This window comes from Aquiflexum lacus, assembly GCF_015476655.1.
GTDB lineage: Bacteria > Bacteroidota > Bacteroidia > Cytophagales > Cyclobacteriaceae > Aquiflexum > Aquiflexum lacus.
The window spans coordinates 115,343-173,013 of record NZ_JABFHF010000010.1; the positions used below are offsets into that span (position 1 = coordinate 115,343).

Below are 57,671 nucleotides of genomic sequence, written 5' to 3' on the forward strand. Positions count from 1 at the left end.
GCTCATAAAAGATTGATATTGACTTTTCAAAAGCACCTGATGCTTGAGAAGAATTTCAAATATACTCACTCTAAGTTAAAACTTACTTTCAATTAAAAAAATCAGAATCAAGTATTCCTCGTAAGGGTTAGTTGAAAAAAAAAGAGGAACCTTTAAGGTCCCTCTTTTTTGGGTTATTTTTAAGATTACATCATTCCACCCATTCCGCCTCCGCCCATTGGCGGCATAGCAGGGGATTCTTCTTTCACATCAGCGACCACACATTCGGTAGTAAGTAGCAATGCGGCAATAGAAGCGGCATTTTCAAGGGCTAATCTAGTAACCTTGGTTGGATCAATTACTCCAGCTTCAAACAGATCTTCGTAAACATCTGTTCTTGCATTGTATCCGAAATTACCCTTATTTTCTTTGATTTTGTTGATTACAACCGAACCTTCACCACCAGCGTTTTCAACAATGGTTCTTAATGGAGCTTCGATGGCAATCCTAATGATATTGACGCCAGTGTCCTGATCTTCGTTATCACCTTTGACATTATCCAAAGCTGATGAAGCTCTTACAAAAGCAACACCTCCGCCTACAACAACACCTTCCTGAACAGCAGCTCTTGTTGCATGTAGTGCATCGTCAACTCTATCTTTTTTCTCCTTCATTTCAACTTCAGTAGCCGCTCCTATGTATAGGATAGCAACACCACCTGATAATTTGGCAAGTCTTTCCTGAAGTTTTTCTCTGTCGTAATCAGAAGTTGTTTTTTCAACTTGTGCTTTGATCTCTCCAATTCTTGCTTGGATGGCAGTTGATTCACCTGCACCATTGACTACAGTGGTATTGTCTTTATCAATGTTGATTTTTTCGGCAGTACCTAAGTAATCCAACGTGGCATTTTCTAACTTGTATCCTCTTTCTTCAGAAATGACAGTTCCTCCTGTTAGGATGGCAATATCTTCTAACATTGCTTTTCTTCTGTCACCGAATCCAGGTGCTTTCACAGCTGCCACTTTCAAGGCACCTCTGATTTTGTTTACTACCAAGGTAGCCAGGGCTTCGCCGTCAACGTCTTCTGCGATGATCAACAATGGCTTGCCTGTTTGAGCTACTGGTTCCAAAACCGGAAGTAGTTCTTTCATGGAAGAAATCTTCTTGTCATAGATCAAAATGTATGGTCTTTCCAATTCAACTTCCATTTTTTCAGTGTTGGTCACGAAATAAGGAGAAAGGTATCCCCTGTCAAATTGCATACCTTCTACTGTTCTCACTTCTGTTTCTGTGCCTTTAGCTTCTTCTACAGTGATTACACCGTCTTTACCGACTTTTTCCATGGCATCAGCGATCATTTTACCGATCTCGTCGTCATTATTGGCAGAAACAGTTGCTACTTGCTGTATTTCTTTGCTCGTAGAGATAGCTTTTGAATTCGATTTTAATTGTGCAACTATAGCGCTAACAGCTTTATCTATGCCTCTTTTAAGATCCATCGGATTGGCACCTGCAGCTACGTTTTTAATACCGGCATTGAAAATTGCCTGGGTAAGCACAGTGGCTGTGGTAGTACCGTCACCTGCATTGTCAGCTGTTTTGGAAGCTACTTCTTTCACAAGCTGAGCTCCCATATTTTCAATTGGCTCAGCTAATTCGATTTCTTTTGCTACGGTAACACCATCTTTGGTAATGGTTGGCGCGCCGAATTTTTTGTCAATGATGACATTTCTTCCTTTTGGTCCAAGGGTTACTTTTACTGCGTCAGCAAGAGCGTCAACGCCTTTTTTTAATCTGTCTCTTGCATTCGTGTCGAAAAACAGTTCTTTAGCCATTTTTTTGTTTTTTTAGGTTTTTGATTGTTTAAAATAGGATGATTAAAGGATCGCGAAGATGTCAGATTCTCTCATAATAAGATAATCGTGACCTTCTACTGAAAGCTCTGTTCCGGAGTATTTGCCGTAGAGCACGGTATCACCTACTTTTACAGTCAAGGGTTCATCCTTTTTACCACCTCCGATTGCGATAACAGTTCCTTTTTGAGGTTTTTCTTTTGCAGTATCAGGAATAAAAAGACCTGATGCGGTTTTTTCTTCAGCAGCAGCAGGTTCTACCAGAACTCGGTCTGCTAGAGGTTTGATGTTCACTTTTGACATAATTATTGAATATTTAAGTTAGTTACAAAATCTATAAAACCTTATTATCATTTCCTGTGCCAAAGAAATATTGCAGAATTTAGCTGACATATAGTCGGGCTGTTTGCTCCAAAACTGACAGTACATAATATGTTGGCTGAAATTCTTCTGTCAATTTTTCTTTGATACTTTTAAATTATGTCAGATTTGCTTAAATTTTTTGCAAAGTATGTTCATATGAAAAATTTATCTGAAAATTGGATTACTGAAGGATGGATTGACTTCGAATACAAGAAGTACCTTCTTCTAGCTTATTTGAGTCATGTGGGTTCACAATTCAAGGAAGTGAAACTATACCCACCCTTGGCGGATCTCATCCAACACTATTCAAAACTTAAAAAATTTGAAGAAAACAAGGAACAGATCAAGGCAGCATTTCCCAAGCTCCTTGAAGGGCCGGATAGGAATGAAATCAAATTGAATTTTAAGCCTTTGATTATGGATGATGAGATGATGAAACAGATAGAAGAAATCATCGCTTTTTCTTTGCCCCAAATGAAAAACTATATCGAAGATGGCAAAAGTATTTATGATTTTCTAGAACATGAAATGGAGATAGAACCAATTGGGATTTCTCCTCTCTACCAAAAAGAAGGATATGCCTTACTTTCTTTTGACAATGCAAAAGAAATATACATTTATCGCTACAAAATAAATTTGTTTCAGAACAGCATCGACACCTTCAAAGGCATCATGATGCAGCTTATTCAAAAAGTCAGGAGGTCTTTGGTCAATACTTTTGAACAAATCAAACTAGATCTAATAAAAACCTACAAGGAACTTCCAAATCCTGCAACATATAGCATTATATGTCAACATCAGATTCCTCTAGAAGAAAGTTTTGTGCCTATCAGTAAAAGGATTTTACTTAAAAAAATTGAATAAAAAAGCCCGGTAAGACCGTGCTGAAATTTCTTTTATTGATTGTCCTCTTCGGGAACATCATTACCTCCCTCAGTGGTATCTAATGGAAGAAGGCTTTCAGTATCACCAAAAGAAGGGGTCAAAACCTGTTTTCTTGCACTTTCAATATTCGGAGAACTAATTTGGTCAACTTCTGAGGTAGAATAAAATGCAGAAGAAGATAGTGACAATACCAAGATAGCGATGGATAAGACCCAAGTTGCTTTTTCAAGGATATTACCTGTTTTGGTCACGCCCATAATCTGAGAGGCACCACCACCAAAAGCAGCTCCAACACCGCCTTTTGAATCCTGTGCTAGGATGACGAGGACCAACAACACTGCTAATACTACAATAACGCTGATAAGAAAGGTAAACATTTCGATGAATTTATAAATCCAATTCTTTAATTAAGTCCGCAAAGTAAGTGTTTTTATCTGGAAATTTCACCATTAATTTTTGATAAATTTCTTTGGCCTTTTGCTTTTTGCCTTGTTTTACCAATATTTTGGCATATGTCTCAGAAAGTAAAGTAGGGTGGAGATGGGTACTTTTTTCCGACAAATCATCCTGCTTTTGGAAATCTTCCATTTCTCTCAGGGTAGCAAGCTTGAATTCTTTTTTGCTGAAGGCTTTGATGATGTCCAGCTGCTTTTTCTTTTTTTCATCAAGAATTTCCTTTTTCTCTTTCAGTTTGATGGTTTCGAGCAACTCATCTTTACTTTTTCTTCTTTTTGGTTTTTGGGGTGTTTTTGATTTTTCTTTCGGGATTTCAGGGAATTTTGCTTTTTTCTTGTGCAGATCTTCACCTAGTTTTTTGAGAATATCAGCTCTTTCCTGAGGATCAGTATCTTTTGCTGGAACAGGAATCAAAGATTTTTCAAAATCATCCAATTCAATTGATCTTAAACTATAGGGTTTGGCTGAAATAAGGCTCTCCAGATTTTCGTCGAGCTTACTTTTCAAAAAACGAAAAGGGGTATCGGTTTCAATGATAAGTTTGAGCCAGGATCTGTCTGGACTTGTGACAGCCGACCAATGCAAAAGCTCTTTGGAAGCACCTTTTGTTTTCTCAAATTCGAATTTTGCGAGTAACACCTTAGGAATCTGAAAATAGGGAAAGGTTTCATGCCATTTTATTAGATGTGTAATATCATCTTTTTGAAGTTGACTGCCTTTTCTTAAAATATCAATGAGTTGATGTGTATTCACTGCTTTTATTTTGAATGGATAACAATATAATCAATTTTACCAATTGGCGACTGTTGCGGTAAAAATGTCCTGAAGAATCTGATCAAATATCTCTTCTATTAGTTGACTCTCTACTTGGAGAATGGAAGTAGTCCTGGGGTCATAATCCTTAAAGAATGAAAAGGACCTTTTCAGGCTATATTCTTCCTCAACTGTATTTTCGTAGTCCACTTCAACCGATATGGTTAGCCTCATCTGTCCGGCCCTATCAGGTAGGTTTGGATCTGGACTGGAAACAGTGGCTTGTGGTGTAATCGCATACCTGTTTATAGAACCTGAAAATAGGAGGTGTCCATTGTTTCGGACCAATTCAAGTTGGGTGTTACGCTGATAGAATTCTTTGAGCGATTCTGTAAAAAGCTGCTCCATATTCGCAGGTCCTCCGCCCGAATCATTGAAAAAATTCTCAACAGAAAAGGTCTGAATAAGATCATAATTGATATTGGTTCCCGTGAAGCTGTAGCTTATCGAACAGGCATTTAGAACCAATCCCAAAAAGGAAATAATTAGAGATTTTCCGATTCTCTTATTCAATATCATATTGTTTGATTTTCCTATATAACGTCCTTTCCGAGATTCCGAGATCGTTGGCCGCATATTTTCTTTTATTATTATGTTTTCTTAATGCTCGGATGATCATTTCTTTTTCCTTTTTTTCTAAGGATAAAGAATTGTCATCTTCCTCATGGATGATGTCTTCTATGGACTCGTCATCGTAGTCATCCATATCCTCCTTAGCATGCTGCTGATGATCTAGTACAATCGGTAGGTTTGAGGATTGGCTTGAAGGTTTTGAATCTTCAAAAGACTTTGGTGTATCAAGATCTTCAAAGAGAGTTTGATGCTTGCTCATAATGTTTGAACTCAAGCTTCCATTTTGGTAAGTTTCCAATACCAGTTTTTTAAGGTCATTCATGTCCTTCTTCATATCAAAAAGTACTTTATATAGAATTTCCCTTTCTGAAAAATCACTGAACTCTTGACTTCCTCCCGAATTCGCCAATAATGCAGGAAGTCGGACCTGATCTGCAGGCAAATATCTAATCAAGGTTGCGCCATCTATTTCTCTCTCCTGTTCAAGTAGTGAAATCTGTTCGGCTATATTCTTGAGCTGTCTGATGTTACCCGGGAAGGGGAATTTCATCAATGCTTTTTTTGCATCTTCATCCAAAGAGACGGGCTTGACTTTATACTTTTCAGAAAAATCAGTGGTAAATTTTCTGAAAAGCAAAGCCACATCTTCTCCTCTCTCTCTCAAGGGAGGAACGTAAATTGGCACAGTATTTAACCTGTAGTAAAGATCTTCCCTGAATTCTCCTTTTTCGACAGCCTTGATCAAATTGACGTTGGTAGCGGCAATGACGCGGACATTGGTTTTTAATACTTTTGAAGAACCTACTTTGATAAATTCCCCATTTTCAAGCACTCTCAATAGCCTGGCTTGAGTACCTAATGGCATTTCCCCGATCTCATCTAGAAATATGGACCCGCCATCGGTTACTTCAAAATAACCTTTTCTAGCCTCATGCGCACCTGTAAATGACCCTTTTTCATGACCAAACAGTTCTGAATCAATTGTACCTTCAGGTATGGCGCCACAGTTGATAGCGATAAATTTCCCATGTTTTCTCAAGCTGAGGGAATGGATGATTTTGGAAAATGACTCTTTTCCACTTCCACTCTCTCCTGTAATCAACACTGTCATCTCAGTGGGTGCAGCCTGCATGGCTACTTGGATGGCATGGTTTAACAGTGGGCTGTTGCCTATGATACTGAATCTTTGCTTGATACTTTGAATTTCCTGTGCTGTGATCATTTTTGTAAGGGGATTTTCAATAAACTACCTCTCCGAATAATGTTGCTGCAGAGCAGTCAGTGATTTTAACCTTTACATAATCACCTTTTTTAAATAGATGGTTAGGAATGATGACAACCTTATTGGCAGAATTTCTTCCTCTCAGTTGTTCCTCGGACCGTTTTGATGTTCCTTCTATCAGGATTTCCTGGATTTTTCCCACATCCAGTTTATTTCTTTCCAATGAAATGGTGCTTTGCTTTTCAATGATTTCGGCCAACCTTCTTTTTTTTATACTTAATGGGATATCATCCTCATATTTTTTGGCAGCCAAGGTGCCCGGGCGCTCTGAGTAAAAGAACATATACGAGAAATCGTATTTTACGATATCCATCAATGTAAGGGTATCTCGGTGTTCTTCCTCAGTTTCGGTGCAAAATCCAGCTATCATATCTGAAGAAATTCCGCATTCTTCCCCTAAGATTTCTCTGATTTTGGAAACTCTTTCCAAATACCACTCTCTATCATAGGTCCTGTTCATCATTTCTAGGACCCTCGAATTCCCACTTTGTACGGGAAGGTGGATGTATTTGCAGATGTTGTCATATTTTTTAATGGTATACAACACTTCATCGGTAATGTCTTTGGGGTGGGAGGTTGAGAATCTTACCCTGAGCTTCGGACTCACTTTTGCCACCATTTCCAGTAAATGGGCAAAATTGATAACAGAAGAAACTTCTTCTTCTTTTTTATTGAGTCTGGCTTTGTTGTTTTCTTCAGGAGACCATTTGTAGCTGTCCACATTTTGGCCCAAAAGTGTGACTTCTTTGTAACCCTTTTCAAAAAGATCTTTGGCTTCTTCAACTATAGAAAATGGGTCACGGCTTCTTTCTCTCCCTCTTGTGAACGGCACTACACAGAATGAGCACATATTGTCACAGCCCCTCATGATGGAAATAAATGCACTGACGCCATTAGAGTTAAGCCGTACAGGTGAAATGTCAGCATAAGTCTCTTCTCTGGAAAGGAAAGTATTGACTCCCTTATGCCCATCCTCAGCAGATGAAACCAAATTAGGAAGATCTCGGTAGGCATCTGGACCAACCACTACATCTACAATTTTTTCTTCCTCCAGTAATTTCTCTTTCAATCGCTCAGCCATACAGCCAAGTACACCGATGGTCATTTCCGGTTTTGACTTTTTAAGTGAATTGAATTGACTGAGTCTTTTCCGTACAGTTTGTTCTGCCTTTTCTCTGATAGAACAGGTATTTAAAAAAATGACATCTGCCTGTTCAAAGTCTGAGGTAGTATCAAAACCGTTTTCCTTCATGATAGATGCGACTATTTCAGAATCAGAAAAATTCATCTGACATCCATAGGATTCTATATAAAGCTTTTTTGATTTCCCGGTATTTTCGTCACCGGTAGTTTTAAAATCACAAGCTTGCGCTTCTTCCGGTGCAATTATATCTATGTCTTTAATAATGTTTTCCATTATACTCAAATCTTTGAAGATGCGAAATTAACAAAATACAGACAAAATGACAGGCAATGTTTAAGCATTTATTTGGAAGGGGAGAGAATTCTGAATATGGCTTCTATGTCCTATGAGGCATATCCTATTAGGAAGCTTCCGTTAACGGACGGATATTCATATTAAAAATATTTCTTTTTCTATTGTCAGAAGTTGGAAGTCCGAAGAAAAACGTCATTTGCCTAATTCGTCATCTTCCAACTTCCAACTTCCATCAAATACCAACCAAAACCTATTTTAACTTTAAAATAGATTTAATGTCTGTTTCATTATCAATGATTAACCCAAATCTCGATTTGCTATCAAGCGAACTTCCCACATTGATTCTATCAATCAATTGTATTCGGGCATCCTCATCAATGGGTGGATTCCCAAGAATTCTATTCAATGTTGTTTTCAGCAGGTATTCGTTGGTATCACCAAATGGCAAAAGCCATTTTTGGGTTATTTCCCTAGCACCGATATTTGGGATAAAGCCATTTGCAAAATCGGACTCTCCATTTTTATTGGCATCTCTAAAAACTATAGGTAAAATCCCATATTTGTTATCAGGGTTATCTTCATCCTCTAGTGGAATTGAACCTACGTTTTTACCAACAGTGACATCCCCAACCATGAAAACATCCATGTAAGGTTTGAGTCCATTAATAATCAACTCACTGGCAGAAGCTGTTCTATTTGAGGTGATTACATAGACTCTATTATCCGTTAGTATTGGTCCAAGGTTTTGGGATTTAGTTTTAAATTTTCTGGTGACATTTTTAAAATCATCAAAACCCGATAGAAAACTGTTGTACTGCACTCTTGATAAAATGTCATTTTCTCCAACTCCCGGAGCGATCAAACTTGCAAGGTTAATGGCACTATTCACAAACCCACCACTATTGTACCTGAAATCCAAAATGAGATGATTGATCCCCTCTGCTTTGAAATCAGCGAAAATCTGATCCATTTCATTATCATAAGCGTTGTTAGTGCCCGGAGCAAAAAAATGGTAAACCACATATCCAATTTTTTCATTGTTGATTGTGAAAACCGTATCCAAGAAATTTGGATTTTCAGCTAATTCCAAAGTAGTCAAATCGATGTGAGCAATGGCTACAAACTCGTCTGTTGCTTGATCAAAACGGAAAGGAGAAATGGAATGAGGTTCAGACCTTTGGCTTAGCAACTCCTGATAATTTTCCAATGTCAATCTGGCCCCGTTGATTCTGGTAATCATATCACCCCTTTTGAGGCCTGATAGATCTGCAGGACTTCCCTTTTTGATATATGTCACAAAAGCTATGACATTGTTGTTTTGGTTACTTTCTCTTGCGAGTATAATTTCATATCCTGCTTCTTTGGATACACCTTGAAGACTATTAATCAATTCTTGATAATCAGGATAAATAACAGAAAATCTATCCGTCGGCCTAAAAAGAAGGGACTCAAAATATTTTTCCGGTTCAGATTTGATCGCGATTGGAGTACGCATATCCTCCAACCAAAAATATGCCTGATCCATTACATCTTTGATCCAAGTGTTTATTTTGACTTGTGCATCTGGTTCAGGAGGTAAAACTTCCTCTTTGTCCTTGCAGGAAGAAAAATTCAATAGGGTGAAAGTTAAAAGAAAAATGGTTGGAAATAAGTTTTTATAAGATCGCTTCATAATTCTATATTTTAATAATTGAAGTCAGATTTTGACATGAAATATAAACGAAAAAACAGTAAGTCTGTTTATAAGAGATTAGAAAAATAATAGCACCTCAATAGGAAGTGTTTATGGTAATGTCGGATGTTTTGCTATCAAGCAGCTGACCCTTCTCGCATTTGAGTACCCTGTATGGATATTTCCGAAGAAGGTCATGATTGTGGGTAGCCATTAATATGGCAGTTCCCTCATTATTAATTTCCTGAAAAAGTTTAAAAATCCCATCTGCTACATCAGGGTCTAAATTTCCTGTTGGTTCATCGGCCAAAAGAATAGTGGGATTATTGATCAATGCCCGGGCAATGACGACCCGCTGTTGCTCACCCCCTGAAAGTTGGTGTGGCATCTTGGTGGCAGCGTCTCCCAACCCGACTTTCAACAAAACTTCAACCATCCTGTTTTTCATTTTCGTTTTGTCTTTCCAACCGGTGGCTTTCATGACGAAGAAGAGGTTTTCAGCAACAGTCCTATCCGGGAAAAGTTGAAAATCCTGAAATACAATGCCTAATTTTCTTCGAAGATAAGGTACTTCCTTTTTTTTGATCTTTTCAAGATGAAAACCTACAATTTCTCCATGTCCCATTTTGAAAGGAAGGTCGGCATATAAGGTTTTGAGGAGGGAGCTTTTTCCACTTCCAGTTCTTCCAATAAGAAAAACAAACTCGTCTTTGTCAATCGTGAAATTAACATCCTCTAATACCGCTGTCAGTCCCTGAAAAATAAAGGCGTCAGCAACTACGATAATTGGTTCTCCTCCGATCTGCATGTTACAATTCTAGCTTTTGAAGTTTTCCGAAAGGTAATTGATCGATCAAAGCCTTTAAAGCTTCTTCTTTCCCTTCCAAACCAAATTTCTCTATGTTTTTCATGGGTCTATCAGCCCTGAAATAGGATACCAATACGAAATTTTCATCTCTGATTTGGATGTAGTCTGGTATTTTGGCTTTTCCTTTTACTTTGATGATATACATGGGAAAAAGTTTTTTGAAGGTTAGTTGACTTTTAGATGTATTACATTAAAAATCACGCATTGTTTACAAATACAACGAAGCAAGAGGTCTGTGAAGTACTTCAGTGATCTCTTGCTTCTGATTAATTATAGATTATTTGCCTGCTGCTTTGGCATGATCTGCAAGAAAAGTTGCTAATCCAGAATCCGTCAATGGATGTTTTAAAAGCCCTGTGATAACTTTCAATGGGCATGTCACTACATCGGCCCCAACTTCAGCGCATTTGATCAAATGCATGGAATGTCTAACCGATGCAGCTAATACTTGGGTAGCGAACCCATAATTTGCATAAATATTTACGATCTGTTCAATAAGGTCTATGCCGTCAAATGAGATATCATCCAACCTTCCGACAAATGGTGAAACGAACGAGGCACCGGCTTTTGCAGCCAAAATTGCCTGTCCAGCTGAAAAAATCAAGGTACAATTGGTCCTTATGCCTTCATTGTGAAAATATTTGATGGCCTTAACACCGTCTTTGATCATTGGGATTTTCACCACGATCTTGTTGTCGATTTTGGCAAGTTCTTTACCTTCTTTGATCATGGACTCATAGTCTGTTGCAATTACTTCTGCACTGACATTGTCATCAACGATATCGCAGATCGCTTTATAATGCGCCATGACATTGGCTTCTCCACTGATGCCTTCTTTGGCCATTAGGGAAGGATTGGTCGTTACACCATCCAAAACACCAAGGTCATAGGCTTCTTTGATTTCGTTGAGGTTTGCGGTGTCGATAAAGAATTTCATTTTTTAGGATTTATGGTTTAAGATGTTGACAAAGTTAAATGAATAAAGGGGAATAGGAAGGTTTTGAAATTGTAAAATTACAAAATTGGAAAACTGAATAAATTATTCAAGAATAAGTTGATAAAATACGTGTTACATGGTTCATATAATTGAAAAAACGAAAATAAATCACCAAATATTTAAAAAATTTCATCTACCACTTTGGATTTAGGTTCTTTAGAAAGAAAAGAAATCTTTGAAAATATCGATTAAATCTATTGTTATTTTGTGTTGTTTGAGGTGCTAGTGTTAATCAACAAAGAAAAAATCCGTATTAAATTTTGAAAAAAAAAAATAGATTTAGTTTAGAGTCCAAGCTTTTTATGTCGACTATAATTGTTTGTAGGTTATGGAACAGCCTGCCACTTTGGGAATTGTTTCGCAACTTTAATTTTATAAAAATGAAAAAGTTTATTTTGAGTTTAGCATTTGGAGTTGTGGCATTTGGATTTTTATCAATGAATCCTACAAATAAAGCCTTAGCCCAAGGAGTTGAGTTAGGGCATTGGGTTGACGTGTATTGGGGGAGTCCTGTACCCATATTTCAAATCTGTGCTGGAGGAGGAAGTGTTTGTATTCATGGTGATTTTAGACCTCCAGGTGAGTATTAATTAAATTTACGTGGTTGCCATTATTACAGGCAACCACTTTTTTGTGAATTTCTTCAAATAGAACTATGAAAAAAATTATATTTATTTTTTTTCTTTTTGCTTTTTCTTGCGAAAAGAAAAATGATGTTAAAAATTATAAATCTAAATTCGATGGAAAAGAGATTATCCTATCAAAAGAATTGTCAATTTCTACAATTCCTCCAATTTCATCTTCTTACCAAATCCATACCATTTTTAATGATTCTCTTTTTTTTGGACTTAACCCATATTTAAACCATAACTCAATTTCTGTTTTTGATATAAAAAACGAAACTTTTGTCAAAAATCTTGTGATTGATTCAAACTTGTTCAAATCGGACATTATGAATCTACATGTCCACAATCCGGATAGTTTATTTTTTTACTCTTATGAAACTAAAAATGTTTATTTAATTGATTTTGAAGGTAATCAAATAAATCACTGGAATTTAGATACCGTATCGGGTAAAAAATACCCCGGAAAAAATGGTTTTTTTTTTCCGTTCAATGCTTATAATAAATTCAGCTATCTTGAATCCGATAAAATTTTAATTATGCCAATTGCAGACAATTATTTTTACAGTGAAGAAGGAGATTCAAATTTGCCTAAATTGGTAATATTTGATATTGAAAAAAATTCAATTACTGATTTTATAGCTCCTCCTTTTGGGAGATTAAAAAACAGAAAAAAATTGTTTTACCCTAATGATGTTATTAATCCCCAAATCGTGGTGTTGAAAGGTAGTATTTATGTTTCATATCCTTTTGATGATGAAATTGCAGTTTTTGATATAGGGACTGGTAAGTTAATTAAATCAATGAACCCGTTAGTAAATAATGAACTCCCATTATTTGAGCCTAAAGACAGTGAGTTCATGTCAATGCGTGAGAAATCATGGAGCTTTAGGGTGGAAATGCCATTTTTTGAAAACCTTTCTTACCACAAAGAAACTGGTCTTTTTTCAAGAGTTTATCACTATCCTTATAGCCAAGAATTGGATACTGAAAAAACATATCTTAGGAAAAGCAGTATAGTCTTTTTTGATAAAAACTTAGATTTCGTAGGAAAAACTGATTTTGAAAATGGTGAAATTGGTGTATTCCGAAATAGCAGTTTGAAAGATGGATATCTCAGTGGGGAGAGTGATTACCTAGTGGTGTCAGAGGATAAATTAGTTCATAATAAAGTATATAAATTTCAATGAATATGAAAGTATTGGTACTTATCGGAATAATTTGGGGTATAGCATTTGAGGCACCTTCCCAAAAACTGGAAATCAGAAACTTTTCCATAACACCTGAAGTATTGGAAAAAGGAAGTAAAGTATTGATTGCGTTCGAAGTTTATAATCCTGGACCTGTTGATCTTCCCAAAGATTCTTTTAAAATGGAAGTAAAAACAAATGGAAAATTGGTTTCATTGGATGATGATACAAACCCGCTCAAAAGTAAGTCTAAGCAAATGTATAGTAAAGAGAGAGGGAAATACCATTACCTAGTATCGGATGAGAAAGAATTGATTGTCGAAATAATCCTTTCTCCTAAAAACAACTTAGTAACTAAATCCGAATTGAAGAAAATTTTTCAAATTTCTCAGTAAATTTTTTACCAGACCTTTGGAAGAGATTTTTAGTTATTAAAATCTTGCTTTAGACATTTAAATGTCAGATAATAAAGTTTGTATTTTACTTTAAAAAAAGAAGCGGCATCGCACCGCTACGACCGCCTACCCTTGCTTCCTTCCGGACCTGGGGGATTTAGCAGGAGCTGGTCGTGCCGCTAGGCAGCAAAGGTATATCAAAAATCAGCCTTTGCAAACGAAAAAAGCCAAAATAGAGCAAATATCTTGTAAATGTCTCTAATTCAAGTTGTAATACGTGGCAAAGTTTTTGTTACTATTTAAGTAATAAATAAAATAAAATTATGAAAAAATTTCTGATTATAGTTTCAACGGTCTTTTTATTAGGTTCATGCTCAATCTTCGGTCCCGTTCCTGAGTTTTCTCAAGGTATGACTGAAAGGAAATTTTTAAGGCAGAACAAAGAAGCTGTACTAAGCGCACTTGATGGAACTTCCAAAACTTATCGAGTCAATAGAGGGGAGAATTTTTATGTATTGGCCACTTTTGAAGATGGCAAGTTGATCAAATTGGAAGAACGTGAAACTTTTCCGGCATGGATGGATAATAGACCTGTAGAAAGTGATGGATTCAGGATGAATTTTTAATTGTAAATTTGATTTAGGCTTATAAAAATCCGGTATTTCGAAATACCGGATTTTTTTAAATCAATCATTGTAATCACCAATGGAAAATTGTCCTTGTCAATAATAAATTTATTTCGCTAAGTTTACGAAGTTCATGTAACAACATTAGCCCAATTTTATGCCATGAGGAAATTCATTTCCTACATTCATCTCGCTTTAATACCCATTATCGGTCTTTCTTGTATTCCCAATAAAAAGGTCATTTACTATCAAAATCTTGAGGGAAACCAAGTAATTGCTGATGGGGAACTGATTTCTTATGAGTTGCCTGAATATAGGCTACAGTTCAATGATATCATTGATATTCAGATACAGACCGTCGAGGATATTTTAGAAAAAGGATTCTCTTCAAAAATTCAAAGCGAAAACAATAATGCAATTTTCGGTCAAATAGCTCAGTCAGGTGGCGATGTTTATTATATGGCTGGTTATACTGTTGATAAGCAAGGTTTTATCAAAATGCCACTTTTAGGAGAATTGAAGGTCAACGACCTGACCTTGGAGGAGGTACGTCTATTGGTGGAAGGTGAGATTACAAAATATGTTACCTCGGAGATTTTTGTCAGGGTAAAGTTGGGAGGAATCCGATTTTCTTCTTTGGGTGAATTTAGAAGACCCGGTAAGTATGTCGTACTTCAAGATAGATTGACCATATTTGAAGCCATTGCACAAGCCGGAGATCTCACCGCCGTTGCAAAAAGAGACGAGATCTTATTGGTAAGGCAATACCCTGAAGGCACAAGGCTTCACAGAATCAATCTCAATGACAGACAGATCGTAAGGACTCCCTTTTACTTTATACAGCCCAATGACCAAATTTATGCAGAACCAATGAAGGTCAGGCAAATTGGGGCCAGCGATAATTCAGCACAATCTGTAGCGCTGATAATTTCCTCTATCACAGCGGCCACTTTGATTTTAAGCATTATTTTAAGGTAGTATGAATTCAAATAACCCATATCCTCTTTTTAATGATCCATTCTTACCTCCCCATGAGGATGATGTAGAGTTAAAAGTGGTATTGTTCAATTACCTTAAGTATTGGCCTTTTATTTTATTATGTTCCTTGATTTGTCTTTTCGGAGCCTTTCTGTTCAATAAATACGCTACTCCCATTTACAAAGTGGAATCTTCAGTAATTGTTGCAGATGAACCGCAGGCTTTAGGGGCTGACTTATTTGATGCAGTGGGTCTTTTACCCATCAAAACCAATGTAGAAAATGAGATTGGAATTCTGAAGTCCTACTCATTGGCTGAGGAGGCAATTTCCGCATTGGGGCTTGATGTATTTTATTTTGAGGAAGATTTTTTTATCAGTAAACAAGTTTATTCAAGCCCATTAATTTACGTGGATGTGGATTGGGGTCATTATCAGGCAGTATCAGGCCATATAAGCATTGATGTGATCGACGATGGTCAATTTGAAATAGATTGGGAAGAAAGTGAATATGAGATTTTCAATCCTTTGGATCCTTTTTATAAGACATTGAGAGAGGTACTCCCTGATTTTAGATCCTCATATATGTTTGGTGAATATATTGAAAATGAAATCCTGAGGATTAAAGTTGATAACAAATCAGCTAAGAAAGGCGATAAAATCCTTATTCAATTGATGGATACGCCTTCGCTGTCACTTTTCCTAAGGGAAAAAATCAATGTGACTCCGATCAATAAACAAGCTTCTATTTTGAGTGTCTCTTTGGAAACACCTGTTAGAAAATTGGGTGAAGAATACCTCAATATGTTGATGGAGGTCTATTTACAAAGAGAATTGAAAGAGAAGAATAGGGCTGCTGAGAATACCATTCGGTTTATCGAGGATCAACTGAGTGGTATTTCTGATTCGTTGGCCTTTTTTGAAGGAAATTTGGAAAGGTATAGATCAGAAAATAGAACATTTAACCTCAGTCAGGAAGGTACGCAGATTTTCAGCCGATTGCAGGAATTGGAAAAGGATAAATCCTTAGCTGAAATCAATCTGAAATATTTTCAGAGTTTGCAGAATTATATTACCAATGACAATGTACAAGACCTGATGGCGCCATCCATATCAGGAAGTACAGATCCTTTATTACAGAATTTGGTGGTTACATTGAGTGAACTTCAAGCAGAGAAATCAAGGTTGTCCTATAATTTTTCAGATCAGGCTCCGGCTATGAGGGAGATCAATAATCAAATCAGAAATACCAAAAAGGCTTTGCAGGAAAATGTTACTTCTTTTATCCAAAACACCAATACTTTCCTGACTGAAATTAATGCCCAGATCAGAAGGGTTGAGAGAGAAATAAATGTCTTACCAGAAACAGAAAGGAGACTGCTGGGGATTCAGAGGAAGTTTACTGTCAATGAAAACATCTATTTATACCTCCTTCAGAAAAGGGCTGAGTCAGAAATTACAAGGGCTTCCAATATGCCCAAAAATGCAATTCTAGATTTTGCCAGGGCAGGTCAAAAACCTGTTTTCCCAAGAAAGATCATCAACCTGATCATTGGATTTTTCATTGGAATGTTTTTTTCAATTGGATATATTACCATTAGGGATTTTTTAAATACTAAGATTGAAGATCCCAAGGAACTGGAAAAGCAAATTAAAACACCTTTGATCGGGATGATAGGTAGAAATCATGGCAATGACCCCAAGCCTGTATTACATAATCCCAGGTCTTCTGTAACTGAATCATTTAGAAATATTAGGGCTGACATGTCGTATTTGAGCCCTAGCAAAGATCATTTGACCATACTTTTCACCTCTAGTATTTCTGGTGAGGGCAAGACTTTTGCTTCCATCAATATGGCCTCAGTGTATTCTCTATTGGGGAAAAAGACAATATTGATAGGGCTTGATCTCAGAAAGCCCAAAATTGCTGAAGAGTTTGGATTTAGTAATGATATTGGGATTAGTTCTTGTTTGAGTAAAGGAATGCCATGGAAAGAGGTCATCAAACATACTAAATACGATAACCTTGATGTTATTCTATCCGGGCCTGTCCCACCTAATCCTGCTGAATTACTGTTGCAGGATAAGTTTTCGCAGATCATGTCCGAAATAAAAGAGGAATATGATGTGGTAATTTTGGATTGCCCACCGGCAGGACTTGTTTCAGAGACCAAAGAATTGTTTAACTATTCCGATGTGAATTTTTATATTTTCCGTCAGGGCTTCTCCCATAAAAGCAATATTCAAGTACTCAACAACCTCATTGAAAAAGGAGGAGTCAACAAGGTCTATGCCTTACTCAATGACGTGCATATAGACAAAGGATATGGTTTTGGATATGGTTATGGCTACGGATATGGTTATTCCAGTCATTATGGGTACCATGACGAAATCCAATTACCTTGGTGGAAAAGGGCATTGAGGAGAAGGTGAGGGAGAAGGGAGATGCGAGATTTTAGAGACAAGAACCAAGAGGAGAGAAGCGAGAATTTTGGAACCAAGAGACAAGAGACAAGAAGCGAGAACCGAGAATAAAAGCCTGCCCCGATGCTTCTATCGGCGAGACTAGAACCAAGAAACACTTAGAGTAGGGAAATGATTGGAAGATTGAAAGAACTTATCCTCTAATTCACAAGCGCATAGGCTTGGCGGATTGAAAATTTTGTTCTTTATATTCTTGAAATATAGGTGGGTTATTCAACTGTAGTATGGGTTTTTGGTGGGGAAATTGGAAAGATTGATAGATTGAAAATTTTAAGTGCTATTGATCTTTTATTAGCAATTTATGGCATGAAGGTCTATTTTTAAATCTAAAATCTAAAATCTAAAATCTACCTTCATCCCTCATCCTTTCCCATGTGGGTCAGGTGGCGAAGCTGTGTAAAATTGACAATGAAAACTGCGGAAATCAAGAAAATCCAAATGGTCGACCTCAGGTCTCAATACGAGAAAATAAAACCTGAGATAGATGCGGCTATGCAAGAGGTGATCGATCAATCTGCATTTATCAACGGCTCCCAAGTTAGGCATTTCGCTGAGGAATTGAGGGAATATTTAGATTGTAAACATTTAGTGACCTGTGGTAATGGGACAGACGGCTTGCAGATTGCGATGATGGCCTTAGGCTTTAAACCCGGGGATGAGGTTATAGTTCCGGCTTTTACCTACATCGCCGCAGTGGAAGCCCTGGCTCTTTTGGGTCTAAAGCCTGTTTTCGTCGATGTCGATCCGGACACTTTCCAGATTGATGCTACTCAGATTGAAGAAAAAATATCAAGTAAAACAGTATGTATTCTCCCTGTTCACTTATATGGTCAGTGTGCCGATATGGAAACGATCATGAAATTGGCAAAGAAGCATCAGTTAAGCGTTTTGGAAGACGCTGCACAATCCATTGGAGCCGAATATGTTTTTGATGATGGCAAGAGAATGCAATCCGGAACCATAGGGGATATTGGAGTCACTTCATTTTTCCCTTCCAAAAATCTGGGTTGTTTTGGTGATGGGGGCGCAATGATGACCAATAATCCTGATTTGGCCGAAAGGATAAGAATGATCGCAACTCATGGTCAGAAAAGAAAATACATCCATGATGCCATTGGAGTTAACTCAAGATTGGATACTTTGCAGGCTTCGGTTTTACGGATTAAACTAAAATATTTGAATGGGTACATTGATGCTAGAAATCAGGTAGCTGCAAACTATGACGCGGCTTTTAAAAACCATCCCCATCTTCAAATCCCTGTGAGGATGAGTCAGTCTTCCCATGTATTTCATCAATATACCTTGAGGTTGAAAGAGGTTGAAAGAGAATCCTTTTCAAAGTATCTTGCCGAAAAGGGAGTTCCCACCATGGTTTATTATCCTATGCCCGTCCACCTTCAGGAAGCATACAAATTCCTGGGTTATAAGAAAGGAGATTTCCCGATTGCAGAAGCATTGTGTCAAGAGGTAATTTCTCTACCCATGCATACCGAAATAGAGGATGATCAACAGGCATATATTATTAAATCCATAAATAGTTTTTTTGAATGAAGGCCTATTTTGCGCATGAAACAGCAGTAATTGATGAAGGCTGCCAAATTGGAGAGGGGACTAAAATCTGGCATTTTTCCCATATCATGCCCGATTGTGTGATTGGGAAAAACTGTAAAATTGGCCAGAATGTGGTTGTTTCACCTCAAGTTGTCCTAGGAGAAAATGTCAAGGTTCAGAACAATGTATCCATCTACACAGGGGTAACCTGCGATGACGATGTTTTTCTGGGCCCTTCCATGGTATTTACCAATGTCACTAACCCAAGGTCAGCCATCAACAGAAGGGACCAATATACCAGAACCCATGTAGGCAAAGGTGCCACTATCGGGGCCAATGCTACAGTGGTCTGTGGCAATGATATCGGACAATTTGCCTTTATCGGTGCGGGTGCAGTCATCACAAAAGCAGTTTCACCATATGCCTTGGTTGTGGGAAATCCGGCTAAGCAAATTGGTTGGATGAGCGAATTTGGGCATAAATTAGAGTTTGATAAAAATGGTATGGCAGTTTGTTCTGAATCGGGAGATGAATATGTTTTAAGAAAAGGTGAGGTTACCAAACTCAAATAGAATTAATGAAAAACTTTGCATTGATAGGTGCTGCAGGATTTATTGCTCCCAGGCACATGAAAGCGATTAAAGAAACCGGAAATCAGTTGTTGGCGGCTTATGATAAATTTGACTCAGTTGGCATTATGGACAGCTATTTTCCTAAGGCTGATTTTTTTACAGAGTTTGAGCGATTTGACCGCTATGTTGAAAAACTCAAAAGGTCAGAAAATAAAATTGATATGGTCAGTGTATGTTCACCAAATTACCTGCATGATGCCCATATACGTTTCGGTTTGAGGTTGGGGGCGGATATTATCTGCGAAAAACCTTTGGTATTGAATCCTTGGAATATTGATGGTCTGAAAATGGTAGAAGAAGAGTCGGGAGTCAAGGTTTACAATATCCTGCAATTGAGGCTTCATCCAGCCATTATTGCTTTGAAAAAAAGAATTGACCAAGGGCCTAAAGATGATGTATACGATGTAGATCTGACTTATATTTCATCCAGAGGAAATTGGTACTACAGTTCATGGAAAGGAGATGAAAGTAAATCAGGAGGCATTGCGACCAATATTGGAATACACTTTTTTGATATGTTGGTTTGGGTATTCGGAAAGGTGAAGTCCAATATTGTCCATATCAAAACCCATGACCGGGTAGCAGGTTTGTTGGAGTTGGAAAGGGCTAGTGTCAGGTGGTTTTTGAGTATCAATGAAAATACCTTGCCGGAATCTATTCAAAAAAGAGGATTGAGTATATATAGGTCCATTACCCTCGAAGGGGAGGAGATTGAATTCAGCGATGGCTTTGTGGACCTTCATACAGAAAGTTATAGGCAGATATTGGCAGGAAATGGTTTCGGATTAGAAGAATCCCGAAACTCCATAGAGATAGTTCATGATATCAGACAACAAAAAGAGGTTGGCTTGAAGGGCGATTATCATCCTTTTGCGAGGTTACCCTTGGCGGAGCATCCGTTTGCTAAAACGCTAGGAGAGGAAAAAGAAAACTGAAATTATTTGTAAATTTTGGGTATTCAATTGAAATTCAAAACCTTTGAATTTTTTAAAATAATCTTTTCTAATGGGTAGTAAGTTAAATTTTAGATTTTTTGAACAGCTCAGAAAAGATAAATTTACTGGTGATACAGGTTGGCTGATTTTGTCCCAATTTATTTTGATAGGTTCAGGTTTGCTGGTCAATCTGATCATTGGTTATTGGTATGGGGCTGAGCAGTTGGGTGTTTTTAATCAAATTCTGGGGTTTTACCTGATTTTGACTACATTTTTTTCGCTAGGGATCAACAATTCGATTATTCAGAAAATATCAACCCAATCATCCAAGAAGCATCCCGAAATTTTTAAATCTAATTTTTTTATTACAACTGTCAGTACAATTCTATTCACTGGCGCAGTATTGTTGATTACTTGGATAAGCCCTGCGATTTTCAGTTCAAATGAATTGGCAAAGGGACTGTTTATAGCAGCACTTTCTTTTCCATTTTTTAATTGGAACAAAAATTTCATGGCATATTGTACCGGTACAAGAAACCAGAAGTTATTTGCCAACAGCAGGTCGCTAAGGTGGCTGGTTATTTTGGCTTATATTCTAATAATGAGTTTGCTGAGGTATCCGAGTGAATTGCTCTATTTTGCCTTTTTACTTGCGGAGATCTCGTTGATGTTCTTTTTCGCCTTCAAATTTCATTTTCTTTTTAAATCAGCCCTTGACCAATTTCAAGTTAAGAAAAATCTTGATTTTGGATTAAAGAGTTTTGTAGGGGAGATATTCTCCATACTTAATGATAAAATGGATCTGGTAATCTTGGGGTATTTGCTAAGTAAGACTGAGATAGGTATTTACAGCTTTCTGATATTCTTTGCTAAATCCCTTTATGTTTTCCCTGGAATACTACAACAAAACATTAATCCATTGATTGGCAAGCATTGGATTGATAAAACTTTGGATAGTTTACAGAATCATTTAGTCAAATTAAGAAAAATCAACTTTGTAGCGGTGCTTTGTCAGGCAGTGGTAGTTTTGGTTTTTTACAAAATATTGACAAATAACTTCCAACAGGAATTTCAGCACACCACTAAATACCTGATTGTTGCCATCATTGGGACTTTCATTTATTCCCTGATTGCATGGGGTGGATCGATTTTGGTAATGACAGAAAAACTACGTCAAAATATTTTTAGAACAGTTTATATTTTGATTTTTTCGGTGATTTCCACCATTACTTTATCAGCATTCTTTCATATTTGGGGTGCCGTTTTTGCGGTATTGGCAAATGCTGTTTTTAGTTTTTGGCTGTTGAATGGATTTGTGAAAAGGGAAACGGGGATTAGGTTGGTATGAAAAGGAAGTCAATCTTGTTTTTGGTTAGATCCGTTAAGCCTTTTTTTTCCAACAGAAAGGATGTGGATGATATCATTCTAAAACTTATTGAAAATGGTCATAGGGTAGAAATTTACGATACCAAAGAGAAGTTTTTATTAAATGTGAATTTAAATTCAAAAACAGATTATAATTTTTTTCCGAAATGGTTATTTAAAGGTAAGGTCTATCTTATATTAAACTTTTTTGTTTTGATCCGTTTTTGCCTTAAAAATCAGAGAAAATATGACTTTGTTCAAATTAATTATTGCAGAGAAGAATTTCAATTAATCCCTCAATTGATAAAAGGTTTAGGGAAAAAATTATTTATTTTTTTCTACGGATCTGATTTAAACGACAGAAATTTCATCAAAAACAATTTCAAACAATTATTCTATTCTGCTGATAAGTTAATTGCTACCAATAGGGCCATTTTTAAAGTATTGGATAAGTACCTTGATAAAAGAAGAATAGAGGAAAAGAAGACTGTTATTTTTCTTCCACAGGATCATTTTAAGCTTTATGAGCCGTTTAGCATAGCGGATAAGACAACTTTCAAAAAGGAATTGGGACTACCTGATGATAAGACAATTATTATGGTTGGGAATAATGGAACTGAAAATGAACAGCATGAAGCGATGATTTCCCAGCTTGGCCAAATCAGGAATCCTCAAAATTATTTTTTTGTTTTTCCTTTTTCAAACCGATTGGATACGTCAGGAATTAGACTGAAAAAAATCACACTTCTTGCCAAAGAAAAATTGGGAGAAGGAAATTTCAGGTTTCTTCCTGATTTTATTTCCCATCAGGAGATGGCCCAATATCGAATGTCCAGTGAAATATTTCTCCATTTAAGGCAAAAAGATCAAATGGCAGCATCTATGTTTGAAAGTAATATGGCCTATTGTCAAATCATAACCGGAGATTGGCTGCCTTATGAATATTATTTGGAAAAAGTAATGGTAGAGGTTATTTCCGATTTTTCAGAAATCAACAATGCTATAGAAAAAGTCCTAAATGACCCTGATCTTTCTTACAAACTGAGTCATAACAGGGAGGTGGTTTTAAAGGATTATCACTATAAGGTGTTAGATGATTGGATGAAATTATATGAATAATTATTCGGTCAATACTCTTGAGAAAAAAGTAGTCAGAGGAGCTTTCTGGGTCCTGTTTGCGAATACCGTTATAGAATCTTTTTTGCTATATTTTGAGGACAGGTTTTCGATTATTCTATTCCAATTAATATTGAACTTAGGTTTTTTTCTTTTTCTTTATTTCAAAGAATTCAGAATTCGGTTTTCAAAAAATTTCATCGCACCATGTCTATTGATTTTGCTTTTTTTGGTGATGAGCATTTTGAGCTCCGATTTGATTCTTTCATTGAATATGCTGCTAAAGTTTTCAATTCCTTTTGCCTTTCTTTTTATTGGGTATTCATTGCAATCATTCTATCTAATCAATTACTTCATAAATTACATATGGGTTTTTATGGCCTATTATGTTTGCTATTTTTTAGTTGTCAATTATTATGACATCGGGTATGAGATGTATATTGGTGGTGTCAAAACCGGATATTACTCACTTAATGGACTTTATATTCCTGTCTTTTCTCTAATTTTCGTATCATTTTTTTATTCAAGGATTTCGAAAAGAAAACTTAAATTATTGACATTGGTTTTTTCTCTACTTACGATTGTAGTTTCCTTATCTATTTTAAAGAGAACCCTATTGTTGATTTTGGCATTAGGACTTATTGCAGTAATTATCTATAATTTTAATTTAAAATTTCTAATTAGAGTTTCTTTGGCATTACTTTTTTCAGGGTTTTTGTTTTTTAAATTTTTTTATTCAGATTTTCAAAAAACATTTGAATCAAGGGAAAGTCGGTTCAATAGTGAATATAATATTTGGAACGAAGGAAGAATCACTGAAAATTTTTATGTATTTGATTTGGTAAAAGAAAGTCCATTTAAGTTGATTTTTGGTTCTGGAGAAGTATTTAATGATAGGAAATATATTGCATACACAATTTATGAGGAAGACAGGGAGGTCCATAGTTCATATGCCAGGATTTTTTGGAATGGAGGTTTCCTTGGCTTGGTATTATTCTTATTCTTTTATTGGATCCAATTCAAAACAATGTTTATTTCCATGAAATTCTTTAATGACAAATCAAAGGAATTCAAACTCATTTTCTATTTCGGTTTGGTTTTGATTGCTTTAAGATTTATTAGCGACTTCAGTTCAGGAATTACATATTTAGGATTTAATTCTTTTTGTTATTTAATAATAGGTTATTTATTTGGTTTAAGTGTTAATCAGAAAAGGAATTATTTAATTCATTTCAATTTTTTTTGGCAGGATAAAATTAGGAACCGTCAAATTCAAAAAGTGTAAATACTTATTAAAAGAAGCTTAAATTGAAATCCATCCACATAGACATCATCCACCCCGCCAATGTTCATTATTTTAAGCATTCTATAGCTAAGTGGAAAGCCAGTGGACATCAACTCATCATCACCTGCAGGAATAAGGAAATCACCTATGAACTTCTTGAACTTGAGGGATTGAAATACATTCCAATGGGGAAAAACCCTAGATCCGCTTTAGGAAAAGTTTTTTTCCTTTTAAAATGTGAATGGAGTATTTTCCTGCTTTATATCAAAAAAAAGCCTGATTTGTCTTTAAGTTTTGCTGCTTCATATGTTGCCCATATGTCATTTCTTTTTGGTATACCTCATATTTCTTTTGATGATACCGAACATGCGGGATTAAACAGAAAGCTTTATTTGCCTTTTACAGACTTGGTATTGAATCCGGAAAGCTACCTGCTTGACCTTGGTAAAAAGCAGTTTAAGTTTAAAGGACATATGGAGTTATTTTATCTTAATCAAAAATATTACAAGCCTGATTCTCAAATTTTTTCTGAACTTGGAATTGATAAGCAGACTCCTTTCGTGTTTTTGAGATTTGTCTCTTGGGGTGCTTTTCATGACAAAGGTCAGATGGGTTTTTCAGATGATTATAAAATTCGGTTGGTTGAAGAACTTGCAACAAAATACAAGATTATAATTTCATCGGAAGGGAAATTGCCGGAGGAACTAAGTCATTTTCAAATTAGGATTAAACCGAATAGGGTCCATCATGTGCTGTATTATGCATCATTGTTTATAGGAGAAGGCGCTACAATGGCATCAGAATGTGCGGCACTTGGAACTCCAGCAATTTATGTTAATTCTCTTGATGCAGGCACATTGCAACAACAAGCAAAAAATGGTCTGATACATAATTTGAGATATCAAAGTGGAGTGATTGAACTTGCATTTAATATTTTGGAGAATAAAGAATACAAAAAAGATTTAAGGGCTAAAGTTGAATCCCTCTCCAAAGAAAGGTATAACCTTACAGATTTCTTGGTTTGGTTGGTGGAGGAATATCCAAAATCAAAAAAAATATTGCTTGAGCGGAGAATTGATATGAAGGAAAGGTTCCGAGATGAGTCTTCTATTTTGGAAGATAACTTCTCGAAATAAAAATTTAATGATTTAAAATTAAAATAGGACATGTGCGGCATCTTCGGACTAATTCTCAAATCTGATTCCGGAATACCTACGGCTTCAATCAGTCCTTTGCTCAGGCACCTTGCTTTATCTAGTGAGTCCCGAGGCAAAGATTCTTCCGGTTTGGCATTTATCCGCTCAGATTCCATGGATCTGGTTAAGGGTGATATTCGAATTGGAGAATTAATCAAGTCTGAAAAGTTCAATCAATTTATTTCCCAGGCAAAAAATCAATACCGCGATTCAGGAAAGGATATCTGCATTTTGGGTCATGCCCGATTGGTGACCAATGGATCACAGTTGCAGGTTGAAAATAATCAGCCCGTGCAATTGGAAAATGATATTTTGGTTCATAATGGAATTGTTGTCAATGCTGATCAACTTTGGAAAGAAAAGCCTGAATGGACAAGACATTATAAGATTGATACTGAAATAATCCTGAAAAAGCTTCAGGAAGAATTAATTAAAGAAAAGAAAACTCCCCAAGAAGTTTTGAGAAATTTGGATGGCACTTATTCCATCATAGCCTTTTTTGCTTCTCAGAACAGATTGCTCCTAGCCACAAATAATGGCTCTTTATATTACCTCCATCAGCCAAATAGGGTTTTTATAGTGGCTTCGGAGTCTTTTTATTTGAGTACCCTTATTCAAAAGTCCTTTGGAAAATCATTGATAAACATCCCTATCAAAAAACTCAATGCTGGTGAGTCAGTTTATATGGACTTGAAAACCTTGGATTTTGTCCCTTTTGAATTCAAAAAGAATCCCAAGCAAAATTTCAATACAAGATTTCATTCAATACAAAATTCAAAAAATACTGGAGAAGTAGTCTTGGAGCCTGAAATCAATTTCAATAGAAATAAAGAAAAAAAAATCTTTGACCTGCTGGAGTTTAATATTGACAGGATTCAAGGCATAAAGCGTTGTGCAAAATGCATTCTCCCCGAAACTTTCCCCTTTATCCATTTTGACCATGATGGAGTCTGTAATTACTGCCATGGTTATATTTCAAAAGCCAAATCCGGGAAGTTGGAGCAGCTGAAAGAGATTGTAAACGGATACATAAATCCCAATGGAAGTCCTGATTGTATTATCCCATTCAGTGGAGGTCGCGACAGTACCTTTGCCTTGCATATGGCCAAAAATGAACTAGGCCTCAATCCCATTGCCTTTACCTATGATTGGGGAATGGTGACAGATTTGGCAAGAAGGAACATTGCAAGGGTCTGTGGCAAATTGGGAGTAGAGAATATTGTAGTAGCTGCCGATATACATTGGAAGCGTCAAAATATCAGAAAAAATATTGAGGCTTGGCTTAAAAGTCCCTCTTTGGGCATGATCCCGTTATTTATGGCAGGTGATAAATATTTCTTCTATTATACAGATAGGTTAAAAAAACAAACCGGTATCAATTTGAACATCTGGGGTGTCAACCATCTTGAAAATACCGACTTTAAGGTCGGGTTTGCCGGATTGGCGCCACAATTTGAAAAAGAACATATTTATTCACTTTCAAGGTTGAATCAGTTAAAGTTGCTGGGTTTTGTTGGAAAAGAATTTTTATCCAATCCAAAGTACCTCAATCAGTCGTTGATTGATACGTTTGGTTCATTTGCGGTTCGCTACCTCGCTCCAAAAAAAGACTATTATCAATTATTCGATTATTATCCATGGAATGAAAATGAAATCAATACCTTGATTCAAAAAGAATACGATTGGGAAAAGGCAACCGATACGAATTCCACTTGGAGGATAGGGGACGGTACTGCTGGCTTTTACAATTATATCTACTATACTGTTGCAGGCTTTTCGGAAGTGGATACTTTCCGAAGCAATCAAATCAGAGAAGGAATGATGAGTAGGGAAGAGGCATTGGAAAAAGCCATCGAGGAAAACCAACCGCGATTCGAAAGCATCCGTTGGTACCTTGAAATATTAGGGCTTGATTTTGAAAAGACTTTACAAACCATCAACTCCATACCCAAACTATACCTCCTAAAGAAGGTCTAGTGGATTTATTTTTATATACCGGGTTCCACAATAATTTCAAAATCATCAAAGAAGGCTTCTCCTACTGTGCCGGGCATCATTACAGCAAACGGAATCATAAATATCGTCCTTCTGGTAAAGTTTGGAAGGCTCAATTCCAAAATATGATTTTCCAATTTCCCGTTTATCGGATTGGGTTCAGTACTTAAGAAATAAGATTCTTTGATAGCGGCTCCTTTTGCACCAATTTGATTTTCATAAACCCTCAAAGCTATCGCTACCCCAGGACCTTGTAAATTTTCGGCATTTACTTTTGTCCGTAATTTAACTGTGGCTCCTTCCGGAATATTGGGCACCTCCAACTCTTTATAAACGTATCCTGTATTTTCTCCCCTTCCTTCGGAGGAAATTCCTAAATAAGCTATTCCGGAATTTTCATGGATTCCTCTTGAAACCACGTAATTCCCATTATCATTCGAAAATCTCCACATTAGATCATCAATATCATTTGTGAAAAAAACTTGATCTTGTCCAAAATCCTGCCCAAAATCAATGCATTGTTCATTGGCTGCTAACCTATCAAATAATTCATCTAAGTAATAGGCTTTTAAATCGGGTTCACCCTCTTTATAAATATAAAATTGATTGAATTTATTAGTCATTAAAGACAAGGGCTTTCCATCACACTTCAATGCATCATCATGAAGTAGGTTTAGAAAAGCATGTCCCATTTCATGAAAAAATAGATTTTCTCTTTCTATATCGGTTTTATTAGCCCAATCGCAATGGTTGGCAGCTTTGGATATGTTTACTGTCCTTTTTCCAGTTTCAGGATGCCTTATCCAACCATAGCCGCAGTATTCTATTCCATCCGACATTTTAAGATTATCAACGTAAAGCAGGTCTAAATCTGAAAAATCAAAATTATATCCTCTTAGTTTGGCTTCTTCATCAAACCTTTCCAGAAATATCTTTAAATCAGGAAATTCTTCTTGGGTTTTGTCCGGTACATTATCTTCAGAGGGATCACAAGCTTGAATTGCTAATAAAGCAAAAAAAACTAAAAGGATGTTAAAATAATATTTCATGATTTGTGCCTTAATTGTTTGTAAATAATAAAAATACGCTAAACCTTATATTTCAGTTTTAAAAAGAATTTATTTTTTCAGAGAAAATTGCGCTACGAATATTTTTTTTTGATTTAGAAAGATTTGGTTGAAATTTTCAATTATAATGATAAATTCTGGTGTCTCATTTAAAGCATAAATTTTTCTGTACCAACTTGCTTTGGGAATAATCAATACCATTCCTAAATTATATTGATAACACTGTGAAATATGCAACACAAATCACCGGAAAAATTGTTTATTTAGTGAGTTCTTTAGTGCTCAGAAATATTATAGTATAAATGAATCTCGCAAGTGTCTTACAGTCAAATAATTACCAACAATCTGGTTTAATACCTGTAGTTGATGGTATTTGTTTACCTATAACACTTCCATTGGAATCTCATTTTTTTGTAAGAAAATTTATCCAAGGAATTTCTTGTTCCGAAATCTACGTTGCTCAAAAAATCAATGATTATAAATTCATAAACCAAACCCCATATTCAGCTTTGGTATCAACTTCCAAACTCAATGGTTTTGAGGATATCAATGAACTGTTTGAACTGTCTTCCAAGTTATTGGACAGGTCAGGCCTCATGATTGGGCATGTGGAAACTTACGTGAATAGGAAAAATAAAATCCTTGAAAAGTATCCACATTTGTTGAGTCAATTGATTTATAGATTCGATGCCCTTTTATATAGGGTTTTTCCAAAGCTACCGATAACCCAAAAAGTATATGATTTTATAACGGGAGGCAAAGGGAAGTTGATGTCCCGGGTTGAACTGACAGGGAGGTTATATGCTTTTGGTTTCGAGGTGGTTGATTATCAGGATATCGACAATATGCATTTTTTTGTAGCTACCAAAATCAGCAACCCAATCAAACAAGCTGACCCGACTTATTGGCCGATCGTTAAATTAAAAAGAGTAGGGGAGGGAGGAAGAGAATTCAAGGTATACAAACTGCGAACCATGTACCCTTATTCTGAGTATTTGCAGGATTATGTCTACCAACACAACAACCTGACCGAAGGTGGTAAATTCAAGGATGACTTCAGGGTTTCAGCATTTGGGAAATTACTTAGAAAAGTGTGGTTGGATGAAATACCGATGATCTGGAATTGGTTAAAAGGTGATTTGAAGTTGGTTGGCGTCCGGCCCTTGAGTCAGCAATACTTTAGGTTATATTCAGAGGAACTGAAAACCAAAAGAACACAAACCAAACCTGGACTTTTACCGCCTTTTTATGCGGATCTCCCCAAAACTTTGGATGAAATCATGGCCTCTGAATTAAAGTACCTTGATGCCCATGCCAAATCCCCAATGAAAACCGATATGCAATATTTTTTCAAAATCATGAAGAATATCTTGTTTAAAGGTGCGAGGAGCGGATAGTTCAGTTTACAGTTGGCAGTTTGCAGTAGGCAGTTTGCAGTAGGCAGTCTCAGTAGGCAGTTTGTAGTTTTCAGTAGGCAGTCGCAGTGGGCAGTTCACAGTCGCAGTAGGCAGTTTGCAGTAGGTTTGGTTGGGAGTTTGTAGTAACAGTTTACAGTCTCAGTTTTCAGTTGGCAGTCTCAGTTTACAGTGGGGAGTCGAAGTTGGCGTTTGCATTCTCAGATTCAGTTTATGGTTGGAAGTTCACAGCATTAGTTTACAGTTTCCAGTCTTTGTTTATAGTTTAGATTTTCAGTTTACAGTTCAAAGTATTAGATCTCAGTGGTCTGCTCTCATTTTCAAGTTTAAACACTGCAACACCTTGCTGCCCATAATATTGTACACTGCCAATCAGCCACTGCCCACTGGGCCTACTGAAAACTGTGTACTGATCACTAAGTACTGCCCACTGAACACTGCAAACTGAACACTGCAAACTGAACACTGCAAACTGCCTACTGAACACTGATCACTGCCCACTGAACACTGAAAACTGAAGATTAAACTCCAAGGCTGACCCTTCCACAAACTCATCCACGGTTAAGTCTTCAAAAATTTCCTCGTCAAACTCCATCTCTGTTTTTTCAATTTTTCCATCGGGATGAACAATCAATTCTGTTCCGGTGAAATCATCCGGATTCACTTTTACCAAAACTTGGTAATCATCAAATACACGCTTAAAATATCGGGGTAGGTTTTTCATTGGGAATATTTTTTTAATTTATATGGTGGGGTCTGAATTAGGAAATCAATAAAGCTTTGGACTTTGGCGTATGTGCCTAATCCTTAATATTCTGATTTCTTGATCATTAAACTTATAGGATATTCTGTAGCTATGTGTTTCAAAAGCCCGGAATATACCATCATTATGTAATTTAAACTTATCGGGAGGATACTTTTCAGGATGGTTCAGCAACTCTTCTATCTTTTCCAAGATTGCTTTTTCAACCATTTCAGCTTGTTGAACGGAGTCTTTACTTATCCTTTTGATGGCTTTGGCAAAAAGTTTAAGGGCATGTTCTTCCCAAATTATTTTTCTCGCCATGAGCGAATTTTTTTTAAAGCTTCATTATGTTCAAAATAGTTCCCTTGATCGATAGATTTATCTGCCCTTTCGAGTTCTTTATTGTATTCTTCCAAGCTAACTTCCTCAAAAACATCTATAAAGGCAGCTTCAAGTTTTTGGATTTCAACCTCGTCTAGCTGCATGATTTTTTCAATCATGGTATATTTCTTCATCTTTAAATCCATAATTCTATAGCTTTTTATAAAATTAAGTTATTTAAAATAATTTTTCAAAAATATGTTTTGTTAAATAGAATGCATTTTTAACTTTGTCCCATTGCAAAAATGAAAACGATTCAAACAAAATATTGGTGGTGGCATTTGACTTCTCATTCCGGGGAAGAACCGAAAGCTATTGTCTGATATCAGGTTTGTTACGATATACAAGAGGCTTGCTGGTTTTCCCGGCAGGCCTTTTTTCTTTTTAACCCAAGACCATGGAAACATTTAAAATTCAAACAGAACACAAAAAATTACTTGCAGACACAATTACCCCTGTCAGTATTTATCTTCAGATCAGAGATAGGTTTGCCAATCCGATTTTGTTGGAGAGTTCGGACTATCATGGTCAGGAAAACAGTTTCTCCTACATCTGCTTCAATCCAATTGCTTCATTTTCCTTCAATAATGGAACAGTTACTGAATCTTTGCCCCGAGGGAAATCCAATACCTATTCAGTCACTTCAGAAACTCCGCTGATTGATGCATTGAGGAAGTTTTCGGCTAAATTCAAGGACGACAACGGTAAACATAAATTTATCAGCAACGGGCTTTTTGGCTATATGCAGTATGATGCTGTCGCCTATTTTGAAGATATCAAGTTGTCGAATACCAGTTCGGATACTGTACCGATGATGCACTATGCTGTGTATCAAAATGTGATTGTAGTCGATCATTTCAAAAATGAAATGCATCTGTTTGAACATCAGTTGGAGGGTTCTCAAGTGGAAAATATCCTTCCTCAATTGGAAACATTGTTAAACAGCAAAAACATCCCCTCTTATTCTTTCAAACTTGTAGGAGAAGAATCCTCCAATTACAACGATGAGGAGTTTTTGGAAATTCTCAAAAAGGGTCAGGAGCATTGTTTTAGGGGTGATGTATTTCAAATTGTGCTTTCGCGGAGATATACCACTTCTTTCAAGGGAGATGAATTCAATGTTTATAGGGCACTTAGATCGGTCAATCCCTCACCTTATCTCTTTTATTTTGATTATGGTTCCTATAAGGTATTCGGGAGTTCACCCGAAGCCCAGATAGTGGTCAAAAACAATGTTGCCACTATCTTCCCAATTGCAGGGACTTTCAAGCGAACAGGCAATGACCAGGCAGATGCGAGCTTGGCCATGGAGCTTTATGATGATCCCAAGGAAAATTCAGAACATGTGATGTTGGTGGACCTGGCCAGAAATGACCTGAGCAGGTCTTCAGAAAAAGTCAAGGTTGAGGTCTTCAAGGAAATACAATACTATTCCCATGTCATCCATTTGGTCTCCAAAGTAACCGGGCAACTCCCCGAAAATTCCAATCCTCTCCAATTGGTTGCAGATACTTTCCCTGCTGGCACCCTATCTGGAGCCCCAAAATACCGGGCAATGGAATTGATAGATGAACTGGAAAATACTTCAAGGAAATTCTATGGGGGCGCCATTGGATTTCTGGGATTCAATGGTGATTTCAACCATGCTATTTTGATCAGATCATTTGTATCAGAAAACAACCAACTCAGGTTCCAAGCAGGTGCAGGAGTAGTTGCGAAGTCTTCTATCCCATCAGAATTGCAGGAAGTGACCAACAAACTTGAAGCATTGCGGGTGGCTCTCAAAACTGCGGAGGGGATTTAGGGAATTGAAAAATTTTAAAATTGAAAAATTAAAGAAACTTAGTATGTCAAAAATTGAAAGATTTGAGGATTTGGATATTTGGAAGAAAGCGGTTGAAATAGCTGTATATGTTTTCGAATTATTTGATAAAGGATTATTGGCAACGGATTTCAAATCACGAGGTCAATTTATTGATGCTGCTTTTTCAACTTCAAATAATATTGCAGAAGGTTTTGAATACAATAGCAATCCTTCCTTTATTCGATACTTAAGATACGCCAAAGGTTCTGCAGGAGAGGTCAGAAGCCAAGCGTTTGTATTGTACAGAGTAAACCGAATCAATGAAACAGAGTACAAAAAGCTTTATAACGATCTGGTTGAAATCTCGAAGGAGATCAAGGGATTTATGAAATATCTACAAGATTTTGAAAAAGCAAAAAAGAACCAAAAAGGAAAATGAATTCTACTAACACAAATTTTCCAATCCGCCACGCCTGTGCGCCTGTGGCGTAGTGGTCAAGTTCTTTTAATAATAAAGACCTTTCAACCATCATAACGCCCAAAAATAATTGAACCATCAGAATTTCAATAATTTTCCAATCTTCCAATTTTCCAATCTTTCAATAAACTAATGAAAATTCTCGTCCTTGACAACTACGACTCCTTTACCTACAACTTGGTGTATATCATCAAGACATTAGGATATGGGGCGAATATGGAAATATATAGGAATGACAAAATCAATTTGGCCGATGTGGGAGTTTATGATAAAATACTCCTTTCACCCGGCCCTGGAATTCCTTCCGAAGCAGGGATTATGCCCGAATTGTTAAAAACATATGCTGCGACGAAAGACATACTTGGAATATGCCTTGGTCATCAGGCCATTGGAGAAGCCTATGGCGGTGATTTAATCAACCTATCAGAAGTGGTCCATGGATTGGCTTCTGAGGTGAAAATCGAAGCGGATTTGTTGTTTCAAGGTTTGCCTGAAACTTTCAAAATAGGTCGGTACCATTCTTGGGTGATCAATGAAAACAGTTTATCCCCCGATTTAGAAATCATAGCAAGAACGCCTGATGGACAGATTATGGGTGTAAGGCACAAAGAGTTTAAAGTCCGAGGTCTTCAGTTCCACCCGGAGTCGGTTTTGACTGAGTATGGGGTGGAGATGATGAGGAATTGGTTGGAAAGCTGAGGGAGTACGAAGTATGATGTACCAAGTACCAAGTACCAAGTGCCAAGAAGCGAGAAGCGAGAGCCGAGAATCTAGAGCCAAGAGACAAGTGATACAAAAGCAAGAACCAAAGCCTTGCCCGAGTATAGGGGAATGAAGAAATAAGAAACAAAGCTTGCCCAAAGAACTTTAGAAAAAAAAAGATAAAAATGGAGTTTTGATAATCGAATGCATTACCTACTAAAAAGGACTCCACCTTGTCATGTCGATCCCGACAGCTGTACGGGAGAGACATCTGAAGAGCAGAGAGTCACCAACAGCATTTCAACAAAAAAAAAGGAACCCACACAAACCTACAACCATGAAAGACATACTCAACCACTTGATAGAACACCGGACACTTTCCAAGGAACAGGCCAAGGAAGTGCTGAAAAACATTGCGACCGGAGGGTATAACCAATCCCAGATTGCGGCTTTTTTGACGGTTTACCTGATGAGAAGTATTACGGTGGAGGAATTGGGTGGATTTCGGGAAGCCATGTTGGAGCTTTGTGTTCCTGTTGAAATTGCAGAATACGATGCCATGGACCTATGTGGGACAGGGGGTGATGGGAAAGATACCTTCAATATTTCCACTTTGGCTTCATTTATTGTAGCAGGGGCAGGTCAAAATGTAGCCAAGCATGGCAATACGGGAGTTTCTTCTATTTGTGGTTCCTCTAATTTGTTGGCCTATTTCGGATATGAGTTTACCAGCGATATTGACAAAATCAGAAAAAGCCTGGACGAAGCGGGAATTTGTTTCCTGCATGCACCGCTTTTTCACCCGGCCATGAAAAATGTAGGTCCCATCAGAAAGGAATTGGGTGTCAAAACCTTTTTCAATATGCTCGGTCCCATGGTCAATCCGAGTTTTCCAAAAAAACAATTGGTAGGGGTTTTTAGTCTTGAGTTGGCAAGACTCTATGCTTACCTCTATCAGGAACACGAAGGGAATTTCAGTATCCTCCATTCCTTGGATGGCTATGATGAAATATCCTTGACAGGGGATTTTAAAATGATTTCCAATTCAGGAGAAAAGCTTTATAGTCCTGCAGGAATTGGTTTGGAGAAAATCTCAGCAGATTCCATCAAAGGCGGGGGAACTGTTCAAGAATCGGCAGAGATATTCGATGCCATCTTGAAAGGAAAAGGAACTCTTTCCCAAAATGCAGTCGTTCTGGCAAATGCCGCTGCCGCTTTGTTTACAGCAGATCCTTCACTGGATTTCGAAAGTGCATTGTCAAAAGCTGAAGATTCCCTTTTGTCAGGAAAGGCTTTACAGGTTTTTACTGCCCTTGTCAATCCTAAAACATCCATTTCATTTTCAAACTGAACCTTATGAATATATTAGATAGAATTATTGTCCACAAAAGAAAGGAAGTCTCCGAAAAGAGCAGCCTTGTTCCGGTAAAGTTGCTTGAAAAGAGTATTTACTTTGAAAGTCAAGTGGTTTCGATGAAGAAGTATATCACGAGAGAAGATAAAACAGGTATCATTGCGGAATTCAAAAGGAAATCACCTTCAAAAGGAGATATCAATATCAACGCATCCATAGAAAAGGTAAGCATAGGCTACATGCAGGCAGGGGCTTCGGCCTTGTCCATACTGACAGATCAGGAGTTTTTCGGTGGGAAAAATGAAGATTTGATCTTGGCCAGAAAATTCAACTTTTGCCCAATCCTTCGTAAGGATTTCATCATTGATGAATATCAGATCATTGAAGCAAAATCCATAGGGGCTGACTGCATTCTCCTGATTGCTGCAGCGTTGGAGCCGAAGAGATTAAAAGAATTGGCTGCTTTTGCCCGGTCATTGGGATTGGAGGTTTTGATGGAAGTACATGATGGGCAAGAACTTGAAACTGCTCTCAATGAATATCTGGATTTGGTGGGTGTGAATAATAGGAGCTTGAAGACTTTTGAAGTTTCCTTGGAGACATCCTTTAGTCTTGTTGATCAAATTCCATTTGAGTTTGTGAAAATCTCCGAAAGTGGCATTTCCAATCCTCAAACACTTGTTGACTTAAAAGAAGCTGGTTTTGATGGGTTCCTGATCGGTGAGAATTTCATTAAATCAGGGAGGCCACATCAGGCGGCTTATAATTTCATAAAGGAATACAGGAATTTAATTTCCCAAAAGCATGGCATAATAAAAGTATGATGAAGCTGAAAGTCTGTGGCATGCGGGAACCTGAAAATATCAGGGAATTGATGGAACAAATCAAATCTGATTGGATGGGTCTGATCTTTCATCCACCTTCGCCAAGGTATGTGGACAGTATACATGCGGACTTTATTCAGCAACTTAAGGTTAAAAAAGTGGGGGTGTTTGTGAATGCAGAGATTTCGGATATTGAAGAAAAAATCCAATCATTTGGGTTGACAACTTTACAATTGCATGGGCAGGAAACGGTCGATGAAGTCAGTAAAATCAAAGAGAAAACAGGATTGGAAATCTTCAAGGTTTTTTCTGTCACTGATATCATCGATTGGAATTTATTGGAAGTTTACCTGCCTTTTGTGGACTTCTTTCTGTTCGATACGTTCACCAAGTCATATGGTGGAAGTGGAAAGACTTTCAATTGGCAGTTGCTAAAGGACTATCCCTTCGAAAAGCCCTTTTTGCTCAGTGGAGGATTAAGTTTGGATCAAACTGAAGAAATCAAAAATCTCCAATCCCAAGCCCCCCAAATGAAAGGAATAGATATCAATTCAAAATTTGAAATTGAACCGGGGATTAAGGATATAGCTTTAATAGAAAAGTTTAAAGGGAAAATTTGATAATGGAAAAATTGTTGATATAAAGTGGATATAAGATTGAAAAAAGTCGGTTCTATCCTCCTACTCCAATAGGGAACATGACCAAGTCTCACGTCTTATGTCTCACGTCTTAAGTCTAAAAAAATATGATCAAAGTCGACGAAAAAGGATTTTACGGAAAATTTGGGGGTGCATACATCCCTGAAATGCTCCATCCCAATATTGAAGAGCTCAGGGAAAATTATGAGCAGATAGTGGCGACAGATGAATTTCAGAAGGAATTCAAAAGTTTGCTGAAGGATTATGTAGGAAGACCTACGCCCTTGTATTTTGCGGAGCGCATGTCCCAAAAATACGGTGCGAAGATTTACTTCAAGCGTGAGGACCTATGTCATACGGGTGCCCACAAGGTAAACAATACCGTCGGTCAGATCATCTTGGCAAAGAAGCTTGGCAAAAAGCGAATCATTGCCGAAACAGGTGCCGGTCAACATGGAGTTGCCACAGCTACTGTCTGTGCATTGATGGGGATGGATTGTACCATTTATATGGGGGCACTTGATATCCAACGTCAGCGGCCAAATGTGGAAAGGATGAAAATATTGGGTGCTAAAGTCGTTCCTGCAACTTCGGGAAGTCAAACCCTCAAAGATGCCACCAACGAAGCTATGCGTCAATGGATCAATAACCCTGTTGATACGCATTACATCATTGGTTCCGTGGTGGGTCCACATCCATATCCTGAGATGGTGGCCAGGTTTCAGTCCGTGATTTCGGAAGAGATCAAATGGCAGTTGAAAGAAAAAGAAGGGACAGAAAATCCTGACTTGGTCATCGCCTGTGTAGGTGGTGGAAGTAATGCCGCTGGTACATTTTATCATTACTACAATGTGCCCCAGGTAAGATTAATTGCAGCAGAGGCAGCAGGTTTAGGTATTTCCTCCGGCAAATCCGCAGCGACGACTGTTTTGGGAACTCCTGGAGTTTTACATGGAAGCAAAACCTTACTGATGCAAACCGAAGATGGGCAGGTGGTCGAACCACATTCCATTTCTGCAGGATTGGATTATCCAGGTATCGGACCGGTGCACGCGCATTTGTTTGATATAGGAAGGGCGGAGTTTGTAGCAGTTGAAGATGAGGATGCGATGAAAGCGGGTATAGAACTCAGTCGTATGGAAGGTATCATTCCGGCCATTGAAACTGCCCATGCCATTCACGCCCTCAATATGATCGAATACCGCAAAGACGACATCATCGTCATCAACCTTTCAGGAAGAGGCGACAAGGATTTGGATACTTACATTAAGTGGGGAGGGTATTGAAGGGATGAGGGTTGAAGGAGGAAGGATGAAGGATTGTACAAAGTACAAAGTACCAAGTACCAAGATAGGCTTATCTAACCCCGACGGCTCGGACTGAAATCTACATTCTACATTCTACAATCTAAAATCTCACGTCTCATATCTCACATCTCAAAAATATGAACCGAATACATACATTATTTCAAAACAAAAAAGAGCGGGTGCTGTCGATTTATTTTACGGCGGGGTTTCCGGAATTGGAGGATACATTACCTGTCATGCAGGCTATTCAGAATGCTGGAGCGGATATCATCGAAATCGGAGTACCATATTCGGACCCGATTGCTGATGGGCCGACCATTCAAGACAGCAATATGATTGCCCTTGAAAACGGCATGAGTCTCAAGAAGCTTTTTGAGCAATTAAATACAATGCGCGAATCAATTTCCATTCCGGTAGTGATAATGGGTTACCTCAATCCGATCATCCAATATGGGATGGAGGCATTTTGTAAAAAATGTCAGGAATTGGGGATTGATGGTCTGATCTTGCCTGATCTTCCCGTTCAGCAATACCTCGAAGAATATCAGGAATTGTTTGAAAAATATGGATTGGCCAATACATTTTTGATTTCTCCCCAGACCAGTGAAAAGAGAATTTTAGAAATTGACCAAAATTCCGATGGCTTTATTTACATGGTGTCATCCCATAGTATTACAGGAGCAAAATCAGGGATTTCCGAAGAACAGATAGTTTATTTTAAGAGAGTGAAAGATATGAATCTTAAGAATCCGAGGTTAATTGGATTTGGGATATCTGATTCGGAAACATTTACCAAAGCATCTACTTACAGCAATGGGGCTATTATTGGAAGTGCATTTATCAAAGTGATCAAAGACAGTAAAAATTTGGCTGAGGATATCAAAAACTATATTCAGTCAGTAATCCAATAAAATATGATTGTTCAGTTAAAAGAAGATATTTCAGAGATTCAAAAGGATTCCCTGATTCAGGAAATCAATCAAATCGGTTACAAAATCACAGAAGTAAAAACCCAATTGGGGGATTATTTAGTGGGGATAGGCAAGAAAGAATTTGACATCCGTCAAATTGGCCAAAAAGAAGGGATTCAGGACATCCATATTGTTTCCGATGAATATAAGTTGGTTTCCAAAAAGTGGAAGGCAAAACCTACCTCAATAGACCTAGGTGATGGGGTTTATATCAAAGACGGTGACATGGCTATCATGGCAGGCCCCTGTTCCATTGAATCAGAGGAACAGATCATCAAAGTGATCAACCATCTCCAAGAAAACGGGATAAAAATGATGCGGGGTGGGGTATTCAAACCCAGGTCAAGTCCCTATGCTTTCAGAGGCTTGGGAATTGATGGCTTAAAATTATGGTATGATTTGGCCCAGGAAGCAGGGATAAAGATTGTGACGGAAGTCATGCAGGTTTCACAGATTGAGGAGATGTATCCTTATGTGGATATTTACCAAGTAGGTGCCAGAAACACCCAAAATTTCAATTTATTGGATGAATTGGGGAAAGTCGACAAAACCGTAATGATCAAAAGAGGGATTTCCGGAACCATAGAGGAATTGCTACAGTCTGCCGAATATGTGTTCTCAGGAGGCAATGAAAAACTGATACTTTGCGAAAGGGGAATCAGAACTTATGAAAAGGCAAGTCGAAACACCTTGGATCTGAATGCCGTTCCTATATTAAAAGCCAAATCCCATTTACCGGTGGTTGTAGACCCTTCGCATGGAATTGGAATCAGGGAATATGTTCCTCAAATGGCCTTGGCAGGGGTGATGGCAGGTGCTGATGGCATCATTTATGAAACCCATGAGATTCCCGAGAAAGCCTATTCTGACGGCCAACAAACTTTGGATTTTGATCAAAGTGCGCTTTTGGCTGATTGGATAAGGAAGACCTTTGCGATGAGAAAGACGTTTGATTTGTTGTAGTGGATTGGAAAATTGGAAAATTTTAAGATTGGAAAATTGAAAAATTGAGGTGTGAATTGGCAACAGAGTTTGAATTTAATATAGTTATTTAGGTTGAAGAAATCTCATGATTTACAACTAAGTTATCTCGTCTCTCGCTTCTCGGTTCTCGCATCTTATTTCTTGTTTCTAAACTTAAAACAAAAACTTTCGAGGTCAAAAAAAGACCTCAAAGGTTACATTGACTGTTTCAAATCTCACGTCTTAAGTCTCACGTCTAAAATCTTCCTTATATTTACAATCAAGAATAAAAGCCCAAATATAAAATGACAAATAAACCCAAAGATTGGGTCTTTTCGGACCCGAGATTGAAGAAAATGAGGCAGGATTATGGTGCCTACACCGAGGAGGACTTTAAAGTCTGGAAAATCCTCTTCGAGCGACAGATAGTGAACTTGCCCAAAGCAGCTTCCAAAGCTTACTTGGATGGGATTAAGGAAATCAATTTTACAGCTGACAGGATTGCTGATTTTGGTGATGTCAACAAAAGACTGGCTAATAGTACAGGTTGGGAGATACAGGTTGTTCCAGGATTGATTGATGATGATCTTTTCTTCGGATTGATGAACAATAAGCGTTTTTGTTCTTCCACCTGGTTAAGAACCATGGATCAGTTGGATTATCTCCAAGAACCGGACATGTTCCATGATGCCTTTGCGCACATGCCGATGCTGACCAATCAGCCCTATGTCGATTTTCTTGAAAATCTGAGTGGTATTGCTCTAAGATTCATTGATGATAAATGGGCGATTGAGTTGCTCTCCAGGATTTATTGGTTTACTATAGAATTTGGTTTGATCAGGGAAGAAGGTGAACTCAAAATATACGGTGCCGGAATATTGAGTTCAGCTGGAGAGACCAAATTCAGTTTGTCCAATGAGCCTAAACATTATGAATACAACGTCCGCAAAATCCTGAATACACCCTATTGGAAAGATAAATTTCAGGACAAGTATTTTGTGATTGAAAGTTATGAACAGCTTTATCAATCCCTTCCAGAAATAGAAGAGGTTTTGGGAGAAATGGTCTCCGAGGCGGCGAAGGGGTAATTAATTGAAGGATTGGAAAATTGGAAAAATTGGTACACTTAACTCCTTTTTGACACTTATGCTTTAAATAGTCCTACCCATCTCATATCTCACGTCTCATATCTCACGTCTAATATCTCAGGTCTATTATGCAAGTAGCAGTAATCAAATACAACGCAGGAAATGTACAGTCAGTCCTTTTTGCTTTGGAAAGACTGGGGGCCAATGCTGTTTTGACAGATGACATTGAGGCTATTTCCAAAGCAGACAAAGTAATTTTTCCCGGTCAAGGGGAGGCCAGCACTGCCATGGTGTATTTGAAAGAAAAAAAGCTGGACAAATTGATCCCCAGTTTGAAACAACCCTTTTTTGGGGTATGCCTAGGTCAGCAATTGCTATGTGATTATTCAGAGGAAAATGATACAACTTGCCTTGGCGTGTTTCCGGTCAAAGTCAAGAAGTTTATACCCGAATCTTATTTGGAATTCAAAGTCCCCCATGTGGGCTGGAATAACCTCATGGACTTAAAAACACCCTTATTGAAAGGTTTAAATGAGGATTCTTATGTTTATTATGTGCATAGCTTTTATTGTGAGTTAAGTGAATTCGCCATTGCCCAAACACATTACATTCACGATTTTGCAGCCTTGATGCACAAAGATAATTTCTATGCCATGCAAGCACATCCTGAAAAAAGCGGAAAGGTGGGAGAGAGGATATTGGAGAATTTTCTTTCTAAGACGTGAGATGCGAGGGCCGAGAATAAAGACACTGCTGATGTTTTGATAATTTTAATGCAATAACTATTCGAAAATACTTGTCCTTGTCATGTCGACGGCAGGAGACATCTATTGAGAGGCTAGATACCAGACACAAGAAATAGAAGCGAGAGCCGAGAAGCGAGATGCGAGAACCGAGAATCAAGAGACAAGAACCAAGAATCAAGAGACAAGAATCAAGAAAAAAGAAGCGAGGCGAGATGCGATAATCAAGTCCAAAGAAATTACAGCAAGTCTCTCCAATACAAAAAGTCAAACTTCGGTCTTCGGTCTCCCGTCTTCCGTCTCTCCCAACATCGGTCATCCGTCATTCAAGATCGGTCAATATTCAATCAAATTAAAACTAAGACATGCAAATTATCCCCGCAATAGACATCATCAATGGAAAGTGCGTCCGCCTGACACAGGGAAATTACGGACAGAAAAAAGAATACCATGATTCGCCGTTGGTCATGGCCAAACGTTTTGAAGATGCAGGGATCAAAAGGCTGCATTTGGTGGACCTAGATGGTGCAAAAGCTAAAAAAATTGTAAACACTGAGGTTCTGAAGACCATAGCTAAGGAAACTTCTTTACAGATCGATTTTGGAGGTGGTGTGCAATCAGATGATGATATTGAGTTGGCATTTGATTTGGGCGCTCATCAGGTGACAGGAGGAAGTGTTGCCATCAAAAATCCCATCCTATTTGATTCTTGGGTCAAAAAGTATACAGGTGAAAGGATTATTTTGGGAGCGGATGCCAAAGACCGTAAAATCGCTATTTCAGGTTGGCAGGAAACAACAGCTGTTGATCTGATTGATTTTATCAAAGATCACTATGCCAATGGAATAAAATATGTCATCTGTACTGATGTGGCCAAAGACGGTTTGCTCCAAGGACCATCCATCGAATTGTATGAGGATATTTTAAAAGAAATTCCGGGAATAAGTTTAATCGCCAGTGGGGGAGTTTCCAATATCAAAGATCTTGAGGACCTACAAAAAATAGGCGTTTATGGTGCTATTGTCGGAAAAGCCTACTACGAAGGAAGAATCAGTTTGGAAGAGTTGACGTCGTTTCAGGAATAAGATTACTATATTTTTTCAATTTTCTCATAAGATGCCAATACCCCTTTGACCATGGCAGCGGAAAAGCCATGATGTTCCATTTCGTTGAGGCCTACTATTGTACAGCCTTTAGGGGTGGTAACCTTATCAATAGCTTCTTCGGGATGCATGTCTTTTTGGATCATGAGTTCAGCAGCCCCTTTTACTGTTTGGTTAACAATCAGATTGGCCGTTTTGGCATCAAATCCGATCTGAATCCCCCCTTGAATCATCGCCCTCATAAACCTCAATACATAAGCAATCCCACAGGCGCCCAATACCGTAGCTGCCTCCATCAGACTTTCGTCAATGGTGATGGCAAAACCGATGCTATTGAACAATTCTGTGATTTGGGACTCAGTTCTTTCATCAGTGTTTTTTCCACAGATACAGGTAATCGATTCCTGTATATCTGCGGCAATATTTGGCATGGCGCGAAAAGCAGTTGTTCCAGGATCCAAAACAGCAAACATTTCCTCAAGGGTCACTCCAGTAGCAAGAGAAACAACAACTTGTTTCTTTAAAACCGGTTTGATCTCTTTTAGCACTGCCGCGACATTGAAAGGTTTAACACCCAAAATCACAATATCAGATTCTTTGGCAGCTATGATATTGTCTGCATGAACCCTTACACCAAGGTCTTGAAGGTAAAGTAGGTTGGAGGGATTTCTTTTTGTCACATGAAGATTTTGTGGTGAAAAATCACCCTGTTTCAACAAACCATTGACAATAGAGGTACCCAAGTTACCACAACCTATGATTGCTATTTTAATGTTTTTGAGCATAATGAATTTTCAATAAAGAGAGCAAATAATTGGATAAAGGTAAAAAATATTGATTGAAAATTGAGGAAGTGGTAATAATTGGAAGATTGAAAAATTTTAAGATTGGAAAATGGTTTATAGCGAGATTCATGATTTAAAAATAATTGTAAAAAATATTTTACTTAATGTAAAGTTTATTTTACATTTGGTAAAAATATCTTTACAATTATGAGTAATGACAAAATCTTAAATGTTCCGATGTTGGAGAGAAAGTGGTCAAAATTGGCTTATTTCTTTTTTCCATTTCCTGTTTTTTTGGTGATCATCCTGAAAATACTTCAATTATCAGAGGTGATTGGAATAGAAATTTCAGGCAATGACGTTGCTGAAATTACTTACTCATTTTGGGCGATTGGATTTATTATTCTGATACTAACCAAAGAGAAAGAGGAAGATGAAATGATCAAAATGTTCAGGCTACAGGCATTTCAGACAGGGTTCTATTGGTTGATGTGGGGATTGGGTGTTTTGATTTTGATACATTTTTTTGGTAAAACTGATTATTCTGACATTTCAGGTCCACCGATTTCAGCTGCATTGGTCATGTTTTTATTGAGTGCATATGTTTTTGTTGCATTCAAGTATCAAATTTGGAAAGCCTCAAAAGAATTTTAAAACCCTTCTTGCCATGTTGACGAAAATATTATTGCCTCAAAGATTTCAGATGATAGGATGGATCCTGTTTTGGCCCATGGCTCTCCTATTGGTGTTAAATAGCTTTTATAACTTCGAATTCGATTGGCTGACATGGAAAGATTTCAGGGTCGGTGACATTTTTGCCTCAGAAAATGAAAATTTCACCAATGAAGTTTCCATCATAGGAACTTTTATCTCTTTGTTTTTCATCGCTTTCTCGAAAGAAAAACAAGAAGATGAATACATTCAGAAGCTCAGGTTGGACAGCTTGCTTATAGCATTTTATGTCTATGGTCTGCTTACGGTAATTGGTACTTTGGTTTTTTACAACTCAGGTTATCTCGAATTCATGGGTTTTAACATGTTTTCAATTCAGTTGGCATTCATCATCAGATTCAGGTGGTTGATGTATAAACAGCAGAATACACTTGCTTTGATCTAGTTTGAGTTGATATGAAAAACACCGTCAAAGTAGAACGTGCCAAAAAAGACATGACCCAACAGGATTTGGCCGAATCTGTTGGGGTATCCAGGCAGACCATCAATTCCATTGAATCGGGTAAATATGTACCCTCTACTGTACTTGCCCTAAAAATTTGTAACGTATTTCAGGTTAAACTGGATGAAGTATTTAAGTTGGAGGATGGAGATTGAATCTGTGACTTTTTTCAAAAATTTCCCATTCCCAAAGCAATAAAAAGGTATATTTGTCATTTTAAAAACAAAAAACTGAATGCCAAAATTAATCCGCGTCACAACCGTCCCCATCTCACTTAAGCTGCTTTTGTCAGGTCAAATGAAATATATGAAGGATGCTGGCTGGGAAGTGAGTATGGTCAGTGCTGATGGCAAAGAAATCAATGAGATAGAAAGAAGGGAAGGTTGTGCCCATCACATTATTCCCTTTACCAGAAAAATCACACCCTTTCAGGATTTGGTCTGCCTTTGGAAGCTTTACAATCTTTTTAAAACCGAAAAGCCAGATATCGTTCATTCTCATACTCCTAAAGCAGGTTTACTTTCTATGTGGGCAGCTAAATTGGCAGGGGTCAAAGTCCGTATTCATACAGTTGCAGGTCTCCCGTATGTAGTTGCTGAAAAACAAAAGAAGAGTCTTTTGATTAAAATGGAGAAATCCACCTATGCCTCTGCAACAGAAGTATGGGCAAATGCGGAGTCTCTCAAAGAGTTTATCATCAAAGAAGGCTTGGTGGAACCTGCCAAACTTAAAGTCATAGGACATGGATCTTCAAATGGTGTTGACCTGAAGAAATTTAATAGGCATTCATTGAAGGAAAATCATTTGGTGGCTGCCACCATGAGGATTATGCCTTCAGATAATGATTTTGTCATTCTGGCAGTTGGAAGATTGGTAAAGGATAAGGGAATAGAAGAATTGGTAAATGCTTTTATTGGCTCCAAATTGTCGGATAGGGCCAAATTGGTTTTGTTGGGTTCTTTCGAACAGGACCTCAATCCTTTGGATCAGGAAGTGGTGAGAAAGATACAAGATCACCCAAGAATCGTTCAGATCGAATGGACAGATCATGTCGCGCACTATATGGCATTGGCTGATGTGTTGGTGCATGCATCCCATAGAGAAGGCTTTCCCAATGTGCTTTTGGAGGCAGGAGCGATGCAGGTTCCCGTGATTTGTTCCAATATTATTGGCAATTTGGATATTGTAACCAATAAAAAGACTGGTTTGGTTTTCCCTGTCAGGAAAACAGAGGTGTTAAGGGATGCGCTTGAATTTGCGTATGTGAAAAGAGATTACATGCAATCCTTGGCAGATAACCTTTTTGAAGAAGTGACTGAAAAATACGAAAGGGAAAATATGCATCATCTGATTTTGGAAGAATACAATAAATTTGTGCCTCAGGAAAAAATCGAAATGAAATGATAGGTTTAATTCAAATTAAATAAAGATTTCGGTTACATATTTTGAAATTATTTGTTTTTTTGGTTTTTCAATTTTAATAATAAAAAGATGAAATATCTGATTACCGGTACAGCCGGATTTATAGGCTTCCATGTCGCCCAATATCTTTTAAAAAGAGGAGATGCCGTTGTCGGTCTTGATGTGATCAATGACTATTATGATGTCAATCTGAAATACAGAAGGTTGGAGGAGTGTGGGATCGAGAAAAATAAGATTTCCTCAGGAAAAGCAGTCCATTCAAATAAATACGAAGCTTATACTTTTTATCAAATGGATCTCTCCGATAAGGAGACCATGATGTCCATATTTGAAAAGGAAAAAGTGGATGTGGTCATCAACCTTGCCGCCCAAGCCGGTGTAAGGTATTCATTGACCAATCCCGATGTGTATATTCAGGCCAATATTCAGGGATTTTTGAATATTCTCGAAGCTTGTAGGGCCTATCCGGTCAAGCATTTGGTTTACGCTTCTTCCAGTTCTGTATATGGTGCCAATACCAAAATGCCTTTTGCCACCAACCATAATATCGATCACCCGGTAAGTTTGTATGCCGCCACCAAAAAATCAAATGAATTGATGGCCCATACCTACAGCCATTTGTTCAATATTCCCACGACAGGTTTGAGGTTTTTTACTGTCTATGGGCCTTGGGGCAGACCGGATATGGCTTTGTTCCTGTTCATAGAGGCCATCAAAAAAGATGAACCGATTCAGGTATTCAATCATGGTAAAATGAAGAGGGATTTTACCTACATCGATGACATAGTAGAAGGTATTGTCAGAGTCGCTAACAGACCTGCCACACCAAATCCCGAATGGTCCGGAGATAATCCGGAACCCGGTAGTTCATATGCCCCTTTCAAAGTCTACAATATTGGCAATTCCAATCCTGTTGAGTTGATGGACTATATCGGTGCTTTGGAAAAAGCCTTGGGGAAAACAGCCAAGAAAAATATGTTGCCGCTACAACAAGGCGATGTGCCAGCCACCTATGCGGATGTCACGGATTTGAAAAGAGACACCGGATACCAACCCAATACTTCTGTGGAAGATGGTGTAGCCAAGTTTGTAGCTTGGTACAATGAGTTTTACGGAAAATAAAATCGTCTTAGATTATGCTAGTTTCTACTATTCTTGAAATAAGATTAATTTATCGAAAAATCAATCCGCCACAGCGAAAAAGTATTTCCAATTTTCCAATCTTTCAATCTTTCAATTTTTAAATTTAATGATGAAAAGGAATATTTTGATCACAGGTGGAGCCGGTTTTATAGGCTGTCATGTTGTGAAGCTCTTTGTAGAAAAATACCCCGACTACAATATCATCAACCTCGATTGCCTGACCTATGCCGGGAATTTGGAGAATCTGAGAGCAATTGAAAGTAGCCCAAATTACATTTTCGAGAAAGTAAACCTTTTGGATGTGTCTGAATTAGAAGCTGTTTTTGCAAAACATGCTGTTACAGACGTTATCCATTTGGCTGCTGAATCCCACGTGGACAGGTCGATAACTGATCCTTTGGCATTTGTAAAAACCAATGTGATAGGTACGGTTAATCTGCTGAATGTAGCAAAAGATTATTGGGGAGATTTGGAAAACCATCTGTTCTACCATATTTCCACCGATGAGGTGTATGGTTCATTGGAAGACGGCGGGTTCTTTACCGAGACTACACCTTATGATCCGCAATCTCCCTATTCGGCATCCAAGGCATCCTCAGATCATTTTGTAAGGGCTTATGCCAATACTTATAAAATGAAAACCGTCATTACCAATTGTTCCAACAATTACGGCCCCAATCAATTTCCAGAGAAATTAATCCCACTTTGTATCCACAACATCAAAAACAACAAACCTTTACCTGTCTATGGGAAAGGAGAAAATATCAGGGATTGGCTGTATGTTGTTGACCATGCAAGAGCTATTGATCTGGTTTTCCATGAAGGTAGGGCAGGAGAAACTTACAATATCGGAGGATTCAATGAATGGAAAAACATTGATATCGTCCAATTGCTTTGTCAAAAAATGGATGCCAAACTCGGCAGGGCATCCGGCACTTCAGAAAAACTGATTACTTATGTAAAAGACAGGGCAGGGCATGACCACCGCTATGCCATTGATGCCTCAAAAATCCAAAAGGAACTTGGATGGGAACCTAGTCTCCAATTTGAGGAAGGGATAGAAAAAACCATCGATTGGTATCTGGAAAATGAAGATTGGCTGAATAATGTGACCTCAGGCAATTATCAGAAGTACTATGAGGAGCATTATGGGGGGTGATGATTTTTGTGACCTAGACCGTCATTGCGAGGAGCACTTCAGAGGTTTAGATTTTCTGGGCAAACCTTCGTGCGACGTGGCAATCTCTCGCCAGGTTTAAATTGCAATTACACCACTTGTCTTTACTCCCATTAGGTTAGAATGAAATTTTGATGGTGACTGGGTTAAACCCGAGCCATCGGTTTGCAACATCACCCTTATTTTCTTACTAATTTATAATAGGCCAATTTTGCCGTTGAGATTATCCTTATAGCCTGAAAATCAAATCCTTATTTCATATATACCTTTCCTGAGATTTTTATTCCTTATTCCCTCTTACTTTTTTGCTTAATCAAAACCGCCTCCCGGAGGGCAGGAAAGTAACAATCCCGATAGCTCGGGACAAGACAATCCGATCCTAGGCACACACTTGGCTGGAGCCGGCCCCATTCTAGGTGTATAATAATCTTTCGGTGATGGGCTGGGTGTAATTTGCAATTACACCCTCTGGAGTTTGGTTATCTCCGGATATAAAAAAGTGGGTTTACTGCGTCAATCATCGGATTGATGGCATTAGTGATCAGCCTTTGTTTTGCTACGAAGTCGGAGAAAGATTTCCCCATTTTTCCGAACACATAGCATCCCCTGAAGTTGTTGAGGATGTTATTGGTAGATGGCCTGAGGTGTATGTTTTTTTGTTCCCATTTAGCTCTTGGCAATACAGCGGCGGTAGTTGACTTGTTGAGTATAATATCTGCCAGGTGTACAAAGGCGTGCATTGCCACCACAAACTGGGGGACTTTAACCGCTGCAATTTCATTTCGCACCTGTGCCTCCCCGCAACCGTTCGTACTTTTCTCGTCCCTGAAGTTGACTTCGATCTCCCATCTCCATAAATAGGCCTGTAACAGGGTTTCAATATCCATATCATTGTCAGAACAGACCAGATAAGCCGGTTTGCGGTACAGCAACCTGCCGCCTTTTTTCAGCCTGTAAGCCAGGGGGCTGATCACCACCAATTGAAAAGTACGTGCCTGGCCGGCCGCTCTCCATTTAAGTGAACTGACAACTTTTACCTTGAAGGTATGTTTTTTGCCCGCGGCCCATCCCGCTACTTCCTGCCATGGTAAGGCGTCCGACTGTCTTATCTGTTCGGGCGTGGGTGCCGGGTCTCCGTATTTCCTGTTCCTGCCTTTTGTTTTTTCCGATTCCGGCAGATAATTAAGCGTCGCATCCTTCCTCACCCTACCGATCAGTGTGACCCGGGAAGGCAGTCCCTTCAATATTGTGCCGTTGGTATAACTGCCGTCCACACTCAGGAAAAGTTGTCTTTCCGATGCGCCGTGCCCATCCAGCCTGGACCTTAACAGTTTTATCCTTGACAGTCCCTGCTTGCTGAGGTTTTGTTGTTTTTTTGATTCAGCAAATGCACGCCTGTCTTCATCACCGGCGTTTTTGCCCGGTTTTTTCACACTGGGGCTGTGGTGAAAGTCCACCGCAATTGCCCGGGACTGACTGTTGAGATCGGTCTGGTCATGCAGGGACAGGGAAATTTGGATAAACCGTTGGGCCCAGATGAAATTTGTATGAAAGGCAGGGCCCAGGGGGTCCCTGCGCCAACCGGTCCCGGCAATGGTTTTACCGGTTTTTCTTATAACCGTATCATCCAGATGGGCAACGATGATCTGTTTGGGCCCCAGCTGTTCGAGGCAAACTTGTAATGAGACATCAAATAGCCTGTCGGTATTCATTCTGGAACCCCAAAACAACTGGTAGGCAGCGGTCCAATCCAAAAATTGTCTGCCAATTGCTATGAGCATTCCGGTAATGGTGGCCCGTCCGGTGCAGGTGAGCAGGCCGTGGGCGAGCTCATTGACCCTGGCTTTGGTCCTTTTCTGTTTGAAGGCACCGGTGCAGCAGTCAAAAATGGCATCGAAGATTGATTTCAGGTTGGTTTGGTCTTCAGTTTTTTTTTGAGCACTGCCACAGCAGAATCACTTCTTCTCAACACCAGGTTTTGATGGTCGTCAATGAGCCATTCGACCTCCTCACCGGCGGTAAATTCAATGGCCTGGGCAACGGCTGCCGGAAAATTGACATAGTACTGTTCGCTTTTCAGTCTTTTGATGAGCTGGACTTTGGTTTTATATCCCATATCTAGTGGTTTAACTAGATATAAATATCAAAATAAAAGACCATAAAACAAAATTTACAGCCTTTTTTATTATTTATGTTGTAAAGAACCAAAGTCGAGAAGGTGTAGATGCAATCTACACCTAGCGCCTTCGCCAATCTTCACCCAGATGGGGGTTATAGATAAGGACTGTCCGCTGCACCAATTCTAAAATTTGATCTTCAAGCAGTTTTTATAACCTCCTACGATGTCCTTCAATATAGACTTTATCAGCTTATGGTCTTTCTAATCATGTGTTAATTAACCCTTTATTTTCTAATCTTTTAAGCAATTGGGATTTAAAAAATATAAAATTTATGATGACAATTAAGTAAATGAAAATTAACAGAACCATAAAAAGTGTTTTAAAAACACTATTACTCAAATATAGGGCTGCCAAAACCAGACAAGCTAAAGCTATTACTATCTGTAGGAAATAGATTACGAGTAAAATATTCGAAAACCTAATTTTTATCTCTACCAACCTTTGTTCATTTTTAAATTCTGATAATACTAAATTTAATTGCAAGAGTTGAACAATTATAATATTGTAGGATATAGTTATCAGGGATTTATTTGACTTCAACAATGAAAAATTAAAAAATTCTGAGGATTTATCCCTAAGCAATATTTCTTCAATCTCTTTATTTGTATGGGAAGAACTTCCTTTCAGACGCCAGAATGGCCAAAACAGATTATTTTTCATTTCTTAAATGTTTTAAGCAACCTATATCCATCAAAAACTCTCCGGCTAAATCACCATTTCTATAAACTTTCATTCTTTTATCGTTAAGAGGTTTAAATAAACTATCACCCTTTTCAACAAAATCCCATAACCCGCTTTCATCCCTTAAAATTTCATATGCTTCCATTTGATTTGCTCCAGATTTATATATTATAGTTTGTTCTCCCCGATTCCATTCAAGTTTCTTTTTTGAATCCACAATTCCAATGACCTCTCTCATAGCTATCTTTTCTGCAGTTTTGCAATAGTCGCAGCTTTCTAAAAGAATTATAAGAAAGACAAACAAAATATTATTTTTCATACTATTTAAATTTTTATCTTCTAAATTTTGATAAATTAATGGTAAATCCCACGCCTACACTTCCAGATAATTTGACTGGGAATGTAGGGCTGACCCCCCCTAGGTTTAGAATAAAGTTTTGATGTAGACTGGGTGAAGTTTGCAACTTCACCCGCATATTCTAACCAATTTGAAATTGGCCTATTTCGCAGTTTGAGGTCTTCACATTTCTAAAGTTAACTCTTGAAACACGAATTGCAAATTCTATTAGATCGAAAGGTTTGGTTGCGCCCAACAGCTGTAAGGGACTACACCTGGCGTCAACGCCAAACTACGCTCTGACGGGGTCATTACCTTGATTTACCAAAGGTGCAAATCCCCCTCGGAATGGAGTGTCTGAGCCTATCCTGAAAGCTTTAGGATGTTATCCCTTTTTTTCAGGACCAATATTTTTGAAGTTTTCATTCCTTATTTCCTCTTACTTTTTTGCTTGATCAAAAAAGTAACAAAAAAATCAAGACAATCCGATCCTAGGCTTACACACTTGGCCTGCGCCGGCCCGGCGGATTGTCTTCCCACCCGCCTTGCAACCATCAAGGATTTGGTGAAAATTCGGGTTAATATTTAGAAGCTGTACCCCCTGCTCGCTTACCTGCCTGAATCCGGATTTTTTAAACTTATAATCATTGTCAAAATACAGGTATTGCAGATATGCTTTGGGGATTTCATCATTGTCCGAAAACGTGGCGACCTGCCACCTTTAGGTGTAGAATAAGCTTTCGCCGGTGGCTGGGTGAGTTTGCAACTCCACCCGCATAATTTAACCAATTTTCAATTGGCCGATTTCGCAGTTGGAGGTCTTCCCTTTTCTCAAATTCTATTGGATAGAAAAGTGTAATTTCTCCTTTGATTTTGGTCGGCGGGTCGTGGTGGTTATAAATGATTTTGCTTGATTTTTTTCTCAAAAGATATCCAAATAGCAATCATCCTTTTGATTTAAAAAAGATTCTATAGTGTCAAAATTTATAAAGATTTTTTCAACAATAAGGTTGGTTGACAGATTCCCAACATTAAGTCTTATGATTTTGGGAGGACACCCATAAAAAGAACTCAAAAAATAAAAATCCGTATCCTTTGTCAATATATCATATTTATGATTCTTTGCCCAATTCCAGATATCCTGGTCAGGAGAATTTAACAATTTCACATCTGACACATGCTTGATTTCATCAATAGTATTGACAAAATACTTCTTGATTCTCCAACTCAGATTTTCGTCTATTAAAATCTTCATCTGCAATATTAAAACCTAGACAGATAACTTGACTTTCTTTTCAGCATCTGCTGCATAAGCTAAACTTGCTTTGATATCATCAAGAGTTAATTCAGGAAAATCTTGCAGAATCTCTTCATTCGTCATTCCGGAAGCCAGATAGCCTAAAATATCATAGACGGTTATTCTCATACCTCTTATACAGGGTTTACCCCCTCTTTTACCTGGCTCGATGGTTATTATTTCTCTGTAGTCCATTTTTTATCAAGATTTTTTATAAAAATACATATTAATTCTAATATGATAATTGGCTTAATACTGTACCTGCGAAAAATAACCCGGAAATCAATAGTATACCAAAAACCCATAAAAAACTTTACGGAATACGCTTAGCGCCAACACTAGTCTACGACAAGATGGAATAATAAAATAACCACCACAGTTTACTGGGGTGGTTAATTATTATTTCAAGTCTGAATATTTAAATGTAACCTACTTCGGTCTTCGGTCTCCCATCTTCCAACTATTTAATCTCCACCTTCTCAATCTCCTTGAAAATATCAATCTTGGTGTTTCTGGCTTTTTCTTCAAATGCCTTCCAGTCATTTTCAAAGAACTCATTCCACACTTTTAGAGCCTCCTCAGCACTTTCTTTGGCCTGTTGCAATAACCTTTCCTCAGTTTGTCCCGGAGCTCCGTAAGAGGAGTTGGCATAGCTTCTAGGGGCATATAATCTGGTCATTGTGGTTGGATACAAATTCCTGACAATTCCCTGACCTTCTCTAGTGGGGCCGTAGAATGCCTCTCGGGTAGTGTCTATTTTCTTTTTGGTCTCCTCGGCAAGTTTTACCAATGCTTTGACTTCTGCATCATCGACGTCTTTGGCAAATGTGAGGATTTTGTCCACTGTGTTTTTGGCATCATCAAGCTGTCTTGTGGCTTTAATGACTTCAGCGGACAAGACTTCTGTCTGTTTGATGAATTCTTCACGTGCTTTAAGGCTTGCCAAATCCGTCTTGATTCTAGGATCTGTATGGACTACTATTGATCCCTCTGAACTTGCGTCGCCATACTGATAAACCACTTTATAAGTTCCGGGAAGTGCATCACCGCCGCTTGGTTCAAAAAAACCTCGCTCTCTTTGACTTCCTCCTCCTCTTCGCATTGGTGTATCCACAGAAGATTTCCTGTCAAGATTCCAGATCACCTGATTGACACCTTGGGTTGGAAGTTTTTTGATGGTTCTGATTTGTTGACCGGCTGCGTCAAAGATGGAAACTGTCACTGAATCCAGTTTCTCTTTTCCCGGATCATTGATAACAAAGTTTAATCTCCCACCTAATGGCCTGTTTTCAGCAGCATATTTTCCATCGGCCGGGAATCTTTCACCATGTGGCTGATGGATTTCTGCCTGATAGGCTTCCGAAGATGGAACAGCTGTTATTTTTCCGGCAGGTGCTTTACCTTGGTTTTTAGCAAAAACCCTCAATGGCCTGATATCATCCAATACATATATGGAACGTCCAAAGGTACCGATAACCAAATCAGCCTCTCTTTCCTGTATGACCATGTCATAAGTTGAAACGGCATTGGGATAGCCATGTCTCCACTGATTCCAGGTCTTGGCATTGTCGAAACTCACATACAATCCGAATTCTGTCCCGAGGAACACCAAGTTTGGCTCAACTGGATCCTGAATGATTGAAAGGGCAAATCCCCACACTTTATTGTCATCTGCTATCCTTTCATAGGTATTGCCATAATTTTTGGTTCTGTAGGCATAAGCAGAAAAATCATTGTTTCGGTAATTGTTAGCGACTATCCACGCTTCTCCCGCATCATATTTTGAGGCTTGGATCTGTGGGATCCAGCTCGCTTTAGGTAAACCGGTAAGTTTGGCTGATGTATTGGACCATGATTTTCCGCCATCTCTTGTTACTTGTACATTTCCATCATCAGTGCCCACCCAGATCACATTTTTATCTACTGGGCTTGGAGCAATCGCAATGATTGTGGTATGGTTTTCTGCCCCTGTAATATCAAAGGTCAAGCCACCTGTTTCCTGCTGTTTTTGTTTTTCAGGATCATTGGTGGATAAATCAGGGGAAATGATTTCCCAAGTTTCACCACGGTCCATACTTTTGTGCAGGAATTGGCTACCGTAATATATTGTAGCCGCATCATGAGGATCCTGTGCTATTGCTGCATTCCAATTGAATCTTAAGAACACATCTTTATCCGGATGTGTAGGCTTGATCGTTCTTTTGTGTCCTGTTTCTTTGTCAAATCGAGTGACATTTCCCCCCTGTGACATGGAATAGCCGTATCTTGAATTTTCAGGATCAGAAACAACGTCGAACCCATCACCGAATTGAATTTCCTGCCAATAGGTGTTTCTGATGCCGTCTCGTCGCCAAACATAAGCAGGGCCAACCCAGCTGCCGTTGTCCTGAAGGCCACCGTAAATATTGTAAGGTACTTCATTATCCACATTGATATGGTACCATTGTCCAACAGGAATGTTCTCAGCAAAATACCAAGTTTTTCCGCCATCCCGGGTAATGTTCAGACCGCCGTCGTTTCCATCTATCATGAGGCTTGGGTCGTTGGGGTTGATATACCAGGCATGATGATCCGGGTGAACACCTGCATAAGAAAGAAGTTGGCTGAAAGTTCGTCCTCCATCTTCAGTTATTCCTACCCTTGAATAAAGTGTAAATAATCTGTCAGCATTTTTAGGATCAGCATGAATTTCAAAATAATAAAAAGGTCTGTCACCAATTTCAGGTTTGTCATTTACCATTTTAAAATTATCACCACCATCCTCAGAGACATAAAGCGCATTTTTTGTAGATTCTACCAATGCATAGACTTTATTGCTGTTGGCTTTGGAGATGGCAAGGCCCATTCTTCCCAAGTTTCCTTTTGGCAATCCGGTTTTGTCATCCAGTTTTTTCCAATTATCTCCCCCGTCAAGGGTTACAAACAAACCTGATGAGGCTCCACCTGAATTGAAAAACCATGGATAACGACGGTGTTCCCACATGTTGACAAAGATCTTGTTCGGATTGTTGGGGTCCATGATCATTTCACCGACTCCCGTTTTGACATCTATGTAAAGAATTTTATTCCAGGTTTTTCCGCCATCAGTGGTTTTATAAACTCCCCTTTCTTCTTGTTCGCCCCATGGAGATCCAATTGCGCCAACAAATACCGTATTCGGATCATCGGGATGTACAATAATTCTGTGTATAGCCCTGGTTTTTTCCAGACCCATCATTTGCCATGTTTTACCGGCATCCAAAGACCTGTAAACACCATAACCCATATTCAGTGAATTCCTAGGGTTACCTTCACCGGTACCGACCCAAATGATATTTGGGTTTTTTTGGTAAATGGAGATAGCACCAATAGAGTGGACTTTTTCCTCATCAAATATCGGCGTCCAGGTAATGCCCCCTGAAGTTGATTTCCAGAGACCCCCTGAAGCGGATCCCGCATAAATAATAGTAGGATTGTCATCTACAGCGTCAATAGCGGTAATTCTACCGCTCATAGCAGCAGGGCCAACATTCCGGGCTTTCATTTCCTTGAATTGACTCATGTCAATCTTTTGGGCAAAAAGGTTGAACTGCGGACTTAAAACCAGCAGCAAAACCCCCAATCCCAATAAGCACATTCGGTTAGATATTTTATTTTTCATTCTTGTTATTTATGTTTTTTTTCAAATATGGGGCAATTGAGATAGGAAAATATTGATTTTAGTTTAGAGGGGTAATTCTTTTGATAGGTGGATTATAGTTAAGTTAGTTTCTTTGAAAAAACCCCGATGTGTCTATGCTATCATTAAAATTGACCTTTGGGAAATTTTTGTTGTTATTTCAAAATGACTCATAGTTGAAATAAATTGGACATTTTTCGTTCTACTTCCAACGAGGCTTGAATATTGCGATCAGTGATTTCTTTCCTTGGAAATGAAAAAATAAATCTGAACTTTGTACACGAAAAAGTAGCTTAAAAACTTTATGAAAAACATAGTTGTTTTAGGATTTTGTATTGCTTTTAGCTTTGGGGCTAAGGCATCAGAATTGGTATTGAGAGATTCTGTAGGGATGGAAAAAATTGGAGATAAAACCTTCATCATTCATCAGGTAGAGGAGAGAGAAACCTTATTTGGCATTTCAAGAAGGTATCAAGTTGCTGTAAATGAAATTATTCAAAATAATGTACAGCTTCAGGATGGTCTCAAATTGGGCCAAAGGATCAAGGTTCCATATATTGCCAAGGCAGTATTACCTGAGGGAGCCAAGCTGCATAAGGTAGAGCCTGGCGAAACTTTGTTTGCCATCTCTAAAAAGTATAATGTCACGGTCAGCGAAATTTTAAATTGGAATAACCTTCAAGGAA

At 38.1% G+C, this 57,671-nt stretch carries 59 protein-coding genes and 1 other RNA gene (2 of these 60 running past the window's edge); 35 read left to right on the forward strand and 25 right to left on the reverse strand.

The window, feature by feature from the left end:
* The 3 genes from HMJ38_RS10995 to HMJ38_RS11005 form a co-directional block, all read right to left on the reverse strand.
* Window positions 1-6, reverse strand: the 5' end (the start) of a protein-coding gene (locus HMJ38_RS10995; RefSeq protein WP_194974524.1) for a response regulator. It extends 369 nt beyond the left edge of the window; only the first 6 of its 375 coding nucleotides appear in the window; its start codon is at window positions 4-6; its stop codon lies beyond the left edge, outside the window.
* A 179-nt stretch (window positions 7-185) separates the two neighbouring features.
* A complete protein-coding gene (gene groL / locus HMJ38_RS11000) occupies window positions 186-1,814 on the reverse strand; it encodes a chaperonin GroEL (protein ID WP_194974449.1) in 1,629 nt (542 codons plus the stop codon).
* A 42-nt stretch (window positions 1,815-1,856) separates the two neighbouring features.
* Entirely contained in the window at window positions 1,857-2,135 is a 279-nt protein-coding gene (locus HMJ38_RS11005) for a co-chaperone GroES (protein ID WP_194974450.1), read from the reverse strand.
* Between the two features lie 216 nt (window positions 2,136-2,351).
* Between HMJ38_RS11005 and HMJ38_RS11010 the strand changes: the two genes are divergently transcribed.
* Window positions 2,352-3,059 (forward strand): hypothetical protein, encoded by a 708-nt coding sequence (locus tag HMJ38_RS11010; RefSeq protein WP_194974451.1) that lies wholly within the window; start codon window positions 2,352-2,354, stop codon window positions 3,057-3,059.
* A gap of 32 nt (window positions 3,060-3,091) precedes the next feature.
* Here the strand turns inward: HMJ38_RS11010 and secG are convergent, their stop codons facing one another.
* The 9 genes from secG to fsa all read right to left on the reverse strand — a co-directional run bounded on the left by secG (window position 3,092) and on the right by fsa (window position 11,119).
* Window positions 3,092-3,457: a preprotein translocase subunit SecG gene (gene secG, locus HMJ38_RS11015; RefSeq protein ID WP_194974452.1), complete on the reverse strand. Its 366-nt coding sequence runs from the start codon at window positions 3,455-3,457 to the stop codon at window positions 3,092-3,094.
* A 10-nt stretch (window positions 3,458-3,467) separates the two neighbouring features.
* Window positions 3,468-4,289, reverse strand: a complete 822-nt coding sequence (locus HMJ38_RS11020; RefSeq protein ID WP_194974453.1) for a hypothetical protein — start codon at window positions 4,287-4,289, stop codon at window positions 3,468-3,470.
* Window positions 4,290-4,325: 36 nt separating this feature from the next.
* A complete protein-coding gene (gene lptE, locus HMJ38_RS11025; protein WP_194974454.1) occupies window positions 4,326-4,868 on the reverse strand; it encodes an LPS assembly lipoprotein LptE in 543 nt (180 codons plus the stop codon).
* Window positions 4,855-6,144, reverse strand: coding sequence for a sigma-54 interaction domain-containing protein (locus HMJ38_RS11030; protein ID WP_194974455.1), 1,290 nt, complete (start codon window positions 6,142-6,144; stop codon window positions 4,855-4,857). Before HMJ38_RS11030 ends, lptE begins: the two co-directional genes overlap by 14 nt.
* A gap of 16 nt (window positions 6,145-6,160) precedes the next feature.
* The gene (gene miaB, locus HMJ38_RS11035; protein WP_194974456.1) at window positions 6,161-7,621 is read right to left on the reverse strand and encodes a tRNA (N6-isopentenyl adenosine(37)-C2)-methylthiotransferase MiaB; all 1,461 of its coding nucleotides are present in this window, start codon (window positions 7,619-7,621) and stop codon (window positions 6,161-6,163) included.
* A 271-nt stretch (window positions 7,622-7,892) separates the two neighbouring features.
* Window positions 7,893-9,314, reverse strand: a complete 1,422-nt coding sequence (locus HMJ38_RS11040) for a S41 family peptidase (RefSeq protein ID WP_194974457.1) — start codon at window positions 9,312-9,314, stop codon at window positions 7,893-7,895.
* Window positions 9,315-9,411: 97 nt separating this feature from the next.
* Window positions 9,412-10,122 carry a cell division ATP-binding protein FtsE gene (locus tag HMJ38_RS11045; RefSeq protein WP_194974458.1) on the reverse strand — a complete coding sequence of 237 codons (711 nt, stop codon included), beginning with the start codon at window positions 10,120-10,122 and terminating at the stop codon, window positions 9,412-9,414.
* Window position 10,123: 1 nt separating this feature from the next.
* Window positions 10,124-10,327 carry a fructose-6-phosphate aldolase gene (locus tag HMJ38_RS11050; protein ID WP_194974459.1) on the reverse strand — a complete coding sequence of 68 codons (204 nt, stop codon included), beginning with the start codon at window positions 10,325-10,327 and terminating at the stop codon, window positions 10,124-10,126.
* Between the two features lie 132 nt (window positions 10,328-10,459).
* On the reverse strand, window positions 10,460-11,119 hold the full coding sequence (gene fsa, locus HMJ38_RS11055) for a fructose-6-phosphate aldolase (protein WP_194974460.1): 660 nt from the start codon (window positions 11,117-11,119) through the stop codon (window positions 10,460-10,462).
* Between the two features lie 440 nt (window positions 11,120-11,559).
* Between fsa and HMJ38_RS11060 the strand changes: the two genes are divergently transcribed.
* From HMJ38_RS11060 to HMJ38_RS11070, 3 genes are all read left to right on the forward strand, one after another.
* Window positions 11,560-11,769, forward strand: a complete 210-nt coding sequence (locus HMJ38_RS11060; protein ID WP_194974461.1) for a hypothetical protein — start codon at window positions 11,560-11,562, stop codon at window positions 11,767-11,769.
* Window positions 11,770-11,834: 65 nt separating this feature from the next.
* Window positions 11,835-12,992 carry a hypothetical protein gene (locus HMJ38_RS11065; protein ID WP_194974462.1) on the forward strand — a complete coding sequence of 386 codons (1,158 nt, stop codon included), beginning with the start codon at window positions 11,835-11,837 and terminating at the stop codon, window positions 12,990-12,992.
* A gap of 2 nt (window positions 12,993-12,994) precedes the next feature.
* Window positions 12,995-13,387: a hypothetical protein gene (locus HMJ38_RS11070; RefSeq protein ID WP_194974463.1), complete on the forward strand. Its 393-nt coding sequence runs from the start codon at window positions 12,995-12,997 to the stop codon at window positions 13,385-13,387.
* Between the two features lie 96 nt (window positions 13,388-13,483).
* Here HMJ38_RS11070 and ffs read toward each other — a convergent pair.
* Window positions 13,484-13,570: signal recognition particle sRNA small type (gene ffs / locus HMJ38_RS11075), an RNA gene on the reverse strand.
* A gap of 140 nt (window positions 13,571-13,710) precedes the next feature.
* Between ffs and HMJ38_RS11080 the strand changes: the two genes are divergently transcribed.
* The 11 genes from HMJ38_RS11080 to HMJ38_RS11130 all read left to right on the forward strand — a co-directional run bounded on the left by HMJ38_RS11080 (window position 13,711) and on the right by HMJ38_RS11130 (window position 27,530).
* The gene (locus tag HMJ38_RS11080) at window positions 13,711-14,013 is read left to right on the forward strand and encodes a hypothetical protein (RefSeq protein WP_194974464.1); all 303 of its coding nucleotides are present in this window, start codon (window positions 13,711-13,713) and stop codon (window positions 14,011-14,013) included.
* Between the two features lie 162 nt (window positions 14,014-14,175).
* Window positions 14,176-14,991 (forward strand): polysaccharide biosynthesis/export family protein, encoded by an 816-nt coding sequence (locus HMJ38_RS11085; protein WP_194974465.1) that lies wholly within the window; start codon window positions 14,176-14,178, stop codon window positions 14,989-14,991.
* A 1-nt stretch (window position 14,992) separates the two neighbouring features.
* Window positions 14,993-17,422 carry a GumC family protein gene (locus tag HMJ38_RS11090; RefSeq protein WP_194974466.1) on the forward strand — a complete coding sequence of 810 codons (2,430 nt, stop codon included), beginning with the start codon at window positions 14,993-14,995 and terminating at the stop codon, window positions 17,420-17,422.
* Window positions 17,423-17,881: 459 nt separating this feature from the next.
* Complete coding sequence (locus tag HMJ38_RS11095; RefSeq protein ID WP_228780009.1) at window positions 17,882-19,024, forward strand: DegT/DnrJ/EryC1/StrS family aminotransferase; 1,143 nt, start codon at window positions 17,882-17,884, stop codon at window positions 19,022-19,024.
* Entirely contained in the window at window positions 19,021-19,596 is a 576-nt protein-coding gene (locus tag HMJ38_RS11100; protein ID WP_194974467.1) for an acyltransferase, read from the forward strand. The genes HMJ38_RS11095 and HMJ38_RS11100 overlap by 4 nt, the downstream gene beginning before the upstream one ends.
* Before the next feature lie 5 nt (window positions 19,597-19,601).
* Window positions 19,602-20,591 (forward strand): Gfo/Idh/MocA family protein, encoded by a 990-nt coding sequence (locus HMJ38_RS11105; RefSeq protein WP_194974468.1) that lies wholly within the window; start codon window positions 19,602-19,604, stop codon window positions 20,589-20,591.
* A gap of 70 nt (window positions 20,592-20,661) precedes the next feature.
* The gene (locus HMJ38_RS11110) at window positions 20,662-21,939 is read left to right on the forward strand and encodes a lipopolysaccharide biosynthesis protein (protein ID WP_194974469.1); all 1,278 of its coding nucleotides are present in this window, start codon (window positions 20,662-20,664) and stop codon (window positions 21,937-21,939) included.
* A gap of 317 nt (window positions 21,940-22,256) precedes the next feature.
* Entirely contained in the window at window positions 22,257-23,075 is an 819-nt protein-coding gene (locus tag HMJ38_RS11115; RefSeq protein WP_194974470.1) for a glycosyltransferase, read from the forward strand.
* A 430-nt stretch (window positions 23,076-23,505) separates the two neighbouring features.
* Entirely contained in the window at window positions 23,506-24,357 is an 852-nt protein-coding gene (locus tag HMJ38_RS25785) for an O-antigen ligase family protein (RefSeq protein ID WP_394355068.1), read from the forward strand.
* A gap of 23 nt (window positions 24,358-24,380) precedes the next feature.
* Window positions 24,381-25,493, forward strand: coding sequence for a DUF354 domain-containing protein (locus tag HMJ38_RS11125; RefSeq protein ID WP_194974472.1), 1,113 nt, complete (start codon window positions 24,381-24,383; stop codon window positions 25,491-25,493).
* A 30-nt stretch (window positions 25,494-25,523) separates the two neighbouring features.
* On the forward strand, window positions 25,524-27,530 hold the full coding sequence (locus HMJ38_RS11130) for a glucosamine 6-phosphate synthetase (protein WP_194974473.1): 2,007 nt from the start codon (window positions 25,524-25,526) through the stop codon (window positions 27,528-27,530).
* A gap of 11 nt (window positions 27,531-27,541) precedes the next feature.
* Here HMJ38_RS11130 and HMJ38_RS11135 read toward each other — a convergent pair whose 3' ends face one another.
* Complete coding sequence (locus tag HMJ38_RS11135; protein ID WP_194974474.1) at window positions 27,542-28,597, reverse strand: hypothetical protein; 1,056 nt, start codon at window positions 28,595-28,597, stop codon at window positions 27,542-27,544.
* 320 nt (window positions 28,598-28,917) lie between these two features.
* On the opposite strand from HMJ38_RS11135, the gene HMJ38_RS11140 reads away from it, so the two are divergent.
* Window positions 28,918-30,012: a sugar transferase gene (locus HMJ38_RS11140; protein WP_194974475.1), complete on the forward strand. Its 1,095-nt coding sequence runs from the start codon at window positions 28,918-28,920 to the stop codon at window positions 30,010-30,012.
* Window positions 30,013-30,520: 508 nt separating this feature from the next.
* Here the strand turns inward: HMJ38_RS11140 and HMJ38_RS11145 are convergent.
* Genes HMJ38_RS11145 through HMJ38_RS11155 form a run of 3 tightly spaced genes read right to left on the reverse strand, consistent with a single transcriptional unit; the run spans window position 30,521 to window position 31,302 of the window.
* Window positions 30,521-30,754, reverse strand: coding sequence for a hypothetical protein (locus HMJ38_RS11145; protein ID WP_194974476.1), 234 nt, complete (start codon window positions 30,752-30,754; stop codon window positions 30,521-30,523).
* A 45-nt stretch (window positions 30,755-30,799) separates the two neighbouring features.
* On the reverse strand, window positions 30,800-31,096 hold the full coding sequence (locus HMJ38_RS11150; RefSeq protein ID WP_194974477.1) for a type II toxin-antitoxin system RelE/ParE family toxin: 297 nt from the start codon (window positions 31,094-31,096) through the stop codon (window positions 30,800-30,802).
* Entirely contained in the window at window positions 31,081-31,302 is a 222-nt protein-coding gene (locus HMJ38_RS11155; RefSeq protein ID WP_194974478.1) for a hypothetical protein, read from the reverse strand. Before HMJ38_RS11155 ends, HMJ38_RS11150 begins: the two co-directional genes overlap by 16 nt.
* A 251-nt stretch (window positions 31,303-31,553) precedes the next feature.
* On the opposite strand from HMJ38_RS11155, the gene HMJ38_RS11160 reads away from it, so the two are divergent.
* From HMJ38_RS11160 to hisA, 12 genes are all read left to right on the forward strand, one after another.
* Window positions 31,554-32,960, forward strand: a complete 1,407-nt coding sequence (locus HMJ38_RS11160) for an anthranilate synthase component I family protein (RefSeq protein WP_194974479.1) — start codon at window positions 31,554-31,556, stop codon at window positions 32,958-32,960.
* A 43-nt stretch (window positions 32,961-33,003) separates the two neighbouring features.
* Window positions 33,004-33,399 (forward strand): four helix bundle protein, encoded by a 396-nt coding sequence (locus tag HMJ38_RS11165; protein WP_194974480.1) that lies wholly within the window; start codon window positions 33,004-33,006, stop codon window positions 33,397-33,399.
* A gap of 171 nt (window positions 33,400-33,570) precedes the next feature.
* A complete protein-coding gene (locus HMJ38_RS11170) occupies window positions 33,571-34,137 on the forward strand; it encodes an anthranilate synthase component II (protein ID WP_194974481.1) in 567 nt (188 codons plus the stop codon).
* A 340-nt stretch (window positions 34,138-34,477) separates the two neighbouring features.
* Complete coding sequence (gene trpD, locus HMJ38_RS11175) at window positions 34,478-35,491, forward strand: anthranilate phosphoribosyltransferase (RefSeq protein WP_194974482.1); 1,014 nt, start codon at window positions 34,478-34,480, stop codon at window positions 35,489-35,491.
* A 5-nt stretch (window positions 35,492-35,496) separates the two neighbouring features.
* Window positions 35,497-36,318 (forward strand): indole-3-glycerol phosphate synthase TrpC, encoded by an 822-nt coding sequence (gene trpC, locus HMJ38_RS11180; protein WP_194974483.1) that lies wholly within the window; start codon window positions 35,497-35,499, stop codon window positions 36,316-36,318.
* Entirely contained in the window at window positions 36,315-36,938 is a 624-nt protein-coding gene (locus HMJ38_RS11185; protein ID WP_317174518.1) for a phosphoribosylanthranilate isomerase, read from the forward strand. Before trpC ends, HMJ38_RS11185 begins: the two co-directional genes overlap by 4 nt.
* Before the next feature lie 125 nt (window positions 36,939-37,063).
* Entirely contained in the window at window positions 37,064-38,242 is a 1,179-nt protein-coding gene (gene trpB, locus HMJ38_RS11190; RefSeq protein ID WP_194974484.1) for a tryptophan synthase subunit beta, read from the forward strand.
* Between the two features lie 158 nt (window positions 38,243-38,400).
* The gene (trpA, locus tag HMJ38_RS11195; protein WP_194974485.1) at window positions 38,401-39,174 is read left to right on the forward strand and encodes a tryptophan synthase subunit alpha; all 774 of its coding nucleotides are present in this window, start codon (window positions 38,401-38,403) and stop codon (window positions 39,172-39,174) included.
* 3 nt (window positions 39,175-39,177) lie between these two features.
* Window positions 39,178-40,197: a 3-deoxy-7-phosphoheptulonate synthase gene (gene aroF, locus HMJ38_RS11200; protein ID WP_194974486.1), complete on the forward strand. Its 1,020-nt coding sequence runs from the start codon at window positions 39,178-39,180 to the stop codon at window positions 40,195-40,197.
* Window positions 40,198-40,502: 305 nt separating this feature from the next.
* Window positions 40,503-41,285: a phenylalanine 4-monooxygenase gene (locus HMJ38_RS11205; protein ID WP_194974487.1), complete on the forward strand. Its 783-nt coding sequence runs from the start codon at window positions 40,503-40,505 to the stop codon at window positions 41,283-41,285.
* 128 nt (window positions 41,286-41,413) lie between these two features.
* Complete coding sequence (gene hisH, locus HMJ38_RS11210; RefSeq protein WP_194974488.1) at window positions 41,414-42,010, forward strand: imidazole glycerol phosphate synthase subunit HisH; 597 nt, start codon at window positions 41,414-41,416, stop codon at window positions 42,008-42,010.
* Window positions 42,011-42,393: 383 nt separating this feature from the next.
* On the forward strand, window positions 42,394-43,113 hold the full coding sequence (gene hisA, locus HMJ38_RS11215) for a 1-(5-phosphoribosyl)-5-[(5-phosphoribosylamino)methylideneamino]imidazole-4-carboxamide isomerase (RefSeq protein ID WP_194974489.1): 720 nt from the start codon (window positions 42,394-42,396) through the stop codon (window positions 43,111-43,113).
* A gap of 5 nt (window positions 43,114-43,118) precedes the next feature.
* On the opposite strand, the gene proC is transcribed toward hisA, so the two are convergent.
* The gene (gene proC / locus HMJ38_RS11220; RefSeq protein ID WP_194974490.1) at window positions 43,119-43,916 is read right to left on the reverse strand and encodes a pyrroline-5-carboxylate reductase; all 798 of its coding nucleotides are present in this window, start codon (window positions 43,914-43,916) and stop codon (window positions 43,119-43,121) included.
* A gap of 207 nt (window positions 43,917-44,123) precedes the next feature.
* Between proC and HMJ38_RS11225 the strand changes: the two genes are divergently transcribed.
* The 6 genes from HMJ38_RS11225 (at window position 44,124) to rfbB (ending at window position 48,814) form a co-directional block, all read left to right on the forward strand.
* Entirely contained in the window at window positions 44,124-44,570 is a 447-nt protein-coding gene (locus tag HMJ38_RS11225) for a hypothetical protein (RefSeq protein WP_228780010.1), read from the forward strand.
* A 13-nt stretch (window positions 44,571-44,583) separates the two neighbouring features.
* A complete protein-coding gene (locus tag HMJ38_RS11230; RefSeq protein ID WP_194974491.1) occupies window positions 44,584-45,033 on the forward strand; it encodes a hypothetical protein in 450 nt (149 codons plus the stop codon).
* A gap of 11 nt (window positions 45,034-45,044) precedes the next feature.
* Window positions 45,045-45,245, forward strand: a complete 201-nt coding sequence (locus HMJ38_RS11235; protein WP_194974492.1) for a helix-turn-helix transcriptional regulator — start codon at window positions 45,045-45,047, stop codon at window positions 45,243-45,245.
* A 79-nt stretch (window positions 45,246-45,324) separates the two neighbouring features.
* On the forward strand, window positions 45,325-46,494 hold the full coding sequence (locus tag HMJ38_RS11240) for a glycosyltransferase family 4 protein (RefSeq protein WP_194974493.1): 1,170 nt from the start codon (window positions 45,325-45,327) through the stop codon (window positions 46,492-46,494).
* Window positions 46,495-46,581: 87 nt separating this feature from the next.
* A complete protein-coding gene (locus HMJ38_RS11245) occupies window positions 46,582-47,634 on the forward strand; it encodes an NAD-dependent epimerase (protein WP_194974494.1) in 1,053 nt (350 codons plus the stop codon).
* A gap of 130 nt (window positions 47,635-47,764) precedes the next feature.
* The gene (gene rfbB / locus HMJ38_RS11250) at window positions 47,765-48,814 is read left to right on the forward strand and encodes a dTDP-glucose 4,6-dehydratase (RefSeq protein ID WP_194974528.1); all 1,050 of its coding nucleotides are present in this window, start codon (window positions 47,765-47,767) and stop codon (window positions 48,812-48,814) included.
* A gap of 497 nt (window positions 48,815-49,311) precedes the next feature.
* Here the strand turns inward: rfbB and HMJ38_RS11255 are convergent, their stop codons facing one another.
* The 7 genes from HMJ38_RS11255 to HMJ38_RS11285 form a co-directional block, all read right to left on the reverse strand.
* Entirely contained in the window at window positions 49,312-50,742 is a 1,431-nt protein-coding gene (locus HMJ38_RS11255; RefSeq protein WP_262892887.1) for a transposase, read from the reverse strand.
* Entirely contained in the window at window positions 50,739-50,948 is a 210-nt protein-coding gene (locus HMJ38_RS11260) for a hypothetical protein (RefSeq protein ID WP_194974495.1), read from the reverse strand. The genes HMJ38_RS11255 and HMJ38_RS11260 overlap by 4 nt, the downstream gene beginning before the upstream one ends.
* A gap of 268 nt (window positions 50,949-51,216) precedes the next feature.
* Window positions 51,217-51,672 carry a hypothetical protein gene (locus HMJ38_RS11265; RefSeq protein WP_194974496.1) on the reverse strand — a complete coding sequence of 152 codons (456 nt, stop codon included), beginning with the start codon at window positions 51,670-51,672 and terminating at the stop codon, window positions 51,217-51,219.
* The gene (locus HMJ38_RS11270; protein ID WP_194974497.1) at window positions 51,662-52,012 is read right to left on the reverse strand and encodes a hypothetical protein; all 351 of its coding nucleotides are present in this window, start codon (window positions 52,010-52,012) and stop codon (window positions 51,662-51,664) included. Before HMJ38_RS11270 ends, HMJ38_RS11265 begins: the two co-directional genes overlap by 11 nt.
* Before the next feature lie 940 nt (window positions 52,013-52,952).
* Window positions 52,953-53,285 (reverse strand): DUF5615 family PIN-like protein, encoded by a 333-nt coding sequence (locus HMJ38_RS25790; protein ID WP_194974498.1) that lies wholly within the window; start codon window positions 53,283-53,285, stop codon window positions 52,953-52,955.
* A 15-nt stretch (window positions 53,286-53,300) separates the two neighbouring features.
* The gene (locus tag HMJ38_RS11280) at window positions 53,301-53,522 is read right to left on the reverse strand and encodes a DUF433 domain-containing protein (protein WP_084120928.1); all 222 of its coding nucleotides are present in this window, start codon (window positions 53,520-53,522) and stop codon (window positions 53,301-53,303) included.
* A gap of 265 nt (window positions 53,523-53,787) precedes the next feature.
* Window positions 53,788-56,967 (reverse strand): WD40/YVTN/BNR-like repeat-containing protein, encoded by a 3,180-nt coding sequence (locus tag HMJ38_RS11285; RefSeq protein WP_194974499.1) that lies wholly within the window; start codon window positions 56,965-56,967, stop codon window positions 53,788-53,790.
* 322 nt (window positions 56,968-57,289) lie between these two features.
* Here HMJ38_RS11285 and HMJ38_RS11290 point away from each other — a divergent pair, with 322 nt between their 5' ends.
* Window positions 57,290-57,671: the start of a LysM peptidoglycan-binding domain-containing protein gene (locus HMJ38_RS11290; protein ID WP_194974500.1), read on the forward strand. The gene runs 761 nt beyond the window's last position; the window shows 382 of its 1,143 coding nt (coding positions 1-382); it begins with the start codon at window positions 57,290-57,292; its stop codon lies beyond the right edge, outside the window.

Excerpts from the sequence above, each read along its gene's own strand:
- groL (WP_194974449.1), bottom strand. The coding sequence starts at position 1,814 with ATGGCTAAAGAACTGTTTTTCGACACGAATGCAAGAGACAGATTAAAA.
- HMJ38_RS11005 (WP_194974450.1), bottom strand. The coding sequence starts at position 2,135 with ATGTCAAAAGTGAACATCAAACCTCTAGCAGACCGAGTTCTGGTAGAA.
- HMJ38_RS11010 (WP_194974451.1), top strand. The coding sequence starts at position 2,352 with ATGAAAAATTTATCTGAAAATTGGATTACTGAAGGATGGATTGACTTC.
- secG (WP_194974452.1), bottom strand. The coding sequence starts at position 3,457 with ATGTTTACCTTTCTTATCAGCGTTATTGTAGTATTAGCAGTGTTGTTG.
- lptE (WP_194974454.1), bottom strand. The coding sequence starts at position 4,868 with ATGATATTGAATAAGAGAATCGGAAAATCTCTAATTATTTCCTTTTTG.
- HMJ38_RS11030 (WP_194974455.1), bottom strand. The coding sequence starts at position 6,144 with ATGATCACAGCACAGGAAATTCAAAGTATCAAGCAAAGATTCAGTATC.
- miaB (WP_194974456.1), bottom strand. The coding sequence starts at position 7,621 with ATGGAAAACATTATTAAAGACATAGATATAATTGCACCGGAAGAAGCG.
- HMJ38_RS11040 (WP_194974457.1), bottom strand. The coding sequence starts at position 9,314 with ATGAAGCGATCTTATAAAAACTTATTTCCAACCATTTTTCTTTTAACT.
- HMJ38_RS11045 (WP_194974458.1), bottom strand. The coding sequence starts at position 10,122 with ATGCAGATCGGAGGAGAACCAATTATCGTAGTTGCTGACGCCTTTATT.
- HMJ38_RS11050 (WP_194974459.1), bottom strand. The coding sequence starts at position 10,327 with ATGTATATCATCAAAGTAAAAGGAAAAGCCAAAATACCAGACTACATC.
- fsa (WP_194974460.1), bottom strand. The coding sequence starts at position 11,119 with ATGAAATTCTTTATCGACACCGCAAACCTCAACGAAATCAAAGAAGCC.
- HMJ38_RS11060 (WP_194974461.1), top strand. The coding sequence starts at position 11,560 with ATGAAAAAGTTTATTTTGAGTTTAGCATTTGGAGTTGTGGCATTTGGA.
- HMJ38_RS11065 (WP_194974462.1), top strand. The coding sequence starts at position 11,835 with ATGAAAAAAATTATATTTATTTTTTTTCTTTTTGCTTTTTCTTGCGAA.
- HMJ38_RS11070 (WP_194974463.1), top strand. The coding sequence starts at position 12,995 with ATGAAAGTATTGGTACTTATCGGAATAATTTGGGGTATAGCATTTGAG.
- HMJ38_RS11080 (WP_194974464.1), top strand. The coding sequence starts at position 13,711 with ATGAAAAAATTTCTGATTATAGTTTCAACGGTCTTTTTATTAGGTTCA.
- HMJ38_RS11085 (WP_194974465.1), top strand. The coding sequence starts at position 14,176 with ATGAGGAAATTCATTTCCTACATTCATCTCGCTTTAATACCCATTATC.
- HMJ38_RS11090 (WP_194974466.1), top strand. The coding sequence starts at position 14,993 with ATGAATTCAAATAACCCATATCCTCTTTTTAATGATCCATTCTTACCT.
- HMJ38_RS11095 (WP_228780009.1), top strand. The coding sequence starts at position 17,882 with ATGAAAACTGCGGAAATCAAGAAAATCCAAATGGTCGACCTCAGGTCT.
- HMJ38_RS11100 (WP_194974467.1), top strand. The coding sequence starts at position 19,021 with ATGAAGGCCTATTTTGCGCATGAAACAGCAGTAATTGATGAAGGCTGC.
- HMJ38_RS11105 (WP_194974468.1), top strand. The coding sequence starts at position 19,602 with ATGAAAAACTTTGCATTGATAGGTGCTGCAGGATTTATTGCTCCCAGG.
- HMJ38_RS11110 (WP_194974469.1), top strand. The coding sequence starts at position 20,662 with ATGGGTAGTAAGTTAAATTTTAGATTTTTTGAACAGCTCAGAAAAGAT.
- HMJ38_RS25785 (WP_394355068.1), top strand. The coding sequence starts at position 23,506 with ATGTATATTGGTGGTGTCAAAACCGGATATTACTCACTTAATGGACTT.
- HMJ38_RS11130 (WP_194974473.1), top strand. The coding sequence starts at position 25,524 with ATGTGCGGCATCTTCGGACTAATTCTCAAATCTGATTCCGGAATACCT.
- HMJ38_RS11135 (WP_194974474.1), bottom strand. The coding sequence starts at position 28,597 with ATGAAATATTATTTTAACATCCTTTTAGTTTTTTTTGCTTTATTAGCA.
- HMJ38_RS11140 (WP_194974475.1), top strand. The coding sequence starts at position 28,918 with ATGAATCTCGCAAGTGTCTTACAGTCAAATAATTACCAACAATCTGGT.
- HMJ38_RS11145 (WP_194974476.1), bottom strand. The coding sequence starts at position 30,754 with ATGAAAAACCTACCCCGATATTTTAAGCGTGTATTTGATGATTACCAA.
- HMJ38_RS11150 (WP_194974477.1), bottom strand. The coding sequence starts at position 31,096 with ATGGCGAGAAAAATAATTTGGGAAGAACATGCCCTTAAACTTTTTGCC.
- HMJ38_RS11155 (WP_194974478.1), bottom strand. The coding sequence starts at position 31,302 with ATGGATTTAAAGATGAAGAAATATACCATGATTGAAAAAATCATGCAG.
- HMJ38_RS11160 (WP_194974479.1), top strand. The coding sequence starts at position 31,554 with ATGGAAACATTTAAAATTCAAACAGAACACAAAAAATTACTTGCAGAC.
- HMJ38_RS11165 (WP_194974480.1), top strand. The coding sequence starts at position 33,004 with ATGTCAAAAATTGAAAGATTTGAGGATTTGGATATTTGGAAGAAAGCG.
- HMJ38_RS11170 (WP_194974481.1), top strand. The coding sequence starts at position 33,571 with ATGAAAATTCTCGTCCTTGACAACTACGACTCCTTTACCTACAACTTG.
- trpD (WP_194974482.1), top strand. The coding sequence starts at position 34,478 with ATGAAAGACATACTCAACCACTTGATAGAACACCGGACACTTTCCAAG.
- trpC (WP_194974483.1), top strand. The coding sequence starts at position 35,497 with ATGAATATATTAGATAGAATTATTGTCCACAAAAGAAAGGAAGTCTCC.
- HMJ38_RS11185 (WP_317174518.1), top strand. The coding sequence starts at position 36,315 with ATGATGAAGCTGAAAGTCTGTGGCATGCGGGAACCTGAAAATATCAGG.
- trpB (WP_194974484.1), top strand. The coding sequence starts at position 37,064 with ATGATCAAAGTCGACGAAAAAGGATTTTACGGAAAATTTGGGGGTGCA.
- trpA (WP_194974485.1), top strand. The coding sequence starts at position 38,401 with ATGAACCGAATACATACATTATTTCAAAACAAAAAAGAGCGGGTGCTG.
- aroF (WP_194974486.1), top strand. The coding sequence starts at position 39,178 with ATGATTGTTCAGTTAAAAGAAGATATTTCAGAGATTCAAAAGGATTCC.
- HMJ38_RS11205 (WP_194974487.1), top strand. The coding sequence starts at position 40,503 with ATGACAAATAAACCCAAAGATTGGGTCTTTTCGGACCCGAGATTGAAG.
- hisH (WP_194974488.1), top strand. The coding sequence starts at position 41,414 with ATGCAAGTAGCAGTAATCAAATACAACGCAGGAAATGTACAGTCAGTC.
- hisA (WP_194974489.1), top strand. The coding sequence starts at position 42,394 with ATGCAAATTATCCCCGCAATAGACATCATCAATGGAAAGTGCGTCCGC.
- proC (WP_194974490.1), bottom strand. The coding sequence starts at position 43,916 with ATGCTCAAAAACATTAAAATAGCAATCATAGGTTGTGGTAACTTGGGT.
- HMJ38_RS11225 (WP_228780010.1), top strand. The coding sequence starts at position 44,124 with ATGAGTAATGACAAAATCTTAAATGTTCCGATGTTGGAGAGAAAGTGG.
- HMJ38_RS11230 (WP_194974491.1), top strand. The coding sequence starts at position 44,584 with ATGTTGACGAAAATATTATTGCCTCAAAGATTTCAGATGATAGGATGG.
- HMJ38_RS11235 (WP_194974492.1), top strand. The coding sequence starts at position 45,045 with ATGAAAAACACCGTCAAAGTAGAACGTGCCAAAAAAGACATGACCCAA.
- HMJ38_RS11240 (WP_194974493.1), top strand. The coding sequence starts at position 45,325 with ATGCCAAAATTAATCCGCGTCACAACCGTCCCCATCTCACTTAAGCTG.
- HMJ38_RS11245 (WP_194974494.1), top strand. The coding sequence starts at position 46,582 with ATGAAATATCTGATTACCGGTACAGCCGGATTTATAGGCTTCCATGTC.
- rfbB (WP_194974528.1), top strand. The coding sequence starts at position 47,765 with ATGAAAAGGAATATTTTGATCACAGGTGGAGCCGGTTTTATAGGCTGT.
- HMJ38_RS11260 (WP_194974495.1), bottom strand. The coding sequence starts at position 50,948 with ATGGGATATAAAACCAAAGTCCAGCTCATCAAAAGACTGAAAAGCGAA.
- HMJ38_RS11265 (WP_194974496.1), bottom strand. The coding sequence starts at position 51,672 with ATGAAAAATAATCTGTTTTGGCCATTCTGGCGTCTGAAAGGAAGTTCT.
- HMJ38_RS11270 (WP_194974497.1), bottom strand. The coding sequence starts at position 52,012 with ATGAAAAATAATATTTTGTTTGTCTTTCTTATAATTCTTTTAGAAAGC.
- HMJ38_RS25790 (WP_194974498.1), bottom strand. The coding sequence starts at position 53,285 with ATGAAGATTTTAATAGACGAAAATCTGAGTTGGAGAATCAAGAAGTAT.
- HMJ38_RS11280 (WP_084120928.1), bottom strand. The coding sequence starts at position 53,522 with ATGGACTACAGAGAAATAATAACCATCGAGCCAGGTAAAAGAGGGGGT.
- HMJ38_RS11285 (WP_194974499.1), bottom strand. The coding sequence starts at position 56,967 with ATGAAAAATAAAATATCTAACCGAATGTGCTTATTGGGATTGGGGGTT.